This is a genomic window from Pseudomonas sp. PDM17 (assembly GCF_014851985.1).
Taxonomy (GTDB): domain Bacteria; phylum Pseudomonadota; class Gammaproteobacteria; order Pseudomonadales; family Pseudomonadaceae; genus Pseudomonas.
Genome location: NZ_JACVAT010000003.1, coordinates 224372 through 280694 on the forward strand (window position 1 = coordinate 224372; position 56323 = coordinate 280694).

Here is a 56323-nt window from a genome sequence, read left to right on the forward strand (position 1 = left end):
TGCTCCTGGTCGCCCTGCCCGCTTCCGCCGGCCTGTTCGACAAACCCGCCGACAAGGGCGGCTTCGCCGTCGGGCAACCAGCCAAGGGCGACTTCCTGCCGGTGGCCGAGGCCTTCCGCGTCAGCGTCGAGGACAGCGACAGCCAGCAGGTGAAGCTGCGCTTCATCAACGCCGACGGCTACTACCTCTACCAGCATCGTTTCAGCTTCAAGGTCGAGCCCGCCAACAGTGGCGTGAGCGTCGGCGAAGTGAAGCTGCCGCCAGGCAAGCAGCACCACGACGACTACTTCGGCGACACGGTGGTCTACTACGCCATCACCGACATCGACGTGCCGCTGGTGAACCCGCAGCACAAGCCCTTCACCCTGGTCGTCAGCTACCAGGGCTGCGCCGACAAGGGCCTGTGCTATGCGCCGGAAACCACCCGCCTGCAGATCGCCGACGGCCAGGCCGCCAGCGTGGTGACCGGCCCCGCACCTTCCGCCGCTGCCAAATCCTCCGCCACTTCGGCCAACCCGCTGGCCAGCCTGCTGGGCGACCACGAGCCGGGCAAGATCAAGAAACTCGGCCGCGCGCTGGCGATCTTCTTCCTGCTGGGCCTGGCGCTGACCTTCACCCCCTGCGTACTGCCGATGCTGCCGATCCTCTCCGGCGTCGTGTTGCGCGGTCGTCCGGGCGGCATGCGCGGCCTGGCGCTGTCGCTCGCCTACGTGCTGCCGATGGCCGCCTGCTATGCGGTGCTCGGCACCCTGATGGGCCTGTTTGGCGCCAAGCTCAACCTGCAGGCGATGCTGCAGTCGCCCTGGGTGCTGATCCCCTTCGCGGCGTTCTTCGTGGTCTTCGCCATCGCCATGTTCGGTGCCTTCGAGCTGCGCCTGCCGGGCTTCGTGCGCGAGCGTCTGGACAAGATGGCCAACAACACCCGCGGCGGCTCCATCGCCGGCGCGGCGACCCTGGGCGTGCTCTCCAGCCTGCTGGTATCGCCCTGCGTCACCGCCCCGCTGGCCGGCCTGCTGCTGTACATCAGCAGCACCGGCGATGCGGTGGGCGGCGGCCTGCTGCTGTTCTCCCTGGGCCTGGGCATGGGCACGCCGCTGGTGATCTTCGCCGTCGGCGGCGGCGCGTTGCTGCCCAAGAGCGGCGCCTGGATGAACGGCGTGCGCAACGTCTTCGGCGTGATGCTGCTGGCCGTGGCCATCTGGATGCTCGACCGCATCGTCTCTGGCCCGGTCTCGCTAACGCTCTGGGGCACCCTGGCCGGCGGCATCGCCCTGGCCATCGGCACCCTCGAACTGGGGCCGAAGAAGCCGCTGCAGCGCCTCGGCCAGTTGTTCGGCCTGATGCTGCTGGTCTACGCCGTGGCCGCCTGGACCGGCGCCCTGCGCGGCGAATCCGACCCGCTGCACCCGCTGGGCCGCAGCGGCGTCAGCGTCCACGCCGGCCCGCCCAGCTCCACCCCCGGCGACTGGCAGAACATCACCACCCCGGCGCAGCTCAACGCCGCGCTGGCCAGCGCCCAGGCCGCCGGTCGGCCGGTGCTGCTGGACTGGTACGCCGACTGGTGCATCAGCTGCAAGATCATCGAGCGCCAGGTACTGCCGGCGCCGGAAGTGCAGTCGCAGCTGCCCGGCTTCGTCCTGTTGCGCTTCGACATGACCGCCAGCACCGAGGAGCAGCGCGCCCTGCTCGACCGCTACAACCTGTTCGGCCCGCCCGCGCTGCTGTTCTTCTCGACAAAAGGCGACGAATGGAGCGACCTGCGCATCATCGGCGAGACCGACGCCGCCACCCTCGCCGACCGTCTGAAACAGGCTGGAACGCGCTCCTGATCACAATTTGATTGCAATGGTTTTGCCGTAATCGGCTGGCAACATGCTGACATCTACGGCAAAACCCGCATGACTGGACAGTCACGCCAGCTTTCCGGCATAGTCCCGCCCTATCTTTTCCCGCCAAGAACAAGGACTACCGCATCCAGATGGCGACCTTACTGGTACTGCACGGGCCCAACCTCAATCTGCTGGGCACCCGCGAGCCCGACAAGTACGGCTCCGTCACCCTCGAGCAGATCAACCAGGACCTGGAGCGCCGCGCCCGCGAGGCCGGCCACCACCTGATGCACCTGCAGAGCAACGCCGAGTACGAACTGATCGACCGGATTCACGCCGCGCGCAACGAAGGTGTGGACTTCATCCTCATCAATCCGGCCGCTTTCACGCATACAAGTGTCGCTCTACGTGACGCATTGCTCGCAGTGAGCATCCCATTCATCGAAGTGCACCTCTCCAACGTGCACAAACGTGAACCTTTCCGGCATCACTCCTACTTCTCCGACGTGGCGGTAGGGGTGATCTGCGGTCTGGGAGCCACAGGCTACCGCCTGGCCCTGGAATCCGCCCTCGAACAACTTGAACGCCCGTGACCTCACCTGGGAGAGCGAACACTGATGGACATCCGTAAAGTCAAGAAACTGATCGAACTGCTCGAAGAATCCGGCATCGACGAACTGGAGATCAAAGAGGGCGAAGAGTCCGTACGCATCAGCCGTCACAGCAAGACCGCCGCCCAGCCGATCTACGCTGCCGCCCCGGCCTACGCTCCGGCCCCGGCCCCCGCTGCCGCTCCGGTCGCTGCCGCCGCCCCGACCGCTGAAGCCGCCCCGGCTGCCCAGAACCTCGCCGGCGCCGTGCGCTCGCCGATGGTCGGCACCTTCTACCGCGCAGCCTCGCCGACCTCCGCCAACTTCGTCGAAGTCGGTCAGAGCGTGAAGAAAGGCGACATCCTCTGCATCGTCGAAGCCATGAAGATGATGAACCACATCGAGGCCGAGACCAGCGGCGTGATCGGTCAGATCCTCGTGGAGAACGGCCAGCCGGTCGAGTTCGACCAGCCCCTGTTCACCATCGTTTAAACCGCGGGGAACCTGCGATGTTGGAAAAAGTACTGATCGCCAACCGCGGCGAAATCGCGCTGCGCATCCTGCGCGCGTGCAAGGAGCTGGGCATCAAGACGGTGGCCGTGCACTCGACCGCCGACCGCGAGCTGATGCACCTGTCGCTGGCCGACGAAGCGGTCTGCATCGGTCCGGCCCCGGCCGCGCAGTCCTACCTGCACATACCGGCGATCATCGCCGCGGCCGAGGTTACCGGCGCCGTGGGTATCCACCCCGGCTACGGCTTCCTCGCCGAGAACGCCGACTTTGCCGAGCAGGTCGAGCGCTCGGGCTTCACCTTCATCGGCCCCAGCGCCGACGTCATCCGCCTGATGGGTGACAAGGTGTCCGCCAAGGACGCCATGAAGAAAGCCGGCGTGCCGACCGTACCGGGCTCCGACGGCCCGCTGCCCGAGGACGAAGAAACCGCGCTGGCCATCGCCCGCGAGGTTGGCTACCCGGTGATCATCAAGGCCGCCGGTGGCGGTGGTGGTCGCGGCATGCGCGTCGTGCACAAGGAAGAAGACCTGATCAAGTCCGCCAAGCTGACCCGCACCGAAGCGGGCGCGGCCTTCGGCAACTCGATGGTCTACCTGGAGAAGTTCCTGACCAACCCGCGTCACGTGGAAGTCCAGGTCCTCTCCGACGGCCAGGGCAACGCCATCCACCTGGGCGACCGCGACTGCTCCCTGCAGCGTCGTCACCAGAAGGTGCTGGAAGAAGCCCCAGCCCCGGGCATCGACGAGAAGGCCCGCGCCGAAGTGCTGGCCCGCTGCGTCCAGGCCTGCGTGGAAATCGGCTACCGTGGCGCCGGCACCTTCGAGTTCCTCTACGAGAACGGCCGCTTCTACTTCATCGAGATGAACACCCGCGTGCAGGTGGAGCATCCGGTGTCGGAGATGGTCACCGGTATCGACATCGTCAAGGAAATGCTCAGCATCGCCTCGGGCAACAAGCTGTCGATCAAGCAGGAAGACGTGGTCATCCGTGGCCATGCGCTGGAATGCCGGATCAACGCCGAAGACCCGAAGACCTTCATGCCCAGCCCCGGCAAGGTGAAGCACTTCCACGCACCGGGCGGCAACGGCGTGCGCGTGGACTCGCACCTGTACAGCGGCTACGCCGTACCGCCGAACTACGACTCGCTGGTGGGCAAGATCATCACCTACGGCAAGGACCGCGATGAAGCCATGGCGCGCATGCGTAATGCGCTGGACGAGCTGATCGTCGATGGCATCAAGACCAACACCGAGCTGCACAAGGAGCTGGTCCGCGACAAGGAGTTCTGCAAGGGTGGCGTGAACATCCACTACCTGGAGAAGAAGCTGGGCATGGACAAGCACTAAGCCTGCCCTGCTCCGCCTCGCTCCACCACAAGGGCTGCCTCCGGGCGGCCCTTGTGCTTTGCGGCCCCTGCACGCTGGCATGGCAGGGTGCCGTGCAGTAAGCTTGCCGCCTTTATCTGCGGGCCGCCGAGGCGGTCCGTTGTCTTTTCCAGCTCCATCCCGGCACGATCGAGGTACCGCCCCATGCCCTGGCTTCAAGTCCGACTCGCCATCACCCCGGATCAGGCGGAAACCTATGAAGATGCGCTGCTGGAAGTCGGCGCCGTCTCCGTGACCTTCATGGACGCCGAAGACCAGCCGATCTTCGAGCCGGACCTGGGCACCACCCCGCTGTGGAGCCACACCCACCTGCTCGCACTGTTCGAGGCCGACACCGACGAAACTTCGCTGATCGCCCACCTGACCCTGCTCACCGGCGGCGAACTGCCAGAGCACCAGATCGAGCGCATCGAGGACCAGGACTGGGAACGCAGCTGGATGGACAACTTCAAGCCGATGCGCTTCGGCCGCCGCCTGTGGATAGTCCCCAGCTGGCACGAGGCTCCGGAGCCGGAAGCGGTGAATCTGCTGCTCGACCCGGGCCTGGCCTTCGGCACCGGCACTCACCCGACCACCGCGCTGTGCCTGGAATGGCTCGACGGCCAGGAGCTGGCCGGCCAGCAGGTGCTGGATTTCGGCTGTGGCTCGGGCATCCTCGCCATCGCCGCGCTGCTGCTGGGCGCCGAGCAGGCGGTCGGCACCGACATCGACCCGCAGGCGCTGGAAGCCTCCCGCGACAACGCCTCGCGCAACGGCATCGACCCGGCGAAATTCCCCGTCTACCTGCCCGCTGATCTGCCCAAGGCGCAGGCGGACGTGCTGGTGGCGAACATTCTGGCCGGTCCGCTGGTCACATTGGCAGAGCAGCTCACCGGGCTGGTGAAATCCGGTGGCCTGCTGGCCCTTTCGGGCATCCTCGCCGAGCAGGCCGAGGAAGTACGCGCTGCCTACGCCGACGCCTTCGACCTCGACCCGACCGCCGAGCGCGATGGCTGGATCCGCATCAGCGGCCGCCGCCGCTGAGTGCCCGCCGTATGGGGCTTGAGTTAGACTAACCGCCAGATTTTTCCGCCGGACCGCCGCATGAGCGAAAGCTTCATCACACAGTGCCCCCATTGCCAGACCCGTTTCCGCGTCAACTCGGCGCAACTGGGCGCGGCCAGCGGTGCTGTGCGCTGCGGAACCTGCCTGAAAGTCTTCAGTGCGCCGCAGAACATGGTCGGCGAGCCGACCCAGGTTCCGGCGCCGGCAGTTGCGGCGATACCGACCGCCGCAGCCCCGAAAGCTGCCCCGGCACCGGAGCCGGCCGCGCCGCCTGCGCCACCGAAAGCCCCGGAGCCGATCGCAGCCGCGCCCGCTCCCGCGCCGGCCTTCGACACCTTCACTCCCGAAAAGCCGGCCGCACCGAGCGCTCCTGGCACCGCCACCCTCGGCTGGCCGCTGGCACCCCACGCCGCGCGGCACTCCAGCGATGTGGCGGAAAAGCCCGCCGTCGCCGAGCCGAAGGTAGAAGCAAAACCGGCACCGGTTGCCGAACCTGCCCCGGCCGTCGCCGCGACCATGGTGATCGCCCCGGCAGCGACCGTGACCAGCGAGCCACCCAAGCTTGCTCCTGCACCGGCAGCCGGAAAAAAAGACGAGACGCTGTGGATTCACGACGATCTCGACCTGGACAGCCTCAACCTCGACGAGGAACTGGCCAAGCTCGACGAGTTCGAGCTGTCCCAGGAATTCCTCAGCATCGACCGCGCACCGCGCCCCAGCGAAGCCCTGCAGACCCGCCAGGAAGAGAAGCGCGACCCGCACGACGAGCGCTGGGCCGAAGCCCTGATCGAAGAGGAACAGAACGGCACAAGTCGCACTTCCCGTCAGGAGCCCAGCTTCGGCCGGCTGCCCGTCGAGGAACCAGAGGAGCCGCCCGCCAAGGCGCGCCTGGTGGCCGACAAGGAATCCGAGCCGGAGGAGCCCGAGGAAGAGCCGGAGCACGAACCGCGCATCGACCCGCCACCCCTTCGCGCTGAGAGCGACGACGAGAAACTTCCAGCCTTCAGCGCCCGCCGTGATGACGATGAGCCTGACGATGAAGACGAGGAGCCGCCGCTGGCCGACCAGCGCGGCGACAGCCGGCGCGCCGATCCAGGCCTTGGCAATGGTGGCCTGAACGACCTCAGCGATGAACCCCTGCAACTCGACTGGCAGAAACCGAAGAGCCGCTGGGGTCGCCGTCTGTTCTGGCTGCTGCTGGTATTGCTGGCCCTGGCCGGCCTCGCCGGCCAGTACATCGCCTATCACTTCGACGAATTGGCCCGCCAGGACCAGTACCGCCCCTGGTTCGCCCAGGCCTGCCCGGAGCTGGGCTGCACCCTGCCCTCCAAGGTCGACGTGGAGCAGATCCGCAGCAGCAACCTGGTGGTGCGCAGCCACCCGGACTTCAGCGGTGCGCTGGTGGTGGACGCGATCATCTACAACCGCGCCAACTTCTCCCAGCCCTTCCCGCTGCTGGAGATGCGCTTCGCCGACCTGAACGGCCAGCTAATCGCCAGCCGCCGCTTCAAGCCCAGCGAGTACCTCTCGGGCGAGCTGGCCGGGCAGAGCGAGATGCCGCCGCAGACGCCGATCCACATCTCCCTGGACATCCTCGATCCGGGTCCCAAAGCGGTGAACTACAGCCTGAGCTTCCACTCGCCGGAATAACCCGGCGAGTAGCTCAAAGCGCCTGAGAGCGCCAGTTCCGCTCGTCTTCCAACCTGGGGTACTAAGCCCGGGATTGTTCAGAATTTATCCAAAATCGCCTTTATCCGGTCATCGAGAGCGGGTATCATGCCCTCCCTTTTTTGCTAGCACCGGTGGCAGGCCCCGAAAGCACCCGCGAGTCTTGTAACGCGCGGCGCCTCGGTGTTCCCGCCCCATTGACCATGGAAAACCAGTCGGTGGTACGCATCGGCTCCTACACACTGCCCAACAGACTGATCCTGGCCCCGATGGCCGGCGTCACCGATCGTCCGTTCCGCCAGCTTTGTCGCCGCCTCGGCGCCGGCATGGTGGTTTCGGAGATGGTCACCAGCGACGTCCGCCTGTGGAACAGCCGCAAGTCGCGCCTGCGCCTGCAGCACGACCACGAGGATCAACCGCGTTCGGTGCAGATCGCCGGCGGCGACCCGCAGATGCTCGCGGAAGCCGCACGGTGCAACGTGGAGCTCGGCGCCCAGATCATCGACATCAACATGGGCTGTCCGGCGAAGAAGGTTTGCAACAAGGCCGCGGGTTCCGCGCTGATGAAAGATGAACGGCTGGTGGCCGACATCCTCGAGGCGGTGGTCGCGGCGGTAGAGGTTCCCGTCACCCTGAAGATTCGCACCGGTTGGGACCGGTCGAACAAGAACGGTGTGACGGTGGCGCGGATCGCCGAGCAGTCGGGCATCCAGGCGCTGGCGGTACACGGCAGGACCCGTGCCGACCTCTACACCGGCGAAGCGGAGTACGAAACCATCGCGGCGATCAAGCAGGCGGTTTCGATTCCGGTCTTCGCCAATGGTGATATCGATTCACCGCGCAAGGCACGGCAGGTGTTCGAGCAGACGGGCGTGGATGCCCTGCTGATCGGCCGCGCCGCCCAGGGCAATCCCTGGATCTTCCGCGAGATCGATCATTACCTGAGCACCGGCGAGCTGTTGCCGGCGCCGAGTCTGCACGAGGTACAGAGCATCCTGCTCGAGCACCTCGCTGCATTGCATGCGTTTTATGGGGAGGAAATGGGTGTGCGAATTGCCCGCAAGCATGTGGGCTGGTACCTCGCAACCCTACCGGGAGCGGCGGAGTTCCGTTCCCAGTTCAATCGTTTGCAGGACACGGATGCACAGAGCGCCAGCGTCAGGCAGTTCTTCGCCGAGCGCCACAATAACGGAGAAGGGGTGGCCGCATGACAACGATGACCGAGACATTAGTGAGTGGAATGACACCCGTGAGCGACAACGCCAACCTTAAACAGCACCTGACCACTCCGACGCAGGAGGGCCAGACCCTCCGCGACAGCGTGGAAAAGGCACTGCACAACTATTTCGCCCATCTCGAAGGGCAGCCGGTCACGGACGTATACAACATGGTGCTTTGCGAAGTCGAAGCGCCGCTGCTGGAAACCGTCATGAACCACGTGAAGGGTAACCAGACCAAAGCCTCCGAACTGCTGGGGCTGAACCGCGGGACCCTGCGCAAGAAACTCAAGCAGTACGATCTTCTCTGACAGGTGGCAGGCGCGGGCCCGCGACCTCGAGGTCAGCCGGGCCGACGCCTGACACGCGAAAAGCCCGAAGCCTTTGTGGAAGCCGTTATGACCGACCAAACCACCCGCCTGCCCGTCCGCCGTGCGCTGATCAGCGTTTCCGACAAGACCGGCATCGTCGATTTCGCCCGTGAGCTGGTAGCCCTTGGCGTGGAGATTCTTTCCACCGGCGGCACCTACAAGCTGCTCAAGGACAACGCCATCGCCGCCGTGGAAGTGGCCGACTACACCGGCTTCCCGGAGATGATGGATGGCCGCGTGAAGACCCTGCATCCGAAGATCCACGGTGGCATCCTCGGACGTCGTGACCTCGACGGCGCAGTGATGGAAGAGCACGGCATCAAGCCGATCGACCTGGTGGCGGTCAACCTGTACCCGTTCGAAGCGACCGTGGCCAAGGCCGACTGCGACCTGCCGACCGCCATCGAGAACATCGACATCGGCGGCCCGACCATGGTCCGCAGCGCGGCGAAGAACCACAAGGACGTTGCCATCGTGGTCAACGCCGGTGACTACGCCAGCATCGTCGGTGCCCTGAAAGCCGGTGGCCTGACCTACGCCCAGCGCTTCGACCTGGCCCTGAAGGCCTTCGAGCACACTTCGGCCTACGACGGCATGATCGCCAACTACCTGGGCACCATCGACCAGGCGCGCGACACCCTGTCCACCGAAGACCGCGGCGCCTTCCCGCGCACCTTCAACAGCCAGTTCATCAAGGCGCAGGAAATGCGCTACGGCGAGAACCCGCACCAGAGCGCGGCCTTCTACGTCGAAGCGAAGAAGGGCGAGGCCAGCGTCTCCACCGCCATCCAGCTGCAGGGCAAGGAACTGTCGTTCAACAACGTGGCCGACACCGACGCCGCGCTGGAGTGCGTGAAGAGCTTCGTCAAGCCGGCCTGCGTCATCGTCAAGCACGCCAACCCGTGCGGCGTGGCCGTGGTACCGGAAAACGAAGGCGGCATCCGCAAGGCCTACGACCTGGCCTACGCCACCGACACCGAGTCGGCCTTCGGCGGCATCATCGCCTTCAACCGCGAGCTGGACGGCGAGACCGCCCAGGCCATCGTCGAGCGCCAGTTCGTCGAAGTCATCATCGCCCCGAAAATCTCCGAAGCCGCCCGTGCCGTGGTCGCTGCCAAGGCCAACGTGCGCCTGCTGGAGTGCGGCGAGTGGCCGGCCGAGCGTGCGCCGGGCTGGGACTTCAAGCGCGTCAACGGCGGCCTGCTGGTGCAGAGCCGCGACATCGGCATGATCACCGCCGATGACCTGAAGATCGTCACCCAGCGCGCCCCGAGCGAGCAGGAAATCCACGACCTGATCTTCGCCTGGAAAGTCGCCAAGTTCGTGAAATCCAACGCCATCGTCTACGCCAAGGCGCGCCAGACCGTCGGCGTCGGCGCCGGCCAGATGAGCCGCGTGAACTCCGCCCGCATCGCCGCCATCAAGGCCGAGCATGCCGGCCTGGAAGTGAAGGGGGCGGTCATGGCTTCCGACGCCTTCTTCCCGTTCCGCGACGGCATCGACAACGCTGCCAAGGCCGGTATCACCGCGGTGATCCAGCCGGGCGGCTCGATGCGCGACAATGAAGTGATCGCCGCCGCTGACGAAGCCGGCATTGCAATGGTCTTCACCGGCATGCGCCACTTTAGGCATTAACCGGGACGGCCGCACTGTAGCGGCCGTCTGCTGCGTTGCGGACGACTTCGCCAATGCTCATTGCCAATAGGCAACTCCGCTTGTCGAAGCCGTCCGCGCCTTGCATCCAGCCACTCCATTGCGCCCTCGCACAGGCTGGAAAAAAGCACTCGTAGGTTGGGCGGCGCTCCGCGAGCGAAGTGATACCCAACAATCCGGCAAAGCCGGAACTGTTCAGGAGAACTCCAATGAACGTACTCATCATCGGCAGCGGCGGTCGCGAGCACGCGCTGGCCTGGAAGGTCGCGCAGGATTCGCGCGTGCAGAAGGTCTTCGTCGCGCCGGGCAACGCCGGCACCGCCACCGAAGCCAAGTGCGAGAACGTCGCCATCGACGTGCTGGCCCTGGAAGAACTGGCCGATTTCGCCGCGAAGAACGTGCAGCTGACCATCGTCGGCCCCGAGGCTCCGCTGGTCAAAGGCGTAGTGGACCTGTTCCGCTCGCGCGGCCTGGACATCTTCGGCCCCACCGCCGGCGCCGCCCAGCTGGAAGGCTCCAAGGCCTTCACCAAGGACTTCCTCGCACGCCACCAGATCCCCACTGCCGACTACCAGAACTTCACCGAAGTCGAGCCGGCGCTGGCCTATCTGAAAGAGAAAGGCGCGCCCATCGTGATCAAGGCTGACGGCCTGGCCGCGGGCAAGGGCGTGATCGTCGCCATGACCCTGGCCGAAGCCGAGGAAGCCGTGCGTGACATGCTCGCCGGCAACGCCTTCGGTGACGCCGGATCGCGCGTGGTGATCGAAGAGTTCCTCGACGGCGAGGAAGCCAGCTTCATCGTCATGGTCGACGGCCAGAACGTGCTGCCCATGGCCACCAGCCAGGACCACAAGCGCGTCGGCGACGGCGACACCGGCCCGAACACCGGCGGCATGGGTGCCTACTCCCCCGCTCCGGTGGTAACTGCCGACGTGCATAAGCGCGTGATGGACGAAGTGATCTACCCGACCGTGCGCGGCATGGCCGAGGAAGGCAACGTCTATACCGGCTTCCTCTACGCCGGCCTGATGATCGACAAGAGCGGCAAGCCCAAGGTCATCGAGTTCAACTGCCGCTTCGGCGACCCGGAAACCCAGCCGATCATGGTCCGCCTGGAATCGTCCCTGGTCCTGCTGGTCGAGGCCGCCCTGGCCAAGGCGCTGGACAAGGTCGAAGCCACCTGGGACCCGCGTCCCACCGTAGGCGTGGTGATCGCCGCCGGCGGCTACCCGGGCGACTACGCCAAGGGTGACGCTATCTTCGGCCTGGACGATGCCGCCCAGCTCGACGGCAAGGTCTTCCACGCCGGCACCGCGCTCAAGGACGGCCAGATCGTCACCGCCGGCGGCCGCGTACTGTGCGCCACCGCCATCGGCCCGACCGTCTCCTCGGCCCAGGAACAGGCTTACCGTCTGGCCGAGAAGGTCCGCTGGAACGGCAGCTTCTACCGCAAGGACATCGGTTATCGCGCCATCGCCCGCGAGCGCGGCGAGGGCTGATCCGACAGGTGGAGGCGTCCCCCGTCGGACGCCTCCTCCACACCGGTCCCGGCGTGCACGGGTGGATTACGGCCTTCAGCACACTTGGCTATAATCCGCCCACTCACTACCGAAGGGACTTCGCCGTGCGTCGGCTCTGGACTGCCACAGGACTCCTCGTCAGCTTGCTGCTGGCCGCTCTGGTCTGTCTTCCGACCTATGCGGCAAGCCAGGATCCCGGCTGGTCCCAGCTCCACGACAGTGACGCCCGCCTGCAGCTGCAGGACGTGATCTCCCCGCGCTACCGCACCCTCTTCAGCCCCCTCGACATCAGCGACTTGCACGCCCCCGCCGGCCCCGGCGCGACCTGGCTGCACTTCCGCCTGCCCGCCAACGACGAGCCCCAGCAACTGCGCCTGTTCGCGCCGAGCCTGGACAGCTTCGAGATGTTCATCCTCGATGGGCAGAAAGTCCTCGAACAGAAGAGCGCCGGCAACCTTTCCCCGGTGCAACGCCCCCTGCTCAACAGTGATCTGGTGATCCCCCTGCGCACCGCCGCCGAGCCGCTGGATCTCTACCTGCGCCTCGCCTCGACCCTGCCGCTGCGCCCGAACATCAGCATCGAGGCCGCCGGCCAGCCGAGCAACGACCAGCGCCCGCTGCACTTCGGCGTGCTGATCGGCTGCCTGGCCATGCTGCTGCTCTACAACCTCGTGCGCTTTGCCTACACCCGCGTCGCCAGCGGCCTGTGGCTGGCCGGCGTGCATGCGAGCCTGCTGCTGGCCTGCCTCAACCTGTTCGGCCTGCTCAGCCCCTGGTACGGCAACAACCAGTCGTTACAACCGATTATTGCGCTGGGCTGCCTGGTGGTGACGCTGATCTGCGGTCTTGGCTATACCGCCAGCTTCTTCCGTGACCTCACCCCGCGCCTGCCGCTCAAGCGCCTGCTGCTGGGTGGCACCGCCGGGCTGGTGGTGCTGTGCGTGGCGCTCAACCTGCTACTCGACCTGTCCATCAGCAGCCTGGTCTACGGGCTGATCACCCTGGTGACCCTGAGCATTCTCGGCGTGGCGGTCTACTACTGGATTCACGCTTACCGCCCGGCGCGCCTTTTCGCCATCGGCATGGGCCTCTTCGTGGTGGTCTGGTGCCTGAGCCTGCCATCGCTGCTTGGCTACGTGGCGACCCGGGCGGAATGGCTCGGCAGTGGCCTGCTCGGCCTCTCGGCAGTGGTCGGTTTCCTGCTCAGCCTGGCGCTCGCCGAGCGCCAGCGGAAAATCCAGAACGACCAGTTCGCCGCCAGCCGCCAGCGCGCCGCCAACGTCGCCGAGCTTAAGGCCAAGGGCGACTTCCTGGCCAAGATCAGCCACGAGATCCGCACCCCCATGAACGGCGTGCTGGGCATGACCGAACTCCTGCTCGGCACACCGCTCTCGGCCAAGCAGCGCGACTATGTGCAGACCATCCACAGCGCGGGCAACGAGCTGCTTTCGCTGATCAACGAGATCCTCGACATCTCCAAGCTGGAGTCCGGGCAGATCGAGCTGGACGAGGTGCAGTTCGACCTCGGCGCGCTGATCGAGGACTGCCTGGCGATCTTCCGCGCCAAGGCCGAGCAGCAGAAGGTCGAGCTGATCAGTTTCACCCAGCCGCAGGTGCCGCGCATCGTCAGCGGCGACCCGACGCGTTTGCGTCAAGCGGTGCTGAGCCTGCTGGACAACGCCTTCAAGCAGACCGACGAGGGCGAAATCCTCCTCGTCGTCGCCCTCGACGGCCCGGCCGAACGTCCGCGCCTGCGCATCGCCGTGCAGGACAGCGGCCGCCCGCTGGACAGCGCCGACCGCCAGGCCCTGCTCACCGCCGAACTGCACAGCCGCGACTTCCTCTCTGCCACCCGCATCAGCAGCCGCCTCGGCCTGATCATTGCGCGCCAGCTGATCCGCCTGATGTCCGGGGAATTTGGAATAGAGAGCGGTGACGGCGGCGGCGATTCGGGCAACCTGCTGTGGCTCAGCCTGCCGCTCGACCCGCAGCAGATCGACCAGGCCGGCGCCGACCTCGACAGCCCGCTGCAGGGCGCGCGCCTGCTGGTGGTGGACGACAACCAGACTTGCCGCAAGGTGGTGGTGCAGCAATGCAGCGCCTGGGGCATGAACGTCAGCGCGGTGTCTTCGGGCAAGGAAGCACTGGCCCAGCTGCGCACCAAGGCACACCTGCGCGAGTACTTCGACGTGGTCCTGCTGGACCAGGACATGCCTGGCATGACCGGCATGCAGCTGGCGACCAAGATCCAGGAAGACCCGAACCTCAACCACGACATCCTGCTGATCATGCTCACCGGTATCAGCAACGCGCCGAGCAAGATCATCGCGCGCAACGCCGGGATCAAGCGCATCCTCGCCAAGCCGGTGGCCGGCTACACGCTCAAGGCGACCCTCGCCGAGGAACTCTCCCGCCGCGGCCCGAGCGGCGTGAGCAACTACCTCTCGCCGGCCAGCGAGCCGGCTTCAAACGTGCCGCCCAGCGACTTCCGCATCCTCGTCGCCGAGGACAACAGCATCTCCACCAAGGTCATCCGCGGCATGCTGAGCAAGCTCAACCTGCAGCCCGATACCGCCAGCAACGGCGAGGAAGCCCTCGCCGCGATGAAGTCCACCCAGTACGACCTGGTGCTGATGGACTGCGAAATGCCGGTGCTCGACGGTTTCTCCGCCACCGAGCGCCTGCGCGCCTGGGAGGCCAGCGAACACCGACCGCACACCCCGGTGGTGGCGCTCACCGCGCACATCCTCAGCGAACACAAGGAGCGCGCGCGGCTGGTCGGCATGGACGGCCACATGGCCAAGCCGGTGGAGCTGTCACAGCTGCGCGAACTGGTGGCCTACTGGGTCGGCGAACGCGAGCGCCGCCTGCGCCAGCAGAGCGACGCGCTGCCTTCCTGATTTTACACTTCACCCTGTAGGTGCGAGCCCATGGGGCGTTCCTACAGGAAGCGTCGGCACCCACCAGTGCAATCGGCGAGCAAGAACCAACGCGCGCCTGCCCCGCCGCAATGCCACCCGCCGCCCCAGCCGCTATGCTTTGCCCTGCCGCGCCCTCTCAATCCGGACGAGTCGTTCCCATGCAAGTGATGTTCAGCGTGTACCTGAAGATGCTGGTGCTCTATAGCCCCTTCTTCGTCCTGTCCTGCTTCATCAGCCTCAACCGCGGCTTCGCCCCGCGCGACCGCAAGCGCATGGCCTGGCGCGTGGCCCTGGCGGCACTGATCGCCAGCGTGTTGCTGTACCTGTTCGGGCGCTACATCTTCACCCTGTTCGGCATCACCGCCGACGCCTTCCGCATCGGCGCGGGCAGCGTGCTGTTCATCTCTGCGCTGGGGATGGCCCAGGGGCGCTCGGCGGTGCAGGCGGACAACGTGCAGCAGGACGTCACCATCGTCCCGCTGACCATCCCCATCACCGTCGGCCCCGGCACCATCGGTGCGCTGCTGGTGATGGGCGTGAACCAGGACTGGGAGCACAAGCTGCAGGCCCTGGCGGCGATCTTCCTCGCCTGCCTGACCGTCGGCGTCACGCTCTACCTCTCGGACAAGATCGAGAAGGTCCTCGGCGAACAGGGCCTGATGATCGTCAGCCGCCTGATGGGGCTGTTCGTCTGCGCCCTCGCCGCGCAGATCATCATGACCGGCGTGCGCGGCTACTTCCTCCCGCAATGACGCGCTCCTTTGGGGAGCGCCGCGCACCAAAGAGCGTTCGGCGCACCAAAGCTGCGCACTGAAAAACCTCACCATTACGACAGAAAATCGCGTGCAGCCCATCTGCGCCAAGGCTTTTGCCTGTTTGGCACGGATGCTGCGATGGCAGCTGCGATCCCGCGCGGGATCGCCCCATTTCCGGGGAAGCTGCCGCACCGGCAACTCCCCGCCCCTGGATAGCCAAGGAGGCTGCCGCGATGAAACGTCGTCCGCTGTTGAAAAGTACGCTGGCCATGAGCGCCCTGCTGCTCACCGGTCTGTTCCCGTTCAGCTCCCAGGCCGCCGAGACCATCAAGGTCGGCATCCTGCATTCGCTGTCCGGCACCATGGCGATCTCCGAGACCTCGCTCAAGGACATGGCGCTGATGACCATCGACGAGATCAACGCCAAGGGCGGGGTGAACGGCAAGCAGCTCGAGGCGGTGGTGGTCGACCCGGCTTCGAACTGGCCGCTGTTCGCCGAGAAGGCGCGCCAGTTGCTGACCCAGGACAAGGTCGCGGTGGTCTTCGGCTGCTGGACCAGTGTGTCGCGCAAATCCGTGCTGCCGGTGTTCGAGGAGCTCAACGGCCTGCTGTTCTACCCGGTGCAGTACGAGGGTGAGGAAATGTCGCCCAACGTCTTCTACACCGGTGCTGCGCCGAACCAGCAGGCCATCCCGGCGGTGGAATACCTGATGAGCGAGGACGGCGGCGCCGCCAAGCGCTTCTTCCTGCTGGGCACCGACTACGTCTACCCGCGCACCACCAACAAGATCCTGCGCGCCTTCCTGCACAGCAAGGGCGTGGCCGACAAGGATATCCAGGAGGTCTACACGCCGTTCGGCCACAGCGACTATCAAACCATCGTCGCCGACATCAAGAAGTTCTCCGCCGGCGGCAAGACCGCGGTGATCTCCACCGTCAACGGCGACTCCAACGTGCCGTTCTACAAGGAGCTGGCCAACCAGGGCCTGGAAGCCACCGAAGTACCCGTGGTGGCCTTCTCCGTGGGCGAGGAAGAACTGCGCGGCATCGATACCAAGCCGCTGGTGGGCAACCTTGCCGCGTGGAACTACTTCGAATCGGTGAAGAATCCGGAGAACAGCAAGTTCGTCGCTGACTGGAAGGCCTACGCCAAGGCCAAGAACCTGCCCAACTACAGCACTGCGGTGACCAACGACCCGATGGAGGCCACCTACGTCGGCATCCACATGTGGGCGCAGGCCGCGCAGAAAGCCGGCAGCACTGATGTCGACAAGGTCCGCGAGGCCATGGGCGGGCAGACCTTCAAGGCGCCGTCGGGCTTCACCCTGACCATGGACAAGACCAACCATCACCTGCACAAGCCGGTGATGATCGGCGAGATCGAGGACAACGGTCAGTTCAACGTGGTCTGGAAGACCCCCGAGCCGATCCGCGCCCAGCCGTGGAGCCCGTTCATTCCGGGCAACGACAAGAAGCCGGATTACGCGGTGCGCAGTAACTGAGTACCCGTCTGTAAAGCCCCTCTCCCCAGCCCTCTCCCTGAAGGGAGAGGGAGCCGTTCGGCGCGTAGCCGATGGCACGGCGCAATCGACCACTCCCGAGGTCGGCTGAACGTCCCCTCTCCCTTCAGGGAGAGGGGCAGGGAGAGGGCAAACCGCCCCACACGGCTGCCCAGGGAACTCCGAAGATGCCCACTGCCTTGCTCCACCTGCTCCGCCTCTGCGCCATGACGCTAGTCGCGCTGCTACCGCAGCTCGCCGTCGCCGGCCCCGCGCAGGACTTCGCCAGCGCCGACAACGACGCCCGCGCCAGACTGCTCGAACAATGGGCCGCCGCGCCCGACGCCGACCGCCTGCCGTTGCTGGAAGCTATCCAGTCCGGCCGCCTCGCCGTCGATGCGCAGGGCCGTGCCTTCCTCCTCGGTGACGCAGGGCAATACCAGCCCGCGGATGGCGGCGCCGCGCCGGTCGGCGAGCCCGACAAGCTGCGCCTGAACAACCGCCTGCGCGGCCTGGTGAACACCGCCATGGCCAGCCACCAGCTGGTCGCCGACAGCGTCGACGTGCGTCTTGAAGCCGCCCGCCAGCTGCAGAAGAGCGCCCGCCCGGCGCAACGCACGCTGCTGGAATATCGCCTCAACGAAGAATCCAACGACGGCGTAAAAGCCGCCCTGCAACTGGCCCTGGCCAACCTGCAGCTGGCCGACCCGGCTCCGGCGGTGCGCCTCTCCGCCGTGCGCCTGCTGGGCGAGTCCGGCGACCCGCAGGCACGCACTCGCCTGGAGAATCTGCTCGATCCCGCCGTCGAACCCGACGATTCGGTACGCACCGCCGCCGCCACCAGCCTCGGCCAGGTCAAGCGCCGGCTGCTGATGGGCGACCTGCTCGGCCAGGCCTTCAGCGGCCTGTCGCTGGGCTCGATCCTGCTGCTCGCCGCCCTGGGCCTGGCCATCACCTACGGCCTGCTCGGGGTGATCAACATGGCCCACGGCGAAATGCTGATGCTCGGCGCCTACTCCACCTACGTGGTGCAGTTGCTCTGCCAGCGTTATGCGCCCGGAGTACTGGAGCTTTACCCGCTGCTCGCGCTACCGGTGGCCTTCCTGGTCACCGCGTGCATCGGCATGGCGCTGGAGCGTACGGTGATCCGTCATCTCTACGGCCGCCCGCTGGAAACCCTGCTCGCTACCTGGGGCATCAGCCTGGTGCTGATCCAACTGGTGCGCGTGCTGTTCGGCGCGCAGAACGTCGAGGTGGCCAACCCGGCCTGGCTGTCCGGCGGCATCCAGGTGCTGCCCAACCTCGTGCTGCCGTGGAACCGCATCGTCATCATCGGCTTCGCGCTGTTCGTGCTGGCACTCACCTGGCTGCTGCTCAACCGTACACGGCTGGGCCTGAACGTCCGCGCCGTCACCCAGAACCGCAACATGGCCGCCTGCTGCGGCGTGCCCACCGGCCGCGTGGACATGCTCGCCTTCGGCCTCGGCTCGGGCATCGCAGGCCTCGGTGGCGTGGCGCTGTCGCAGGTCGGCAACGTCGGCCCGGACCTGGGCCAGAGCTACATCATCGACTCCTTCCTGGTGGTGGTACTCGGCGGTGTCGGCCAGCTCGCCGGCAGCGTCTTCGCCGCCTTCGGCCTGGGCGTGGCGAACAAGATCCTCGAACCGCAGATCGGCGCCGTGCTGGGCAAGATCCTGATCCTCGCGCTGATCATCCTGTTCATCCAGAAACGTCCGCAGGGGCTCTTCGCTCTGAAAGGGAGGGTCATCGATTGAACCAGCCACTCACCGTGACGGCCGCGCAGAAGGCCGGCCCGAAACTCACCGCCGGACTCGTCGGCGCCGCCCTCGTCGCGCTGCTGATCCTGCCGCTGCTGCACCTGCTGCCGGAGAGCCACGCGCTGCACCTTTCCGCCTACGGCCTGACGCTCACCGGCAAGATCCTCTGCTACGCCATCGTCGCGCTGGCACTGGACCTGGTCTGGGGCTACGCCGGCCTGCTGTCGCTGGGTCACGGGCTGTTCTTCGCCCTCGGCGGCTACGCCATGGGCATGTACCTGATGCGCGAGGCGGCCGGCGACCAGTTGCCTGCGTTCATGACCTTTCTCTCCTGGACGGAGCTGCCCTGGTACTGGGCCGGCACCCAACACTTCCTCTGGGCCCTGTGCCTGGTGGTGCTGGCGCCCGGCCTGCTGGCGCTGGTGTTCGGCTTCTTCGCCTTCCGCTCGCGGATCAAGGGCGTGTACTTCTCGATCATGACCCAGGCGCTGACCTTCGCCGGCATGCTGCTGTTCTTCCGCAACGAGACGGGCTTCGGCGGCAACAACGGCTTCACCAACTTCCGCAGCATCCTCGGCTTCTCCATCACCGCGCCGGGCACCCGCGCGGCGCTGTTCATCGCCATCGTCCTGCTGCTGGCGGCGAGCCTGGCCATTGGCTTCGCCCTGGCGCGCAGCAAGTTCGGCCGGGTGCTCACCGCCTTGCGCGATGCCGAGAACCGCCTGATGTTCTGCGGCTACGACCCGCGCGGCTACAAGCTCTTCGTCTGGACCCTGAGCGCCGTGCTCTGCGGTCTCGCCGGTGCGCTGTTCGTGCCGCTGGTCGGCATCATCAATCCCAGTGAAATGTCGCCGACCAACTCCATCGAGGCCGCCGTCTGGGTCGCCCTCGGCGGGCGCGGCACGCTGATCGGCCCGCTGCTCGGCGCAGGCGTGGTGAACGGCGCGAAGAGCTGGTTCACGGTCGCCTTCCCCGAGTACTGGCTGTTCTTCCTCGGCGCGCTGTTCATCATCGTCACCCTGTACCTGCCGCGCGGCATCCTCGGCCTGATCAAGCGGGAGAAAGAGCAATGAGAGCGGTCCCCCACCTGATGCTGGAACCGGCCTACGATCCCAACCGCGACCCGGGCGCGAGCCGCGATGCCATCGGCATCGGCTCGAGCGCCAGCGGCCAGCTGGACGTGCGCCACGGCACCATCCTCACCCTGGAAGACATCAATGTCAGCTTCGATGGCTTCCGCGCCCTGCGCGACCTCACGCTGTACATCGGCGTCGGCGAACTGCGCTGCATCATCGGCCCCAACGGCGCGGGCAAGACCACGCTGATGGACGTGATCACCGGCAAGACCCGTCCGGACAACGGCAAGGCCTACTTCGGCGAAACCCTCGACCTCACTCGCATGAGCGAGGTGGAGATCGCCCAGGCCGGCATCGGTCGCAAGTTCCAGAAGCCCACGGTATTCGAGGCGCTCTCGGTGTTCGAGAACCTGGAGCTCGCGCAGAAGACCGACAAGTCGGTGTGGGCCAGCCTGCGGGCGAAGCTCTCCGGCGAGCAGAAGGACCGCATCGAGCAAGTGCTCACCACCATCCGCCTGCGCGAGTCGCGCAACCGCCCCGCCGGGCTGCTCTCCCACGGGCAGAAGCAGTTCCTGGAGATCGGCATGCTGCTGGTGCAGGAGCCGCAACTGTTGCTGCTGGACGAGCCGGTGGCCGGCATGACCGACGCCGAGACCGAGTTCACCGCCGAGCTGTTCAAGTCCCTTGCCGGCCAGCATTCGCTGATGGTGGTGGAGCACGACATGGGCTTCGTCGGCAGCATCGCCGACCACGTCAGCGTGCTGCACCAGGGGCACGTACTGGCCGAGGGTTCGCTGGAGGACGTGCAGGCGAACGAGCAGGTTATCGAGGTTTATCTGGGGCGTTAGAACGATGGCGGATGAAGCGTTCCGCTTCATTCGCCCTACGCCAGAGCCAACCGTAGGGCGCATAACGCGCAGCGTTATCCGCCGCAGCCCGATTCCAAGGAACACGCCATGCTGCAAGTCGACAAACTGCACCAGTACTACGGCGGCAGCCACATCCTGCGTGGCCTGTCGTTCGACGCGAAGATCGGCGAGGTCACCTGCCTGCTCGGGCGCAACGGCGTGGGCAAGACCACGCTGCTGCGCTGCCTGATGGGCCTGGTGCCGGCCAAGGACGGCAAGGTCAGCTGGGAGGGCAAGCCGATCACCGGTTTCAAGCCGCACCAGCGCGTGCATGCCGGCATCGCCTACGTGCCCCAGGGGCGGGAAATCTTTCCGCGCCTGACGGTGGAGGAAAACCTGCTGATGGGCCTGTCGCGCTTCAGCGCCGGCGAAGCCAAGGCCGTGCCCGAGTTCATCTACGAGTTGTTCCCGGTGCTGCGGGAGATGAAGCAGCGTCGCGGCGGCGATCTTTCCGGCGGCCAGCAGCAACAGCTCGCCATCGGCCGCGCGCTGGCCAGCCGACCGCGCCTGCTGATCCTCGACGAGCCCACCGAAGGCATCCAGCCCTCGGTGATCAAGGAGATCGGCGCGGTGATCCGCAAGCTCGCCGAACGGGGCGACATGGCCATCCTGCTGGTGGAGCAGTTCTACGATTTCGCCGCCGAACTGGCCGATCAGTACCTGGTGATGTCCCGTGGCGAGATCGTCCAGCAGGGCCGTGGCGCAGACATGGAAAGCGACGGCGTACGCGGGCTGGTGACCATCTGAGACGACCTGTCACTGGCGGATGACGGCGGCGGGTGGCAAGCTGCCAGGCCCCGTATCCGTTTTTCCTGGAGCCTGCCATGCCGATCACCCTGCGCCCCGCCGTCAACGACGACGCCGGATTCGCCGCGGTCTGCGTGGCGGCGGCCTACGCCCAGTGGATTCCCAAGCTGGGCCGCAAGCCAGGGCCGATGCTCGACGACTACCACGCGGTGATCGCCGAGGACCGCGTGCTGATCGCCGAACAGGACGGCGCACCGGTCGGCCTGCTGGTGATGCGCGAGACCGACGAGGGCTTCCTGCTCGACAACATCGCCGTGCTGCCCGAGTGCGCAGGGCAAGGCATCGGCCGCGAACTGCTGGTGCATGCCGAAGAGGCCGCCGTGCAACTGGGCTACCAGTCGCTGTACCTCTACACCAACGAGCGCATGGTGGAGAACATCGAGCTGTACGCGAAGAACGGCTACCAGGAATACGCGCGCCGGCTGGAGAACGGCTTCCGCCGCGTGTACATGCGCAAGCAGCTGGGCTGAGCGACCCCACGACCTGGCGGTCCTGCAGGAAAACTCCGCACCAATGCGGTGCGCCTAACCCCTCAATGCACCGCAACCGCGCCCATACCTGACCGATCGGACAATCGCCTCGACCTTCGTCGAACCCGCGTCGACGCTGTCTTTCCGCACGTCTGAAGTGCGCGACGCACTATCCTGGCGCATCCCGGCACGCTGATTGCTCTGTCCTGAGCATCCCTGGTTTCGCAGCTGCCCATGAACGCACCAGCCACCCTCTTTCACCCCGCCTGGCATGCCGAGCTTGAGCTGGCCTACGCCCGCATCGGCGACGGCACGCGGCCGGTCACCCGGCGTCACCTCGGGCCGCTGCGGGTGCAGAAGCACCTGTACGCGGAAGGGCCGCAGGTCTGCCAGCACATCGTCGTGCACCCGCCCGGCGGCATCGCCGGAGGCGATACGCTGAACCTCGATATCCACGCCGGCCAGGACAGCTGGGCGCAGCTCACCAGCCCCGGCGCGGCCAAGTGGTACCGCGCCGGCTGCCCGGCGAAGCAGCAGCTGGACATCCGCGTCGCTTCCGGCGCCACGCTGGAATGGCTGCCGCAGGAAACCATCGTCTACTCCGGCGCCCAGACCGAGCTGGCCACCCGCATCGACCTCGAAGCGGACGCCCGGCTGTTCTACTGGGACGTCGTCGCTCTCGGCCGCCCCGCCAGTGGCGAACGCTTCGAAAGTGGCCATTTCACCGCAGCCCTGGATATCTGCCGCGACGGCCAGCGCCTGTGGCATGAACGCCAGCGCGTGACCGGCAACGACCGCCTGCTCGACTCGCCCATCGGTCTGGCCGGCCACCCGGTGATGGCGACGCTGATCGCCAGCGGGCAGATCGACGCCGAACTGCTCGAAGCCTGCCGCGCCATCCCCTGCCTGGGCCGCGGCAACCTCACCCAACTGCCCGGCCTGGTGGTCGCCCGCAGCCTCGCCCATGAGGCGCTGCACGCCCGCGCCTGGCTCATCGAACTCTGGCGCCGGCTGCGGCCCGCGCTGCTCGGCCGCGAGGCCGTTCCTCCCCGAATCTGGAGCACCTGACATGGACCTGACTCCCCGCGAGAAGGACAAGCTGCTGATCTTCACCGCCGGCCTGGTCGCCGAGCGCCGCCTCGCCCGTGGTGTAAAACTCAACTACCCGGAGGCCGTGGCGCTGATCTCCGCCGCGCTGCTTGAAGGCGCGCGGGATGGCCAGACGGTCGCCGACCTGATGCACTACGGCACCACGCTGCTGACCCGTGAACAGGTGATGGAAGGCGTGCCGGAAATGATCCCGGAGATCCAGGTGGAAGCCACCTTCCCGGACGGCACCAAGCTGGTCACCGTGCACCAGCCCATCGCCTGATCGCACAGCGGTGCAAAGACAATGGCAAATGAAGCGTACCGCTTCATTTGCCCGACGAACCTGAGGAACCGACATGCTCATCCGCGACGCCAGCCAAGCCGACCTCGGCAGTCTGCGCGACATCTACAACGACGCCGTGCTCAACACCACCGCCATCTGGAACGAGGTCGCCATCGACCTGGAGAACCGCCGCGCCTGGCTGGAAATGCGCGCGCAGCAAGGCTTCCCGGTACTGGTGGCCGATGACGGCGGCGAAGTGGTGGGCTACGCCAGCTACGGCCCGTGGCGCGCCTTCGACGGCTTCCGCGAGACGGTCGAACACTCGGTCTACGTGCGTGCCGACCAGCGCGGCAAGGGCCTCGGCCCGCTGCTGATGCAGGCGCTGATCGAGCGCGCCCGCGCCCAGGGCCTGCACGTGATGGTCGCGGCCATCGAGAGCGGCAACATCGCGTCGATCCGTCTGCACGAACGCCTGGGTTTCATCACCAGCGGGCAGATGCCGCAGGTGGGCCAGAAGTTCGGCCGCTGGCTCGACCTGACCTTCATGCAACTGATCCTCGACCCACGGAGCTCCCCATGATCCCTGGCGAATACGACATCCTGCCCGGCGAGATCGAACTCAACGCTGGCCGCCGCACCCTCGCCCTGACGGTGGCCAACAGCGGCGACCGGCCGGTCCAGGTCGGCTCGCACTACCACTTCTTCGAGACCAACGACGCGCTGCTGTTCGACCGCGACGCGGCGCGCGGCATGCGCCTGAACATCCCGGCGGGTACCGCCGTGCGCTTCGAGCCGGGGCAGAGCCGCGAAGTGGAGCTGGTCGAGCTGGCCGGCGAGCGCAAGGTTTACGGATTCGCCGGACGGGTGATGGGCAGCCTCTGAGCGCCCGCAGGACAACAGCCAAGGAGCGCTGGATGAAGATCAGCAGACAAGCCTACGCCGACATGTTCGGCCCCACCGTCGGCGACCGCGTGCGACTGGCCGATACCGGCCTGTGGATCGAGGTGGAGCAGGACTTCACCGTCTACGGCGAGGAAGTGAAGTTCGGCGGCGGCAAGGTCATCCGCGACGGCATGGGCCAGAGCCAGCTGTGCGCCGCACAGGTCGTCGACACGGTGATCACCAACGCGCTGATCCTCGACCACTGGGGCATCGTCAAGGCCGACGTTGGCCTCAAGCATGGGCGCATCGCCGCCATCGGCAAGGCCGGCAACCCGGACATCCAGCCCGGCGTGACCATCGCCCTGGGCGCCAGCACCGAAGTGATCGCCGGCGAAGGCATGATCCTCACCGCCGGTGGCATCGACACGCACATCCACTTCATCTGCCCGCAGCAGATCGAAGAGGCGCTGATGAGCGGAGTCACCACCATGATCGGCGGCGGCACCGGCCCGGCCACCGGCACCAACGCCACTACCTGCACCTCCGGTCCCTGGCACATGGCGCGCATGCTCCAGGCCGCGGATGCCTTCCCGATGAACATCGGCTTTACCGGCAAGGGCAACGCCAGCCTGCCGCTGCCGCTGGAGGAACAGGTGCGCGCCGGCGCCATCGGCCTGAAGCTGCACGAGGACTGGGGCACCACCCCGGCGGCCATCGACAACTGCCTGACCGTGGCCGATCGCCTCGACGTGCAGGTGGCGATCCACACCGACACCCTCAACGAATCCGGCTTCGTCGAAACCACCCTCGCCGCGTTCAAGGGCCGCACCATCCACACCTACCACACCGAAGGCGCCGGTGGCGGCCACGCGCCGGACATCATCAAGGCCTGCGGCTTCGCCAACGTGCTGCCCAGCTCGACCAACCCGACCCGGCCCTTCACCCGCAACACCATCGACGAACACCTGGACATGCTCATGGTCTGCCATCACCTGGACCCGAGCATCGCCGAGGACGTGGCCTTCGCCGAATCGCGCATCCGCCGCGAGACCATCGCTGCCGAGGACATCCTCCACGACCTTGGCGCCTTCAGCATGATCAGCTCCGACAGCCAGGCCATGGGCCGCGTCGGCGAAGTGATCACGCGCACCTGGCAGACCGCCGACAAGATGAAAAAACAGCGCGGCGCACTGGACGGCGACGGCGTGCGCAACGACAACTTCCGCGCGAAACGCTACATCGCCAAGTACACCATCAACCCGGCAATCACCCATGGCGTGGCCCATGAAGTGGGCAGCATCGAAGTGGGCAAGCTGGCTGACCTGGTGCTCTGGCGCCCGGCCTTCTTCGGCGTGAAGCCAAGTCTGATCCTCAAGGGTGGCGCCATCGCCGCGAGCCTGATGGGCGACGCCAACGCGTCGATTCCGACGCCGCAGCCGGTGCACTACCGACCGATGTTCGCGAGCTTCGGCGGCAGCCGCCACGCCACCTGCCTGACCTTTCTCAGCCAGGCCGCGTTCGACCTCGGCGTGCACCACGAACTGGGCCTGCGCAAGGCCATCGGCGTGGTGAAGGGCTGCCGCAGCGTGCAGAAGACCGACCTGATCCACAACGCCTACCTGCCGCACATCGAGGTCGATGCGCAGAACTACCAGGTGCGCGCGGACGGTCAGTTGCTGTGGTGCGAACCGGCCGACGTGCTACCGATGGCGCAGCGGTACTTCCTCTTCTGAAGAGCGCCCCTCGTGAGACGCGACGCATTGCCGGCTTCCGTTGCCGCGCGATGATGGCTACCCTGCGCTCCCCCTGGGAAAGAGTCCCGGGGGTTGTATCTCAGGAGAGTCATGTGAAGTTTTCCCGTATCGCCGCCACCCTGCTGGCCACCGCCGCCATCGCCGGCTGCACCGGCACCCCGATGAAGACCCAGAACTACAGCCCCGAGCAGTACACCGTGATCGGTCACGGTGAAGGCAAGGCCACTGGGATCATGCTGTTCGGCGTTATTCCGATCCAGCAGAACAACCGCTTCGTGCGCGCCCAGGATGCCGCCGTCAAAGCCAAGGGCGGCGACGCGCTGATCAACACCCAGGTCCAGGAAAACTGGTTCTGGGCCTGGGTCCTGAGCGGCTACACCACCACCGTTTCCGGTGACGTGGTCAAGCTGAACAAGTAAGGCCCTCTGCGCTTTTCCGGACCGGTGCGCAATGCGCGGTCCGGCTTCCACCCTTGCCATAAATCAAGCTTTTCCCCATCCCCCGCCCCGCTGGCCGCCGATTGAGATTCGTCTTATTCGGCAACCTGAACGCGCGCTGAACAATGTGCCCACTGATCCGCCAGAGCCCTTACCGGCCGCGGGTCCGGCGTGGCGCAAACACTCGCGACCGCGCCTCCCCAAAGCAACTTCCAGCGAAAGCAGGATCCCGATCCGGAACCCTCCGATCTCCCGCCAGGACAGGCTCACACAGGCGCTGGAAACCCGCCCCGCATCGCCCCACGGCGAGCGGTGCAAGGAGGTTTGCAATGCGCTTTACCAAGACCCTTCTGGCCTCGCACATCGCGTTGGCCATCGCCCTGGCGGGGCAGGCCGGCATGGCAGCTGCCGGCTGCTCAGGCAGTGGCGATACCTATACCTGCGATGTGACGCTGTATTACGGCAACCCCACGGGTTACAAGAATGTCGTGATCAACACCGGCACCACAATTGGCGCCACCGGCGGCACCGGCGGGCTGCGTGGTTTCGGCATCTACGGCAACAGCACCCGGCAAAGCATCGACACGCTATCGATCACTACCGGCGGTATCTATGCCGATGCCATCCAGGCCAACAACGGCACCAACGTCTTCAATTTCGATAGCCTGACTATCAAGACCACCGGATTCTCCGCCGACGGTATCAACGTCACCGAGAACGCCTATAACTCATCCGTGACCGTTGGCGACGACGCGGTGATCAGCACCTCCGGCATTGGCGTGCGCGCCAATACCTCGAAGAACGGTGGAACCAACAGCATCACCCTCGGTGACCGCGCACAGATCACCACCACCGGGGCCGGAGGCAACTCCTCCGACGGTAATGGCTACGCTGTGTATGCCGGCAACCGCAATACCGGTGCAGCGACCTTCACCGGGGATGCCACGGTCACCGTGGGTGATGACAGCGTGATCCGAACGTCCGGCAGCGCGGCCCATGGCGTTTTCGCCAACCGCGGCGGCGAGATAACCCTGGGCAGCACCGATATTTCCACCAGTCACTCCGCCGCGTACGGCATCTATGTGCAAACCCTGGCAGCAGCCAGCGGTGATCGAGGCGGCCAGGTTCACTTGCTCGGTGACACGAAAGTCACCGTCACCGACGGCAACCGCGCCATGGCCGCCAACGGTGCGGACTCCAGCATCGTCTCGGAGAACGCCGCGATCTACGTGCTCGACAGCAGCGCCGCAGACGACCTCGCCAACCGCAAGGGCGTTGCGCTCTATGCCGAGAACCAGGGCAGGCTCGACCTGAAGATGGCCGCCGGCTCCTACCTCAACGGAACCACCAGCACCGCCACCGACGGGGTGATCGACCTGGCCATGGACGGAGCCGCCAGCCAGTGGTTCATGACCGGCAACGCCAACCTCACCAACCTCTCGCTGACCAATGGCGCGCAGCTGATCTACGACCGCCACGACGAGCACGGCGAGTACACCTACAAGACCCTGACGGTGGATGGCGACTTCACCGGCGGCGGCCACCTGGTGATGAACACCTACCTGGGCGACGACAGCTCCGAGACCGACAAGTTGGCCGTCACCGGCAGCACCTCGGGCGAGACGCTGGTGACAGTCAACAACACCGGCGGCCCCGGCGCGCAGACCCTGGAGGGCATCCAGATGATCACCGTCGGCGGCACCTCCGCCGGCGAGTTCACCTCCAGCCGGGTAACCGAGGGCGGCTACGAGTACATGCTCCGCCGTGGCGGCAGCTTCGTCGGCTCCACCGGCGCGGACAGCGACTGGTACCTGACCTCCTACAAGCCGTCCGAACCGGAAGATCCGGACCCGATCGATCCGGGCCCCGGCCCTGGGCCCGATCCGGAGCCGGAAGATCCCGATCCTGTCGATCCCGGCCCCGAAGAGCCAGGCCCCGTCGATCCGGGTCCGGAAGATCCCGGTCCTGTCGATCCCGGCCCCGAAGAGCCAGGCCCCGTCGATCCGGGCCCGACCAACCCGGTGCCAGAACAACCCGCCCCAAGCGACAAGGACCGCGTGCGCCAGCCCGAAGGCGGCAGCTACACCGCCAACCTCGCGGCGGCCAACACGATGTTCCTGCACCGCTTGCATGACCGCACCGGCAACCTGACCTACGTCGATCCGGACACCGGCAAGCAGGTCACTTCGATGCTCTGGATGCGCAACGTCGACGGCTCCAGCCGCTGGGAAGACAGCACCGGGCAGCTGAAGACCGAGTCCAACCGCTACGTGCTGCAACTGGGCAGCGACCTGTACCGCAAGCAGACCGACAACGGCGACTGGGTCGTCGGCGTGATGGCCGGCTACGCCAACGGCAACTCCACGACCAGATCGCGAATTACCGGCTACCGCTCGCGCGGCGAGATCGACGGTTACAGCCTCGGCGTCTATGGCACCTGGTACGAGAACAAGGAGGACGAGAACGGCGCCTACGTCGACAGCTGGGTGTTGTGGAATGACTTCGATGCTGAAGTGCGCGGCGAGCAACTGGCCAAGGAGAAATACGACGCCAAGGGCATCACCGCCTCCCTCGAGGCCGGCAAGACCTTCACCGTGGCGAAGACCAAAAGCGCCAGCTACTACGTCCAGCCGCAGGCGCAGATCGTCTACATGGGCGTGAAGGCCGATACCCACCGCGAGGCCAATGGCACCAAGGTCACCGGCCAGGGCGACGGCAACATCATGACCCGCCTGGGTGCCCGCGCCGCCGTGCGCAGCAACCAGCAAGGCGGCTTCGCCAACACCTACGGTGTGGAGCCCTACGTGGAAACCAACTGGATCCACAACACCGACGACTTCGGCGCGAAGATGGGCAGCACGAAGTTCGAAATGGACGGCGCCAGCGACATCTTCGAAGTCAAACTCGGCGCCACCAGCAAGGTGAACAGCCGGGTCAACGTCTGGGGTGAAGTGGGCAAGCAGTTCGGCGACAACGGCTACCGCGACCAGGCGGTGACGCTGAGCCTGAAGGTCAACTTCTGACCGCGCCGTGAACCGGGCCGCCGCGCGCAATGCGTGGCGGCTTTTCTTCGTGCGTACGACGCCCCTGGCAGAGCCGGGAGCCTGACATTTCGATCAACTTTTCCCCTATCGCCCCGGTCGTACAACCCGAACTGCTATGCTCTGCAGCTCGAAGAAAAAGGTGGACCCGCGATGACGGCGATGACTTCGCAACCGAACGAACGCCCGGGCATCTCGCCCGCGCTGGCTGCCTTGCGCGCCGCCACCCATGAGCTGCATGCCGACCTCGACAGTCGCTCCCCTCTCACTGCCGCACTGACCCAGGCCGACTACCTCGACCACGCTGCCCGCGTGCTGGGCTGGATGCGCCCGCTGGAGCAAGCCCTCTGGCCGCTCTGGCCTGACGCAGAAGATGCGCGGCTGCGACGCGGCAAGAGCCAATGGCTGGAAGCCGATCTGCAGGCCGGCTCGCAGGCCTGCGCCGATCTGCCCGACTGCCCCGCCGCGCCGGTCGCGATCAACCTCGCCGAAGCCTTCGGCATCGCCTACGTCGCCGAGGGCGCGACCCTGGGCGGCCGGGTGCTCTACAAGCGTCTCAAGGCATCGCTGGAACCGCTGCCGCTGCACTGGCTGCAGGGCTACGGCGAACACACCGGCAAACGCTGGAGCGCCTTCCAGCGCCTGCTGGGCGAGCATGTCACCACTGCCGAGGACATCTCCCGCGCCCAGGCTGCCGCCGTGTGCGCCTTCACTTCGTTCCGCGACTGGGTGCTGGACGTCGCCCCGAACCGGGCGGTCCCGGCATGAGCGAGCAGACGGTCACCCTCGCCAACTGCGAGGACGAACCCATCCATGTGCCGGGCGCGATCCAGCCCCACGGCGCGCTGATCGCCCTCGACGAACAGGGCCGCGTGCTCGGCTTCAGCGACAACCTCGGCACCCTGCTGGGCATCGCCCCGACGCTGGGCGAGCCACTGGCCGAGGCGGACGTCGGCCCCGGCGTGCTGGCGATGCTCGCTGAAGGGCTCAATGAAGCAGGCCCCTGGGTCAACAGCGTGGAAGCGCGGATCAACCGGCGCTTCTTCGACGTGATCGGCCACAGCCATGACGGCGTGCGCTACCTGGAATTCGAGAGGCGCGCTGCCGGGACCGCGTCCTTCACCACCTTCGCCCTCAACGCCCAGCGCCTGGTCAGCCAGCTGCAGTTGCGCAACGACGTCGAGAGCCTGCTGGTCAGCGTCACCGAGGAAGTGCGGCGGATGACCGGCTACGACCGCGTGATGGCCTACCGCTTCAACGAGGACGACTCCGGCGAGGTGGTCGCCGAATCCCGCCGCGAGGACCTGGAAAGCTACCTCGGCCAACGCTACCCGGCCTCGGACATTCCCGCCCAGGCGCGGCGCCTGTACCTGCAGAACCCGGTGCGCCTGATCGGCGACGCGGCCTACCAGCCGGTGGCCGTGCGCCCCACGCTGAACCCGGGCAGCGGCAAGCCGTTCGACCTGAGTTTCAGCACCCTGCGCAGCGTCTCGCCGATCCATTGCGAGTACCTCGCCAACATGGGCGTGCGCGCGTCGATGAGCATTTCCATCGTGGTCGGCGGGCGCCTGTGGGGGCTGTTCTCCTGCCACCACATGAGCCCGAAGGTGGTGCCCTACCCGATCCGCATGTCGTTCCAGGTATTTTCCCAGGTGTGCAGCGCCATGGTCGAACGCCTGGAGCAGAGCCGCGTCAGCGAACTGCTGCGCCAGGCCTCCGAGCGCCAGCAGGCGCTGCTGCGCCGCACCCGCGACTCCGACGACCTGCTCAGCGCGCTGTCACGCCCCGGCGCCAGCATCGCCGACCTGCTGCCGTGCGACGGCGCGGTGGTGATGCTCGGCGGGCGCGCCAGCAGCATCGGCGGTGACTTCGACGACCTGGCGGTGGCCATGGTCGCCCAACTGCAGCAGGACGAAGAACTGGACCTGTTCCACAGCGACCAGCGCCTGGAACTGCCCGATGGCCCGCACGACCCGCGCTACTGCGGCGTCATGGCGATCCGTTTCCATCGCCAGGAATCGGGCTGGATCGTCTGGCTGCGCCTGGAGCAGGTACACCGCATCCGCTGGGGCGGCAAGCCGGAGAAGATCGTCAAGACCGGCCCCTCCGGCGCGCGCCTGACCCCGCGCGGCTCGTTCGAAGCCTGGGAAGAAGTCGTGCGCGGGCGCTCCATGCCCTGGACCGGCATCGACCTCTCCATCGCCGAGAAGCTGCGCACCGAACTGGTGGAGCTGTGCCTGAACCGCGCCGGCGAGATCGACCGCATGCGCCAGCGCCTGATCGCCGTGCTCGGCCACGACCTGCGCAACCCGTTGCAGTCGATCTCCATGGCGGCGGCGATGCTTTCCTCCAGCGACGTGCGCAACGCCGAACTGCGTCAGCACATCACCTACTCCAGCAGCCGCATGGAACGCCTGATCAGCCAGATCCTGGAGATGAGCCGGCTGCAGAGCGGTGCGGGGATGACCGTAAAGCCGGTGGCCGCCGACCTCTCGCGGCTGGTGCGCGATATCGTCCAGGAAACCGACGTGGCCTATCCGGGCCTGTCCATCGAGACCGCCATCGAGGAGGGCGTGCAGGCGCAAGTCGACCCGGACCGCTACCTGCAGGTGATCGCCAACCTGCTGAGCAACGCCCGTCACCATGGCCGCCCCGGCCGTCCGGTGCTGGTGGAACTGCGCCGCCAGGGCGAGTTGGCGCGGCTGAGCATCCTCAACGAAGCCGAAGCGCTGGATGAGGTGCGCATCGCCAACCTCTTCGAACCATTCAAGCAGGACGCCGGCGGCCATGCCCGCAACAAGAGCGGGCTGGGCATCGGCCTGTACATTTCCCAGGCCATCGTCAGCGCCCACGGCGGCCGCATCGAAGTGGAGCAGGCCGACGGTATCATCGCCTTCAGCGTGCTGGTGCCGCTCAAGGCCTGACCCGCGTGCCGATAGCTCCCCACGAAAAACGGCGCCCCATGGGCGCCGTTTTCCTGTCGAGCGAGAGCCTCTCAACGCAACTGGCTGTCCTTGCTGCCCCGGCGGTTGTAGCCGGCATAGGTCGCCTGCTCCTTGTCATGCTCGGCCTGGCAGTTCACGCACAGGCGCACGCCGGGGATGGCCTTGCGCCGAGCCTCGGGGATAGCCGCATCGCATTCCTCGCAATGGGTCAGGCTCTCGCCCTTGGGCATCTGGTTGCGCGCCCGTGCGATGGCATCCTCGATGGTGCTGTCGATCTGCTCCTGAACCGCTCCGTCGTTTGCCCAGCCGCTGGCCATGGCGACCTCCCGTGGAATAGTCGTGTCTTCTGAAGATATGCAGGGCGGCGGCGGTGATTGCAAGGGCGATGGCGCGGGAAGCGACGAGTGCGTCGCCGGGAAACCAGATACGTCTGATGGTCCGCACCGGCATGCCTGCCGAGAATCAGGAGACCTCTGACTATCGGAACCCCGCCATGCGCCAAGCCTGCACCCTGATCGCCAGCCTCCTGCTCGCCGGCCTGTTGCCGCGCGCTGCCAATGCCGATGCCGTGGATGCCAGCCTGCGCGACATGGAGCGCTACCTGCTGCTGTACAGCGCCACCGGCGACGAACGCTTCCTGGCGCGGCTGGAGCGCCTCGGGCCGGGTTTCGAACAACAGCTGTCGCAGCAGAAGAATGCGGCCAACCTGCAGGACCTCTGGCAGCTCTATCGGCAGACCCTGGAACAGGTGCGCGCGGCATACTCGCAGAAGGACGCGAATCTGCAGAATGCAGTGGCGCAGACGCGGGAAGTGGCCGGGCTGTTCGACACCTTCATCCTCGCGCGGGAGCCGGCATCGCAGGGGATTGAAGACGAGTTGCGCGAGCTGGCGCTGCTGGAGGCACGGCGGGCCAACGGGCGTTTGCTGGGGAAGGAAAGTGAGGGCGATGCAGCGCGCATCGGGGAACTGCAGGAGCTGATCGACGAACGTCTGGCAGCGCTACCCGCCGGTGCCAGCCGGGACTCCCTGCTCTCGCGCTGGAGCTACCTGCGCAAGGCGGAGAAACCCGAGGGCACTCTGCTTTATCCCTTCAACGCCCAGGTCGAATACCTGCTGGCGCATCTGCCGCGTCGCTGAGCGGCACAGGACAGAACAGGCGGTCCTACTCTTTGACTTCCATGTATTCGCGCGCCCAGATCTGGTACTCCTCGGGCAGCGTGTACTTCTTCGCCAGCTCCGAAGCGGTCAGGTCGGAGGCATGCACGCCGCGCTGCTCGCGCAGGCAGTCGTAGGTGGCCTTGATCGCCGCGAAGTAGGCAGCATGACCGTCGACCACGATGCGCACGCCCAGCTCGGCGAGGCGCGCGTCGTCGCGCAGCTCGGGGTTGCCGTAGGACACCAGCATCAGCGGCACGGACAGGTGGCGCGAGATGGCTTCCAGGTGGTCGAAATCGCGGATGCCGACCATGCAGATGCCGTCGGCGCCGGCAGCCTGGTAGGCCAGGGTGCGGCGGATCACGTCGTCCACTTCCAGCACTTCGGCGTTGGTGCGGGCGATGATCGCCATTTCCGAGTCGATGCGCGCTTCCAGCGCCGCGCGGATCTTGCCGACACCTTCCTCGACCGGGATCAGGTCGGTGGACTTGCGGCCGAATTGCGCGGGCAGCAGGGTGTCCTCGATGGTCAGCGCGGCCACGCCGGCGCGTTCCAGTTCGACAATGGTGCGCATGGTGTTCAGCGCGTTGCCATAGCCGTGGTCGGCGTCGGCGATCACCGGTAGGCGGGCGACACGACCGATGCGGGTGGCCTGCTCGGTGAATTCGCTCAGGGTGATCAGCGCGAAGTCAGGCGCCGCCAAAACTTGTAGTGAAGCTACAGAACCGCCCAGGATGCCCACTTCGAATCCCAGGTCGCCGGCGATACGCGCGGACATTGGGTCGAACACCGAAGCGGTGTGATAGCAGGCTGAAGAATTCAGTAAGGCGCGGAAATCCTTGCGCAATTCGTGGAAGGAGGCTCTGTGCATGGTGGGATCCAACTGCTTGTACGGGGTGGGAGAACGGAAATCAGATAGTGGAGAACTCTTGTAGGAAAACTACAGGAACACAATGTAGCAAAACTACAAGCTACTCCCCAAGCCCTCTTTGCCACCATAGTCTTCCGACGGATACCCTGAATTTCGGCGAACACTCGCGTACACTGCGCGGCCGTTTTTTCTCCGGACACCTCCGCATCATGTTCCCGACCACTGCGGCCCGCGCCCTGGGCATCGACTTCGGCACCTCCAACTCCACCGTCGGCTGGTGGCGTCCGGACAGCGAACCGCTGATCGCCCTGGAGGACGACAAGATCACCCTGCCCTCGGTGATCTTCTTCAACGTCGAGGAACGCCGTCCGGTATACGGCCGCCTGGCCCTGCACGAGTACCTGGAAGGCTACGAAGGCCGCCTGATGCGCTCGCTGAAAAGCCTGCTGGGCTCCTCGCTGCTGAAAAGCGAGACCACCGTGCTGGGCAGCGCCATGCCGTTCAAGGACCTGCTGGGGCTGTTCATCGGCGAGCTGAAGAAGCGCGCCGAGAACGTCGCCGGGCGCGAGTTCGACTCCGTGGTGCTGGGCCGTCCGGTGTTCTTCGTCGACGACGATCCCAAGGCCGACCAGGAAGCCCAGGACACCCTGGTGGCCGTGGCGCAGAAGCTCGGTTTCAAGGACGTGTCGTTCCAGTACGAACCGCTCGCCGCGGCCTTCGACTACGAGCGCAGCATCGAGCGTGAAGAACTGGTGCTGATCGTCGACATCGGCGGCGGTACTTCCGACTTCTCGCTGGTGCGCCTGTCGCCGGAGCTCCGCGAAGTGGCTGACCGTCAGAGCGATATCCTCGCCACCGGCGGCGTACACATCGGCGGTACCGACTTCGACAAGCAGCTGAGCATCCAGGGCGTGATGCCGCTGTTCGGCTACGGCAGCAAGATGAAGAGCGACGCCTTCATGCCGACCAGCTACCACCTCAACCTCGCCACCTGGCACACCATCAATGCGGTGTACGCGCAGAAGTCCCAGCTGGCGCTGCAGAACATGCGCTACGACATCGTCGACGCCACCGGCATCGACCGCCTGTTCAAGCTCATCGAGCAGCGCGCCGGCCACTGGCTGGCGATGCAGGTGGAAGCCAGCAAGATCGAACTGTCCGACACCGAGCGCCGCGACATTGACCTCGCCCGCATCGAAACCGGGCTGGTCGCAGAGCTGAGTCGCGAGCTGTTCGAGGGCGCCATCGGCCCGCTGCTGGAGCGCGTGCGGGGCAGCATCACCGACCTGCTGCATAGCGCCGACGTCGACCCGGCGCGGGTGGACACCGTGTTCTTCACCGGCGGCTCCTCCGGTGTGCCAGCCCTGCGCCAGAGCGTGGCGGCGATGCTGCCCAACGCCCGCCACATCGACGGCGACCGCTTCGGCGGCATCGGCAACGGCCTGGCCATCGAAGCGATGAAGCGCTACGGCTGAGCAGCCGCGCACTGACGCGAATGCCGCCATGCGCTAGTGTGGCGGTAATACCCCTCGCGCCCGGAGTCCGCCATGCGCCCCCTCCAACTGCCCCTTTTGCTGCTCCTGGCTGCCGCGCTCTCCGCCTGCGGCCTGGGCGAGACCGCCGCCACGGCGGCCACCACCGGCAACCTGCAGGCCCAGCAGGCGCAAGGGGCCCAGCAGCAGATGCAGCAGCTCAAGCAGCAGATCGATGCGGCCAACGTGCAGAACCAGCAGCGCCTGGACGATGCCCTGAAAGAAGCCCAGTGAGACCTGCACCTTGCAGATTTCTTGAACGCCGGATCATGGCCTAGGCTCCAAGTTGAGCGAGTGAGTTGCTCAACCAAGGAGAACACCATGTACAAGCGATCACTGCTGGCGCTGTTGGTACTGGCCTCGGTGGCGGGCTGCGCTTCCACCAAGGTGCAGAACCCGGTCAACTACATCACCTTCCGCGACCAGCCGCTGGTGCGCAATGTCGAGAAGGGGATGAGCCAGGAAGAAGTCCTGAAGATCGGCGGCACGCCGTCGGCGACCCAGAAGCGCCTGATGAAGCCGGGCAGCTGCAACAGCTACATCCTCAGCAAGGACGGGCAGCAACAGCCCTTCTACGTGAGCTTCGACGGCAGTGGCCGGGTGGACGGGTCAGGGTTCATGACCTGTTCCGAGCTGGACCGCCACGAGCGTGATTACCAGCCGTAGCCAAGGCCTGAGCGGTGAAGAAAATGCCCTCGCCCACTGGCGGGGGCTTTTTCGTCTGGCACCTTCATCGGGCAACACGTCGCGGGCTTGCGCGAGGTTGTTCCCCGCGCGCATTGACGGTCTATCATCCCCGCAGCCATCTCAGGAGCCGCCCATGAAATACCGCATCATCGAACTGCCCGCCTTCGACGTGGTGGGCATGGACTTCCGCGGCAGCGCGCCGGGCGACAGCATCGGCCAGCTGTGGCAACGCTTCCTGCCACGCGAGCAGGAAGTCTCGGCCAGCGCGACGGACAAGACCGCCTATGGCGTCTGCACTCAACTGCCGGGCGGTGAGTTCCACTACATCGCCGGCCTGCCGGTGGATGCCGGCGCGGCCGTGCCCGAGGGCATGATCAGCTTCACGGTGCCTGCGCAGAAGTACGCGGTGTTCACCCACATCGGCCCGGTCAGCGCCATCGCCGACAGCTTCCAGGCCATCTATTCCAGCCTGCTGGCGCGCCACGGGCTGGAGCCGAGGAAAGGCGTGGACCTGGAGCGCTACACCGAACGCTTCCTCGGCCCGGAAGATCCGGCGTCGGAAACCGATCTGTACGTCCCGATCTACTGATCAGCCGGTAGGGCGCATAACGCCTAAAGCGTTATCCGCCAGAATGGCGGATAACCCGTACCGGGTTATGCGCCCTGCGCACTGGCGTCACCGGCAGGAGCTCACTTGCCCTTCGTGGGCGCTTTCACCGGCTGCTTCATCTGTTCCAGCAGCGCGGTGCACTGGTTGTCGTCCTGCTTGCTCGGGGCGACGAGTGCCAGCAGCGCTGCCGCCGGGGCAACTGCCACGCCCAGGGCGACCATCCCCGCGCCGCGGGCCGCCAGCGGCAGCACATGCACACCCGCCTTGGGGTTCTTGAAGGTGCCCTGCACATAGAGCGGCGAGCGCAGAGAGAAGATGCGTACGCCCTTACTCTGCGGAGTGATATCCAGGTCCAGCTGCTCGGTGGCGAAGTTGGCCGTGCCGTCCACCGTGATGATCGCGTTCTCGGTATCGAAGGCAAACACCCGCGGCTTGGCCAGGCCATGGGTGATGCCCACGTCGGCAGCGGCGCAGTTGATCTTCACTTCGTCATCGCCGAAGAGCTTGTTCACCACGTAGTTACCCACGTTGAGCCCGGCAATCTCCATCAGGCTGCGGCTGATGCGCCCGTCGTTGATCAGTAGCTTCATCTCGCCGTTGGCACCGGCGAGGATGGTCGCCACCGAATTGCCGGTGCCGCTGATGGCCGCGTCGCCATTCAGCTCGCCGAAGCTCGACTGCATCGGCGCGAAGCTGGGGAACAGCTCCTTGAGCTTGAAGCTGCGCGCCTGCAGCTGGACCTTGCTCTGCAACGGCGTCTTGCTGCCGTCCAGGCGGATGTGCGAGTCCAGCGTGCCGCCGGCCACGCCGAAGCGCAGCGGCTCCAGGGTCAGCAGGCCGTCGTTGAGCACCAGGTGGGTGTAGAGATCGCTGATTGGCAGCTTGTCGCTGTGGACGATGCGCTTGCCGGTGAACTCCACGTCGGCGTCCATGGCGCGCCAGCGGTCGGTGCGGAACTCCTCCACCGGCAGCACCTTGTCCGCCGGCTGACGGGTGCTCTGGCCGCGCGCCTGCTTCTCCTTGTTGGAGTCGGCGCCGATCAGCGGGCCGAGGTCGGCCATGCGCAACTGGTCCGAGCGCAGCTTGCCGGAGAGCTTGGGCCGCGGCTGGCGATTGACGAACACCAGGTCGCCATGCAGATCGCTGTCGCCGACCTTGCCGTTGAAGTTCTCGTAGTGGAACTGCGCGCCGGCCGAATCGTGCAGCTCGGCTTTCAGGCGGCCGTCGGTCTCGTAGGCCGGCGTATCGGGCAGGGTCACGCCGGTGAGCGGAAAGAGATTGGCCATGCTGGTGCCGGCCAGTTTCAGGCGCAGGTCCAGCGCGCCGAGGTTCAGCGGGTCGACCAGCGTGCCGACGATGCTCGCGCGGGTGCTGCCGGCGGAGACGTCGGCCTGCACCGGGAAGGGTTTGGCCGCATCCTGCAGGGCGAGCATGCCACCGACCTTGCCCGAGCCGTTGAGCGGCAGGCCCTTGTACTGGCCCTTGAGCTTCCAGCCGAACACATAGTCCTGGGTCTCGGCCTTGTCGCCGCCGGCCAGCGCCTTGCCCGCCAGTTCGCCGAACGGCACCGGCTTGCCGAGCGGGTCCACCAGCAATTCCAGGCGAGTCTTCAGGCGCTGGTCATCGAGGGTGACGCTGCCCTTGTCGAAGCCGATCTCGCCGATATCCAGTTTCCACGACGACTGCTCGGGCGGGGCGTTGGGGTCTTCTTCCTTTTTCGGCAGCTCGAAGGTCCAGGTCGCCCGCCCATCCGCGAGCCGCAGCAGATCGGCGCTGGGGCGGGTGAGGACGATCTGCGGGATGTTCACGGTCTGCCACAGCAGCGGCAGCGGGGCGAGGCGGAACTCCACCTTCTCCAGGCTGGCAAAGTTCGTCGAACGCGTCTTGCCGGCCGCCCAGTCGGGGTTACCCAGGGTGATGTCCGCGGCGCTGAAGTGCGGCCACGGCACATAGGCACGCCAGCCGCCTTCTTCCGGCTCGGTGCGCCAGAACACCTGCAGGTCGCCGTTGATGGCGAAGGGGCGGCCCAGCTCGGCCGAGACCTTCTCGCTGATGGTCGGCTTCACCCGGTTCCAGTCGAAGGTGGCGATGAACACCACCAGCGCGGCGATCACCGCGATGAAACCCGTGAAGCTCCAGAGGCAGATTCGTTTCCCGCGCGTCATACCTGAACTCCCTGCTGGCCGCGTCGGTGGAAGCAGCGACGTCCCCACGCCGCTGCCGGTCATCATCGGCCGCCTGAGCATGCCGGGCCGGCATTCTCCCTTGGCCTGTTGTCTTGGACCAGCATAGCGAGGTGATGGCTCCCGCAATCTGCGCGGCAATTGTGCGCCACGGTGTTGCCGGGCAAAAAAACCAAACTTTCAAGGCGGCCCGCGACTCACACCCTTGAGACCCGAACCAAGCCGCGCGCCATCGCAGCGCCGGCCCGCCGTTAAGGAGATACCTGATGAACCAGGCACAACTGACCGACGTCCAGACCCTGCGCCAGAGGGCGCGCCAGAACATCGAGGACGGCGCGGTGACCGAGGGCTACCATGCCGACCGCAAGACCGTGCTGCGTCTGCTCAATGAGTCGCTGGCCACCGAACTGGTCTGTTACCTGCGCTACAAACGCCACTACTTCATGGCCACCGGGCTGAAGGCCAGCGTGGCTGCCGCCGAATTCCTCGAGCACGCCACCCAGGAGCTGCAGCACGCCGACCAGCTGGCCGAGCGCATCATGCAGCTGGGCGGCGAGCCGGACTTCAACCCCCACGGGCTGACCGAGCGCTCCCACGCCGAATACGTGGCCGGCGCCAACCTGCGCGAGATGATCACCGAGAACCTGGTCGCCGAACGCATCGCCATCGACAGCTACCGCGAGATCGTCGTCTACCTGGGCGACGACGACCCGACCACGCGCCGCCTGTTCGAGGAAATCCTCGCCCAGGAGGAAGAGCACGCCGACGACATGGCCGACCTCCTGCAGGACCTCAAGTAACCCCCTCTCCATCGCCCTCATCGATGCCCGGCTCCGGCCGGGCTTCGTGCTTGCGCGCCCTGCCATTCGGCGAAGACCCGTATCCCAGAGCCGTTGAGCCAGATCTGCCCCACAAATACATCGAATAATCAGATACTACCAATCACACCGATATTGCCCATCAAAGGCGTTGATAGAAGTCAATTTTCACAACCAAGTATCTGATTTTAAAGATACTATTCAACAATCATCGACATCGATAGCGACTATCTTTCGGCATCGTTTTCCAATCGATAATCCAGAACAGATACTGAGTCCGTGTCCAACGAACTCCCCACTCTTTCTGGAGCCGCATCATGAAACGCACCCTCGTACTTGGCTTTGCCCTCTCCGTACTTGCTGCCAATGCCGCTTTCGCCGGCTCCCAGCAGGAATCCCCTGTCATCAACGCCAGCCAGACCCAGATCCTGGTTCAGGAAGGCGCCGAACGCAGCCTGGGTCAGCAGCAGAAACAACTGGACGCGGCCAAAGCCCGTATCGCCGAAAACGGCTCCAGCCAGACCGTCGACCGCCTGCACAAGCAACTGGGCGTGGCTGAAAACGGCTCGAGCAAAACCGTCGACCGTCTGCACAGCGAGATGAGCGTTGCCGAAAACGGTTCGAGCCAGTCGGTTGACCGCCTGCACAAGGCAATGAACGTCGCCGAGAACGGCTCCAGTCAGACTGTCGACCGCCTGCACAAGCAATTGGGCGTGGCTGAAAACGGTTCGAGCAAAACCGTCGACCGTCTGCACAGCGAGATGAGCGTTGCCGAAAACGGTTCGAGCCAGTCGGTTGACCGCCTGCACCAGGCAATGAACGTCGCCGAGAACGGCTCCAGCCAGACTGTCGATCGCCTGCACAAGCAACTGGGCGTGGCTGAAAACGGCTCGAGCAAAACCATCGACCGTCTGCACAGCGAGATGAACGTGGCCGAGAACGGTTCCGAGCACACCGTCGACCAGCTGCACAGCAACATGGTCGCCGAGTCCGGTGGCGACACCGTCTTCGACGCCCACCTGAAGGCCTGACGCCCAAGGCAGTACACCGCAAGGTGAGAGAAAAGCCCGGCTCCGCCGGGCTTTCTTATCGCTGGAAATCCGCGAAACCCCGCCATCGATAACAGGCCAGCCGTGATTTGTAACGGCGTCTTGCCTGAAACCTCCTGAATAACGCCTGAAAACACCGCCCTAGAGCGGTTTTCGTCGCGACATCATTAACGGCGATAGTAGAAATTAGCCGGCTAAATAATCGACAACACTGATGCTCTGTATTACCCGGCATCGTTTTTAAATCGATTTATCCGAAGGGAAAATAACCCTGTAGCCAAAACATACCGCCCCCCTTTCGGAGCCACACAACATGAAACGCCAGATCGCCCTCAGCCTTGCACTCACTTCCCTGATGTCCGCCAGCGCCGTCTTCGCCGCCCCGGCCATCCTCAACAACGGCCCGCGCACTCTCCCGCAACACGAACACCAACTGCAGCAGAAGAGCGCTGAAGCCCGTGTTGCCGACAACGGCTCCGAACGCACCATCGACCGCCTGCACAAGCAAATGGACGACGCCCGCGTTGCCGACAATGGCTCCGAGCGCACCATCGACCGCCTGCACAAGCAGATGGATGACGCCCGTGTAGCCGAGAACGGCTCCGAGCACACCATCGACAAGCTGCACAGCAACATGGTCGCCGAGTCCGGTGGTGACACCGTGTTCGATGCCCACCTCAAGCGTGTTTCCTGATCCAGGCGAAATACGCCTGACAGGCGAAAGAAAAGCCCGGCATCTGCCGGGCTTTCTCATTTCTGCGTTAGCGCAATTCGATCAGTGCTTCGTCTCGCCAGCATCCGGCTCGCCATCGGAGCGACCAATGCTCGCCGGCGCTTCCACCACCAGTTCCTCCGGCACTTCCTCGACACGCGGGTCCAGCGCGGCCGCCATCGGGCTGACAGTGTCGGGCATGGCCACGTGGTGCAGCGGCGCCTCGTCGACGCGGTGCACACCGGTAACGCGCTTGGGCTGCACCCAGAAGATCAGGATCAGCGCATAGGCCGAGACCAGCATGTAGAACATGCCCGGCCCGAAGTGGCGCATCATCGCGCCGGCGAACAGCGGGCCGATGCAGGCGCCGACTCCATAGGTGGTCAGCAGCATGGCCGACAGCGCCACCCGGCGCGATTGCTCGACGTGGTCGTTGCCCAGCGCCACCGCCAGCGGATAGAGGGTGAACAGCAGCATGCCGGTGACGAAACCGTTCGCCAGCAGCAGCGTATAGGGCAGTTCGATCAGCCCCCACATCGGCACCGCGGCCAGGCACAGCAGCAAGGCGTTGGCGCGGATCAGCCAGCTGCGGTTGACCCGGTCCGATAACCAGCCCAGCGGCCACTGCGCGCAGAAGCCGGCGACGATGCACATGCCGACGAAGAAGCTCGACTGCGCGGTGTCCAGGCCGTTGCGCGCCGCGTACACCGGCGCCAAGCCGTAGAACGCGCCGACCATCAGGCCGGCGACGAAGATGGTGCCCAGCGATTGCGGCACGCGCTTCCAGAAGAAGCCGATCTCCAGCGGCGCCGCCACCAGCTTGGCCGGGTGGACGCGACGGGTCAGCGCCAGCGGGATCAGGCACGACGAGAAGCACATGGCGACCAGCAGCAGCGGCTTGTAATCCAGCGCCGGGCTCAGCGCCAGCAAGCCCTGGCCAACGACCAGGCCAGCGTCCACCGCGACCATGTAGCCGGCGAACACCTTGCCGCGCTGGTGCCCTTCGGCCTGCTCGTTGAGCCAGCTCTCGATCACCATGTACTGGTTCATCATCACCGCGCCCATCACGAAGCGCAGAACGATCCACACCTCCAGCTGCGAAACCAGCGCGTGGATCAGCACGATCACCGTGGCCATGCCGGCGCAGGCGACGTAGGAGCGGATGTGGCCGAAGCCGGCGATCAGCTTGTGGCCAAACTTGCCACCACAGACCAGGCCGAAGTAGTACGCCGCCATCAGGCCGCCGACCCAGAGGTCGCTGACGCCTTCCTGGGTCAGGCGCAGGCCCATATAGGTGGTGAACAGGCCGGAGCCGGCGAGCATCAGCAGCGTGGCAGTGTAGAGCGCGGGAAACGTGACGAGCGGGCTGAACATGGCGAGTCCGGCAGGCAGAGGAGGAAGGAGGGTGTTACGGCAAGGTTAGCCGTCCGCACATCGGACAGCGGTCATGCAGCAAAGATCACATGGTTTGCAGCAGGTGCGCATTATGGCCGCCGGCCAGTGCGCCGGCTATCGGACGCGCCCGCAGGCAAACCGGTGAAACCCTGCGCCCGGCGGCTACTCCAATGCAGTATGTGGCCGGAGAATCCTCATGCCGCTCCTGGACCTGAAGCCCTTCCTGCTCTACTGCACCCTGATCAACTACGTCGTCCTGCTGGTCTGGTTCGCCGCCTTCACCCTCGCCCACGACTTCGTCTACCGCCTGCATTCGCGCTGGTTCGCCCTGCCAGTCGAGCGGTTCGACGCGATTCATTACGGCGGCATGGCCGTCTACAAGATCGGCGTCCTGCTGCTCAACCTGGTGCCGCTGCTGGCGCTGTGCATGCTTTCCTGAATCGATCTGCCACCGATGCGACATCATGACCGTCGATCGGAAAGCAACTTGTTGAAATTTATTGGAAATACTCGGGTCGTAGGGTGCACGCAGTTTTCAGGAGATCACCAACGTGCACCACGCAACCCGCAGCCTGCGAAAGACTCTCGACGCCGTCGCCGCCAACAACGAGGCCACGGCCCTGGAAGTCATGCGGGCGGTCGAACAGGTCCAGGATGACCTGCTCCGACAGAAGCTGCTGAAGTCCATCCACCACCTCAACCAGGACGCCGCCGACCTGCGCGCCCTGCGTGAGGACATCGCCTCGCCGCTGACCCGCCGCGCCTGATTTGCCTCAGGCGATCGCCGGCTGTGTCGGTCGGCGATGGATCCAGATGCGCTTGAGCACCGTGGCGAACTGCGCCGACAGGCGGCCGCTGTTGTAGGTCTGGCCGTAGCGCGCGGCAATCGCCTGCACCTCCTTCGACAGCTGCGCATAGCGGCGCGCTGGCAGGTCCGGATAGAGGTGGTGCTCGATCTGGTGGCTGAGGTTGCCGGTGAGGATATGGAACAGCCGGCCGCCTTCCAGGTTGCTCGACCCGCGCAGCTGGCGCAGGTACCAGTGGCCACGCGTCTCGTCCTGCACCACCTCGGGCGGGAATACCGCTGCCTTCTCGGTGAAGTGGCCGCAGAAGATCACGGTGAAGGTCCACAGGTTGCGCATCAGATTGGCGATGACGTTGCCCAGCAGCACCGCGCCGAATGCGCCGGTGAACAGGCCGAGCAGCGGGAACACCAGGTAGTCCTTCACCCACTGGCGTCCGACCTTGGCGTTGAACTGGCGCAACAGCGGGCGCAATTCTTCCTTGCTCATCCGTCCCTTCACGTACTTGTCCAGGCGCAGGTGCTGCACCGCCACGGCGTACTGGAACAGCAACGCCTGCAGCGTCACCCAGAGCGGCTGCCAGCGGTAGAACGGCTTCCACTTCTGCTCGGGGAACAGCCGCACCACGCCGTAGCCCACATCGTCGTCCATACCCAGCACGTTGGTGTAGGTGTGATGCACATGGTTGTGCGTGTGCCGCCAGAAGTCCGCGGGGCCGACGATGTCCCACTCGTAGTTGCGCCCGGAGAATTCCGGGTCGTTCATCCAGTCGTACTGGCCATGCATGACGTTATGGCCCAGCTCCATGTTCTCCAGGATCTTGCCCAGCCCGAGCAGAAAGGTGCCCAGCAGCCAGGTCGGCGGGAACCAGCCGGCCATCAGCAGCACACGGCCGCTCCAGCAACAGAAGCGCACCGCTGCGCGGATGCGGCGGATGTAGCGGGCGTCTTTCTCGCCCAGGTCATGCAGGGTGCGCTGGCGCAGGGCGTCCAGCTCGTCACCGAAGGCCGCCAGTTCGGCGGCACTGAGGTCGCGATCTTCGCGCATGGTCATTCTCCTGAAGATCAGAGATCGACGGTCAGGTCGCCCTGGGGCGCGCTGACGCAGATACGGATGGGCTGGCCCGGTTCGCTGAACAGCTCGCCGCTGCGCAAGTCGCGCACGCAGCCGCTGACCAGCGTGCAGGTGCAACTGGTGCAGACGCCCTGGCGGCAGCCGTGCACCGGGCGCAGGCCGTGGGATTCGGCCTGCTCCAACAGGCTGCGGCGGCTATCACCAGTCACCTGCAGCGCGCTACGGGCGAAGCGCAGGCTCACGGCCTTTGCCGGCTCTTGTTCGTCCCAGGCCGGCGGGCTGAAGCTTTCCACCTGCAGGCTGCGGCTGCTCGCGCCCAGCGCCTGGCGTACCGTTTCGACGAAGCCGCCAGGGCCGCAGGCCAGCACGTGGCGGCCATCCAGGTCGGCCACGTGATTGCGCTGGAAGCGCCCGGACAACTCGCCGTCCAGCGCAGCGTCGCCACTCAGCGCCCAGCGCAGTTCGAGATTCGGGTACTGCCGCGCCAGCGCCTGAAGTCCATCGACGAAGGCCTTCTGGCCGCGCTGGCGAACGTAATGCAGCAGCGTTACCGGGCCGCCGTAGCCACGCGCCAGCGCCTCGCGCAGCAGGCCGAGCAAGGGTGTCAGGCCACTGCCCGCAGCCAGCAGCAACACGCCCCGGTCATCGGCCGGCCAGCTCAGGTCACCGTCCGGCAGGCCCAGCTCCAGCACTTCACCGACGCACAACTGCTGCAGCAGGAAGGTGGATATCCGCCCGCCCGGCTGCAGCTTCACGGCGAACTCCAGGCAGCCGTCCTCGGCGACGCGGGTCAGGCTGTAGCTGCGGCTGTGGCGCACACCGTCGCGCTCGACGAACAGTTGCAGGTGCTGGCCGGGCCGCGCGCCGCGCCAGTGCGCGTTGGGGCGCAGGCGCAGTTCGAGCATGTCGTCCGCCACCCACTGCCGCGCCTCGACCCGCGCGAACACGCGGCGCAGCGACCAGCCACGGTTGCAGGCGCGCAACGCGACATCGACATCCGACTCGCGCAGCCACTGGCCGCGCACCAGGGCGCGCAGCGGCGACAACAGCGGCGAGAGGAAACGCAGGCCGGCAAAGGGAAGCAGGGACATGGGAGAACACCGAACAGTAAACATGTGTTCACTTAAAATCTCACGAGCAGGAGTTTTCAGTCAACACTCGTTCACTATTTTCCACAGGAACTTCCCCCGCGCCGACCGGCATTTGCTAGAGTGCCTGCGCCTTTGCCCTGGATAGCACTGCCGTATGGCCACTCCCCGCGCCGAACAGAAACAACAGACCCGCCTGGCCCTGATGGATGCCGCGCGCGGCCTGATGGACAGCGGCCGCGGCTTCGGCAGCCTGAGCCTGCGGGAAGTGGCGAAGACGGCGGGCATCGTGCCGGCGGGCTTCTACCGGCACTTCACCGACATGGACCAGCTCGGCCTGGCCCTGGTCGCCGATGTCGACGAGACTTTCCGCGAGACCCTGCGCGTGGTGCGTCGCAACGAGTTCGAGCTGGGCGGCGTGATCGAGGCCTCGGTGCGCATCTTCCTCGACGCCGTCACCGCCAACCGCACCCAGTTCCTCTTCCTCGCCCGCGAGCAGTACGGCGGCTCGCACCCGATCCGCCAGGCCGTGGGTGCCCTGCGCCAGCGCATCACCGACGACCTCGCCGCCGACCTCGCGCTGCTCAACAAGCTGCCGCACCTCACCACCCAGGACATCGACGTGATCGCCGACCTCGTGGTGAAGACGGTGTTCGCCACCCTGCCCGAGCTGATCGACCCGCCGGCCGACAGCCTGCCGACTCACCTCTCGCCCCAGGCGAAGATCACCCAGCAGCTGCGCTTCATCATGATCGGCGCCAAGCACTGGACCGGGATCGGTTCGCGGCCCTGACGGGGCTTCGCAAACCGTAAGGCGGATAACCCGTTCCGGGTTATGCACCCTGCGCAGCGCCCCGCCTTGGTGCGCACCGTTTTCGTGCGCACCATCCTTGCGCGCACGCACCATTGCTGACCGTTCGGACAAGCGCTGCAGCCCGCGCCAGCGCTGACGCAGCCCCGCACTGGCAAGCCCCTTGCTGTAGCACCGCCATTGCTACTGCCGGACACTGCCATGCTGGTCATCCACCAACGCATCGAACCCCGCGAACACTGGGACGCCGAGCTGCGCCTGAATTACGAGGCGCGCAGCAAGAGCCGCCTGCGCTGCTTCACCAGCACCGGTGAAGACGTCGGCCTGTTCCTCGAGCGCGGCCAGTCGCCGCTGACCGATGGCGAGTGCCTGCTGGCCAACGATGGCCGCGTGGTGCGCGTCTGCGCCGCGCCGGAAAAACTCCTCCACGTCACCTGCACCAACGCCCGCGAGCTCAACCGCGCGGCCTATCACCTGGGTAACCGCCACGTCGCCCTGCAGGTCGGCGATGGCTGGCTGCGCCTGCTCGACGACTACGTGCTCAAGGCCATGCTCGATCAGCTCGGCGCCACGGTGGAGGCCATCGAAGCGCCCTTCCAGCCCGAACACGGCGCCTACGGCGGCGGCCACCACCACTCGCACCACGGCGAGGAAGAATTCAACTACGCACCGAAGCTGCACCAGTTCGGAGTGCGCCGGTGAGTGCCATCTGGTCGCTGTTGCGCCTGGCCAGTCCGCAGTTGCCCATCGGCGGCTACAGCTACTCCCAGGGCCTGGAAAGCGCCATCGACCAGGGCCAGGTGAGGGATGCCGACGGTGCCCGTACCTGGCTCGCCGACCAGTTGCAGCTGAACCTCGCACGCTTCGAAGGCCCGCTGCTGGCCGAACTGTTGCGTGCCGCACAAGTCGCTGACTGGGACGCCCTGCGCGACGCCGCCGAGCGTCATCGTGCCAGCCGCGAAACCCGTGAGCTGGGCCTGGAGAACCGGCAGATGGGCTTCTCCCTCGGCCAGTTGCTCGAGGCCCTGCCCGAGCTGGACGAGCCCGCCCGCCAGTGGCTTGCCGGGCAAGGCGAGCCCTCCTTCGCCGCCGCCTGGGCCCTGGCCGCCCGCGCCTGGGGGCTCTCCCCGGAGCAGGCACTCGGCGCCTGGCTGTGGAGCTGGCTGGAGAACCAACTGGCGGTGCTGATGAAGACCCTGCCACTGGGCCAGATGGCCGCGCAGAAGCTCACCTCGCAACTGCTCCCCGACCTCGACGCCGCCTGCCGGGCCGCGCTGGAAAACGATCCCCACGGCGGCGCGCCCTTCGGCCTCGCGCTGGCCTGCATGACCCACGAAACCCAATACAGCCGTCTGTTCCGCTCCTAGGAGAACTGCCATGAACTCTCAACCTCTTCGCGTCGGCATCGGCGGCCCGGTGGGCTCCGGCAAGACCGCCCTGACCCTGGCGCTGTGCCGCGCCCTGCGCCAGCGCTACAACATCGCCGTGGTCACCAACGACATCTACACCCAGGAGGACGCGCAGTTCCTGGTGCGCAACGAGGCGCTGGAGCCGGAGCGGATCATCGGCGTGGAAACCGGCGGCTGCCCGCACACGGCGATCCGCGAGGACGCCTCGATCAACCTCGAGGCCGTGGACCAGCTCAACCGCCGCTTCCCCGGCCTCGACCTGATCCTGGTGGAATCCGGCGGCGACAACCTCTCGGCCACCTTCAGCCCCGAGCTGTCGGACCTGACCCTCTACGTGATCGACGTCTCCGCTGGCGACAAGATCCCGCGCAAGGGCGGGCCGGGCATCTGCAAGTCCGACCTGCTGGTGATCAACAAGATCGACCTCGCCCCGCTGGTGGGCGCCTCGCTGGAAGTGATGGACCAGGACGCCTCGCGCATGCGCGGCGACAAGCCCTTCGTCTTCAGCAACCAGAAGACCGGCCAGGGCCTGGCCGAGATCATCACCTTCATCGAACGCCAGGGCCTGCTGAGCGCAGCCTGATGCCTTCTCCGCGGCCGCGGATGCCGGCCGTTCCATGACCAGACGCTCCATCACAAGAACCAGGGAGTTTTCCATGCAGCTGCGCAAAGCCTTCTACAGCCTGGCGCTGTTCCTCACCCCGGCCGTGGCCTTCGCTCATCCAGGCCACGGCGACCACGGCCTGATTGCCGGCATCACCCATCCCCTCACCGGCCTCGACCACCTGCTGGCAATGTTTGCCGTCGGGCTCTGGGCCGCGCAGCAGAAAGGTGCGGCGCGGCTGGCACTGCCGTGCACCTTCGTCGTAACCATGCTGATCGGCGGGCTGCTGGGCTTCGAGGGGCTGGAGATGCCGTTCATGGAGACCGGCATCGCCGCTTCCGTGCTGGCGCTGGGCCTGTGCGTTGCACTGGCGGTGCGTCCGCCGCTGTTCCTGGCGATGGGCGCGACCGCCCTGTTCGCCCTCGCCCATGGCGTGGCCCACGGGCTGGAACTGCCGGAGCTGAGCAGCCCGTGGCTGTACGCCGCCGGCTTCGTCGGCGCGACTGCGGCGCTGCATGCGGCGGGTTACGGGATCGTTCGCCTGCTGCCGCAGGCTGCCGCACCGCTGGTGCGTTTCGCCGGGCTGGCTTCGGCGGGTGCCGGTGCCTGGCTGCTCGCGGGCTGACCTGCTCGTTTCTACAAGATCAACAGCCCCTCACCCTAACCCTCTCCCGCAAGCGGGAGAGGGGATCGTTCGGCGCGAGTTGAAGCCTCGGCGTCAGCCGGTACGGACGGCTCCTCTCCCAGAGGGAGAGAAGGCAGTTTGGTGCAGGATGAAGCCTCGATGTCAGCCGGCTCGGACGGCCCCCTCTCCCTCTGGGAGAGGGCTGGGGTGAGGGAGAAGTCCCGGCACGGACACCCCGGAGTACGACGGTTAGCCGACCGCACATCACCCCTTGCGATGCACCGCAAACCCTGCCCACGCCTGGCTCACCGGCATGATTTCCAGGGTGTTGATGTTGATGTGCGGCGGCTGGTTCATGATCCAGTGGATGGTCTCGGCAATGTCCGCGGACTGGATCGGCTCGGCGCCCGCGTAGGTCTTGTCGTACTTCGCCTGGTCACCGCCGAAGCGCACCAGGGAGAACTCGCTCTCGCACATGCCCGGCTCGAGGTTGGTGACGCGCACGCCGGTGCCCTGCAGGTCGCAACGCAGGTTCAGCGAGAACTGCTCGACGAAGGCCTTGGTCGCGCCATACACGTGACCGCCCGGATAGGGCCAGTGGCCGGCCACCGAACCCAGGTTGAGGATGCTCGCGCCCGGGCCATGGGCGATCAGGCGCGGCAGCAGCAGGCGGGTGGCGTACATCAGGCCCTTGATGTTGGTGTCCACCATGGTGTCCCAGTCATCCAGCTCGCAGTTCTGCGCAGGGTCGGTACCCAGGGCGAGGCCGGCGTTGTTGATCAGGCCACGCAGCTTGGCGAACTTCTCCGGCAGGCTGTCCACGGCGGCGGTCATCGCCGCGCGGTCGCGCACGTCGAGCACCAGCGGCAGCACGTCGGTCTCGGCGGAAAGCTCCTGGGCCAGCGCATTCAGGCGCTCCTCGCGACGGCCGGTGATCACCAGCGACCAGCCGTCACGGGCGAAACGCCGCGCGCAGGCTTCGCCGAAGCCGGAAGTGGCGCCGGTAATGAACAGAGTGGGAGTAGTCATCACAGATATCCTCTTGCTGGGCACTGCCGTCGCCGATGCATGCCGGGGAATCGTACGGTGCGCGTTCTTGTCGGTCGGCCGAGCATAACAGCCCGAACCCGCCGCGTTGCGTTACAGCCGCACTGGATAAAACCCGAACAGCCGCTTGAAAGCCCCACCGCCACTGGCCTGCCGCAGGTTGCGCCCACCTTGTCCACAGGCTGTTCCACGGATTCTGTGGGCAAGCTGAACGCCGATTTCCTCCTGGACGTTTTTCAAGCGCCCCGCCGCAGGCCGCGCCACCGCTGCGCTGGAGAAGTTCTTCCCAAGGTTATCCACAAGTCTTTCAACGGCTGGCGGGGACAACTATCGGAGCTGCGGAACTTTTCCGCGAAGCCGTACCTGTCCATCCATACAGGGGTTGCGGGGTGATCGAACAGAAAACGACCGCCTCGAGCGGCGCCTGCGGCCACGGGGCCTGGCGAGGTTCTCCCAGACGTTATCCACAGGCCGGCCCACAGATTTACTGGATTAATTCACCGACAGCAGCAGGCGCGCGGCGATCAGGTCTTCCAGTGCATAACCCACGGACTTGAACAGGGTGATCTCGCTGTCGTCCTGGCGTGCGCCGCGACCGCGCAGGAGGTCGGCCAACTGGCAAAGGATCGCGCTCTCGTCGATTACGCCTTCGCTTATCGGGATCAGCAGGTCGCCCGCCTCTTCCAGCGCGCCTTCGCGGGTATCGACCACGATGCGCGCACGGCGCACGGCTTCGCTGTCGGTCTCGCGCATGGACGGCAGGAAGGCGCCGACCAGGTCGAGGTGGCAGCCCGAGCGCAGCCAGGCGCCATGGACGATGGGTTCGCGCGAGGTGGTGACACAGCTGATGCAGTCCGCCGCCGCCACGCCGCCGCGCAGATCGACGCAGGCATGGACGGGATAGCCTTCGTCCTGCAGCTGCTTCACCAGCGCATGCACCTTGTCTTCGTGTCGGCCCCAGACGGCGACGTCCTCGTATTCGCGCACCGAACAGTGGGCGCGGACCATGTGCGGCGCCAGGGTGCCGCTGCCGACCACCAGCAGCCGGCGGGCATCGCGGCGCACCAGGTAATCGGCGGCCAGCGCAGAGGTGCAGGCAGTGCGCCGGGCGGTCATTTCCGAGGCTTCGAGCATCGCCAGCGGGTGCCCCGTCTCGCCGTCGAACAGGCAGAACAGCGCGGCCACGGCTGGCAGGTTCTTCGCGCCGTTGCCGGGGAACACGGTGACCAGCTTCACGCCGATGTCCTGCCCCGGCCGCCACACCGGCATGGTCAGCAGCGAGGCGTTGCCGGGCAATTCATGGCAGCCGCGAACCGGGGCTTCGCAGGGTCCGGCGAGGCCGATGCGCAGGGCTTCGATCAACTGGGGATAACTCAGGCGTGCGGCGACGTCGGCGTTGGTGAGGAACTTAAGGTCGTGCATGGAGACCTCGTACGCAAATTGAGAGCCCCTCTCCCCCGCCCTCTCCCTGAAGGGAGAGGGAGCTATCCGTGCCGGCTGACATCACGGTTTCAGCCTGCACCGAACGGTCCCCTCTCCCTTCAGGGAGAGGGTTAGGGAGAGGGCGGAAGGCGAGCAGCGCTCCCTTGTCGATCAGGAGCGAACCCGACGCCATTCTCAGCGGCGCGTCAGTGCCCACCCAGATACGCGTTGCGAACCTCCTGGTTACCCAGCAGCTCGGCGCCGGTGCCGCTCAGGCGGATCTCGCCGTTGACCATCACGTAGCCACGGTCGGACAGCTTCAGCGCGTGGTTGGCGTTCTGCTCCACAAGGAACAGCGTCATCCCGCTCTTGGCCAGCTCGCGCAGGGTCTGGAAGATCTGCTTGACCACGATGGGCGCGAGGCCCAGCGAGGGTTCGTCGAGCAGCAGCAGCTTGGGCCGGCTCATCAGCGCGCGGGCGATGGCGAGCATCTGCTGCTCGCCGCCGGACATGGTCATGGCGCGCTGGTTGCGCCGCTCCTTCAGGCGCGGGAAGAGGTCGAACATGCGCTGCATGTCCTCCTGGGCGTGGTCCATGCCGACGGGAATGGTGCCCATCAGCAGGTTCTCCTCCACCGTCATGTCGGGGAACACCCGTCGCCCTTCCGGCGACTGCGCGATGCCGTTGGAGGCCACGTAGTGCGCGGACTTGTGGCGGATGTCCTGGCCCTTGTAGAGGATCGCGCCGCCGGCTGCGCGCGGCTGGCCGAAGATCGACATCAGCAGCGTCGACTTGCCTGCGCCGTTGGCGCCGATCAGCGCCACGGTTTCCCCTTCGTTGACGGTCAGCGAGACTTTCTTCAGCGCCTGGATCGGCCCGTAGAACACATCGACCTCACGGAATTCCAACATCGGCGCCGTCATGCCAGCTCCTCTTCGTCTGCGCCGAGATAGGCGGCGATCACTTTCTCGTTGTGGCGGATCTCGTCCGGCGCGCCACGGGCGATGACCACACCGTGGTCGAGCACGATGATGTGGTCGGAGATGTTCATCACCATGCCCATGTCGTGTTCGATCAGCAGCACGGTGATGCCGTGGTGGTCGCGCAGGTAGCGCACGATGCGCGCCAGCGCCTGGGTTTCGGCCGGGTTCAGGCCGGCGGCGGGTTCGTCGAGGCAGATCAGCTCGGGCCGGGTGCACATGGCGCGGGCGATCTCCAGGCGGCGCTGCTGCCCGTAGGACATCTCGCCGGCCAGGCGGTTAGCGCAGTCCACCAGGTCCACCACTTCCAGCCAGTAGAAGGCGTGGTCCAGCGCCTCGCTTTCCGCGCGGCGGTAGCCGGGGGTGTTGAGCACGCCGGCGATGAGGTTGCGGTTGACGAACATGTGCTGGGCCACCAGCAGGTTCTCCACCACTGACATCTCGCGGAACAGCCGGATGTTCTGGAAGGTGCGCGCCAGCCCGGCACGGTTCACCAGGTGGGTGCCGCCGAACATCTTGTAGTAAAGGCGGTTACCAAACTGCGCCGGGTTGACGAAATCGCCGCCCTGGAACGGCTGGCCGAGCACCTTGATGACGTCGGTGGTGCCGCCCTGGGTGTTGAGCAGGATGTTGCCGCCGGTGGCCTTGTAGAAGCCGGTAAGGCAGTTGAACACGGTGGTCTTGCCGGCGCCGTTGGGGCCGATCAACGCGGTGATGGAGCCGCGCTCCACGTCGAGGTTGACGTCGTTGAGCGCCTTGATGCCGCCGAAGTGCATCATCAGGTGCTCGACGCTGAGGATCTTGTCACCGCTCATGGCGCCACCCCCTTGCGGACGGCGAAGCCCGAGCGGCTGATGCGGATCAGCCCGCGCGGACGCCAGATCATCATCAGCACCATGAGGATACCGAACAGCAGCACGCGGTAATCGGCGAAGCTGCGCAGCAGTTCCGGCGCCACAGTGAGGACGAAGGCGGCGATCACCACTCCCACCGTCGAGCCCATGCCGCCCAGCACCACGATAGCGAGGATCAGCGCGGACTCGAAGAAGGTGAACGACGACGGGTTGACGAAGCCCTGGTAGCTGGCGAAGAACACCCCGGCCAGGCCTGCGGTGGAGGCGCCGAGCATGAACGCCGAGAGCTTCACCAGCACGTGGTTCAGGCCCATGGCGCGGCAGGCGATCTCGTCCTCGCGCAGCGCTTCCCAGGCGCGGCCGACCGGCATGCGGGTCAGCCGGTGCTTGATGTAGAGCACCAGCAGCACCACCAGGAAGAGCACCACGTAGATGAACAGGAACTTGAAGTTCTGGTTGTAATCGATGCCGAGGAACTCGTGGATCGGCGTGCCGCCCTCTTTCGCCCGGCGCCCGAACTCGAGGCCGAAGAAGGTCGGCGACGGCACCGGCATGCCGTTCGGGCCGCCGGTGAAGGACAGCCAGTTGTTGAGGATCAGGCGGATGATCTCGCCGAAGCCCAGGGTCACGATGGCCAGGTAGTCACCGTGCATCCGCAACACCGGGAAGCCCAGTAGCGCCCCCGCCAGCGCGGCGACGATGGCCGCCAGCGGCAGCACCGTCCAGAAGCCCAGGCCCAGGTACTGGTAGCCCAGCGCGAGGCCATAGGCGCCGATGGCGTAGAAGGCCACGTAGCCGAGGTCGAGCAGGCCGGCGAGGCCGACCACGATGTTCAGGCCCAGGCCCAGCAGCACATAGATCAGCCCGAGGATGATCACGGTGAGCAGGTACTTGCTGGCGAAGAACGGGAAGATCACCGCGGCGAGGATCACCAGCGGGACTATCCAGCGCAGGCGCGTCTTGTAGCCCGGCGGCAGGACGCTGATGCCCGAGTCGGAGCTTTCGAAGCGGTCCATGATGCGGCTGCCGGCCGGGGTCTGCAGGTACAGGCTGAGCAGCAGGCGGCCGAGCATCACCGCGCCGATCATCCAGGCGAGGCGCACCGGTTCGAGCTTGAAGCTGTAGCCGTCGAGCACGATGCCGACGATGGGGCCGAAGACGATCAGGGCAATGAGACCGGCGAGCACGGTGTCGACCAGGCTCTTCTTGATATCGATGCGCGCAGTCTTGGGCGCGGCTGAAGTCTGGGAGGCGGACATCATGCTTACACCTTCGACACCTGGGGACGACCCAGGAGCCCTTGCGGCCGGAAGATCAGGATGGTCACCAGCAGGCCGAAGGCGAACACGTCCTTGAAGTCGGTATTCACCATGCCCGAGAACTGCGCCTCGGCCACGCCCAGGATCAGCCCGCCGAGCATCGCACCGGGCAGCGAGCCGATGCCGCCGAGCACGGCGGCGGTGAACGCCTTGATGCCGATGATGAAGCCCGCGTAGAAGTCGAAGGTGCCGTAGTTCATGGTGATCAGCACGCCGGCCAGCGCGGCCATGGCGGCGCCGATGATGAACACGTAGGAGATCACCCGGTCGGTGTTGATCCCCAGGATCGAGGCCATCTTGCGGTCCTGCTGGGTGGCGCGGCACATGCGCCCGAGCTTGGTGTACTGGATCACGTAGGTCAGCACCGCCATGCCGACGAAGGCGGCGATGAGGATGAACACCTTGGTGTAGGTCAGCTGCACGAAGCCTTCGCCGATGTGGAACTTGAAGGCGCCGTCGAGCAGGGTCGGCACGCCTTGCTGGCGCGGGCCCTGGGCCAGTTGCACGTAGTTCTGCAGGATCAGCGACATGCCGATGGCGGAGATCAGCGGAGCCAGGCGCGTGGAGTTGCGCAGCGGCTTGTAGGCGATGCGCTCGATCACCCAGCCATAGACGCCGGTGACGAAGATGGTGAAGACCAGCGTGCCGAGGATCAGCAGCGGGAACGACTGCAACCCGAAGAAGGCCAGCAGTGCCAGGCCGACAGCGGAGAGGTAGGCGGAGATCATGTACACCTCGCCATGGGCGAAGTTGATCATGCCGATGATGCCGTAGACCATCGTGTAGCCGATGGCGATCAGGCCGTAGACCGACCCCAGGGTCAGCCCGTTGATCATTTG

The 56323-nt window shown here is 66.0% G+C and carries 53 protein-coding genes and 1 pseudogene (2 of these 54 cut by a window edge); 42 read left to right on the plus strand and 12 right to left on the minus strand.

Annotated elements, in window-relative coordinates; translation table 11 throughout:
• From IB256_RS11280 to IB256_RS11410, 27 genes and pseudogenes are all read left to right on the plus strand, one after another.
• On the plus strand, positions 1–1829 hold the 3' portion of the coding sequence (locus IB256_RS11280; RefSeq protein ID WP_192402591.1) for a protein-disulfide reductase DsbD. Its footprint begins 25 nt before the window's first position; the window shows 1829 of its 1854 coding nt (coding positions 26–1854); the start codon falls outside the window, past its left edge; it ends in the stop codon at positions 1827–1829.
• 149 nt (positions 1830–1978) lie between these two features.
• The gene (gene aroQ / locus IB256_RS11285; protein WP_015479055.1) at positions 1979–2422 is read left to right on the plus strand and encodes a type II 3-dehydroquinate dehydratase; all 444 of its coding nucleotides are present in this window, start codon (positions 1979–1981) and stop codon (positions 2420–2422) included.
• 24 nt (positions 2423–2446) lie between these two features.
• Entirely contained in the window at positions 2447–2911 is a 465-nt protein-coding gene (accB, locus tag IB256_RS11290; RefSeq protein ID WP_192292852.1) for an acetyl-CoA carboxylase biotin carboxyl carrier protein, read from the plus strand.
• 17 nt (positions 2912–2928) lie between these two features.
• Positions 2929–4278 carry an acetyl-CoA carboxylase biotin carboxylase subunit gene (accC, locus tag IB256_RS11295; RefSeq protein WP_045216407.1) on the plus strand — a complete coding sequence of 450 codons (1350 nt, stop codon included), beginning with the start codon at positions 2929–2931 and terminating at the stop codon, positions 4276–4278.
• Between the two features lie 183 nt (positions 4279–4461).
• Positions 4462–5340: a 50S ribosomal protein L11 methyltransferase gene (prmA, locus tag IB256_RS11300; RefSeq protein ID WP_081515608.1), complete on the plus strand. Its 879-nt coding sequence runs from the start codon at positions 4462–4464 to the stop codon at positions 5338–5340.
• 60 nt (positions 5341–5400) lie between these two features.
• Positions 5401–7011: a DUF3426 domain-containing protein gene (locus IB256_RS11305; protein ID WP_192292856.1), complete on the plus strand. Its 1611-nt coding sequence runs from the start codon at positions 5401–5403 to the stop codon at positions 7009–7011.
• A 221-nt stretch (positions 7012–7232) separates the two neighbouring features.
• Complete coding sequence (gene dusB, locus IB256_RS11310; RefSeq protein WP_081515606.1) at positions 7233–8240, plus strand: tRNA dihydrouridine synthase DusB; 1008 nt, start codon at positions 7233–7235, stop codon at positions 8238–8240.
• The gene (gene fis / locus IB256_RS11315) at positions 8237–8557 is read left to right on the plus strand and encodes a DNA-binding transcriptional regulator Fis (RefSeq protein WP_024766365.1); all 321 of its coding nucleotides are present in this window, start codon (positions 8237–8239) and stop codon (positions 8555–8557) included. The genes dusB and fis overlap by 4 nt, the downstream gene beginning before the upstream one ends.
• 87 nt (positions 8558–8644) lie before the next feature.
• Positions 8645–10252, plus strand: coding sequence for a bifunctional phosphoribosylaminoimidazolecarboxamide formyltransferase/IMP cyclohydrolase (purH, locus tag IB256_RS11320; protein WP_192402593.1), 1608 nt, complete (start codon positions 8645–8647; stop codon positions 10250–10252).
• A 227-nt stretch (positions 10253–10479) separates the two neighbouring features.
• Positions 10480–11769: a phosphoribosylamine--glycine ligase gene (purD, locus tag IB256_RS11325; RefSeq protein WP_192292860.1), complete on the plus strand. Its 1290-nt coding sequence runs from the start codon at positions 10480–10482 to the stop codon at positions 11767–11769.
• A 125-nt stretch (positions 11770–11894) separates the two neighbouring features.
• Positions 11895–14690 carry a hybrid sensor histidine kinase/response regulator gene (locus IB256_RS11330; RefSeq protein WP_192292862.1) on the plus strand — a complete coding sequence of 932 codons (2796 nt, stop codon included), beginning with the start codon at positions 11895–11897 and terminating at the stop codon, positions 14688–14690.
• 179 nt (positions 14691–14869) lie between these two features.
• Complete coding sequence (locus IB256_RS11335; protein ID WP_192292864.1) at positions 14870–15463, plus strand: MarC family protein; 594 nt, start codon at positions 14870–14872, stop codon at positions 15461–15463.
• A gap of 236 nt (positions 15464–15699) precedes the next feature.
• Positions 15700–16968, plus strand: a complete 1269-nt coding sequence (gene urtA, locus IB256_RS11340; protein ID WP_138214103.1) for an urea ABC transporter substrate-binding protein — start codon at positions 15700–15702, stop codon at positions 16966–16968.
• 185 nt (positions 16969–17153) lie between these two features.
• Positions 17154–18740, plus strand: coding sequence for an urea ABC transporter permease subunit UrtB (gene urtB / locus IB256_RS11345; RefSeq protein ID WP_192292866.1), 1587 nt, complete (start codon positions 17154–17156; stop codon positions 18738–18740).
• Positions 18737–19816, plus strand: coding sequence for an urea ABC transporter permease subunit UrtC (gene urtC, locus IB256_RS11350; RefSeq protein ID WP_192402594.1), 1080 nt, complete (start codon positions 18737–18739; stop codon positions 19814–19816). The genes urtB and urtC overlap by 4 nt, the downstream gene beginning before the upstream one ends.
• Entirely contained in the window at positions 19813–20667 is an 855-nt protein-coding gene (gene urtD, locus IB256_RS11355) for an urea ABC transporter ATP-binding protein UrtD (protein ID WP_192402596.1), read from the plus strand. Before urtC ends, urtD begins: the two co-directional genes overlap by 4 nt.
• A 108-nt stretch (positions 20668–20775) precedes the next feature.
• Positions 20776–21474, plus strand: a complete 699-nt coding sequence (urtE, locus tag IB256_RS11360; protein ID WP_138214099.1) for an urea ABC transporter ATP-binding subunit UrtE — start codon at positions 20776–20778, stop codon at positions 21472–21474.
• 77 nt (positions 21475–21551) lie between these two features.
• Complete coding sequence (locus tag IB256_RS11365; protein ID WP_138214098.1) at positions 21552–22004, plus strand: GNAT family N-acetyltransferase; 453 nt, start codon at positions 21552–21554, stop codon at positions 22002–22004.
• 234 nt (positions 22005–22238) lie between these two features.
• On the plus strand, positions 22239–23072 hold the full coding sequence (locus IB256_RS11370; protein WP_192402598.1) for an urease accessory protein UreD: 834 nt from the start codon (positions 22239–22241) through the stop codon (positions 23070–23072).
• 1 nt (position 23073) lies between these two features.
• Entirely contained in the window at positions 23074–23376 is a 303-nt protein-coding gene (locus tag IB256_RS11375; protein WP_192292874.1) for an urease subunit gamma, read from the plus strand.
• A 73-nt stretch (positions 23377–23449) separates the two neighbouring features.
• On the plus strand, positions 23450–23956 hold the full coding sequence (locus IB256_RS11380) for a GNAT family N-acetyltransferase (RefSeq protein ID WP_192292876.1): 507 nt from the start codon (positions 23450–23452) through the stop codon (positions 23954–23956).
• Positions 23953–24258 carry an urease subunit beta gene (locus IB256_RS11385; protein WP_192292878.1) on the plus strand — a complete coding sequence of 102 codons (306 nt, stop codon included), beginning with the start codon at positions 23953–23955 and terminating at the stop codon, positions 24256–24258. The genes IB256_RS11380 and IB256_RS11385 overlap by 4 nt, the downstream gene beginning before the upstream one ends.
• 32 nt (positions 24259–24290) lie before the next feature.
• A complete protein-coding gene (gene ureC / locus IB256_RS11390; protein WP_192402600.1) occupies positions 24291–25991 on the plus strand; it encodes an urease subunit alpha in 1701 nt (566 codons plus the stop codon).
• Positions 25992–26104: 113 nt separating this feature from the next.
• Entirely contained in the window at positions 26105–26431 is a 327-nt protein-coding gene (locus IB256_RS11395) for a hypothetical protein (protein WP_081515591.1), read from the plus strand.
• 1454 nt (positions 26432–27885) lie between these two features.
• A pseudogene (locus tag IB256_RS30960) lies at positions 27886–29472 on the plus strand (autotransporter outer membrane beta-barrel domain-containing protein); the annotation flags it as partial.
• Between the two features lie 180 nt (positions 29473–29652).
• Positions 29653–30258, plus strand: coding sequence for a biliverdin-producing heme oxygenase (locus IB256_RS11405; protein WP_192292884.1), 606 nt, complete (start codon positions 29653–29655; stop codon positions 30256–30258).
• Positions 30255–32414 (plus strand): GAF domain-containing protein, encoded by a 2160-nt coding sequence (locus IB256_RS11410; RefSeq protein ID WP_192402608.1) that lies wholly within the window; start codon positions 30255–30257, stop codon positions 32412–32414. The genes IB256_RS11405 and IB256_RS11410 overlap by 4 nt, the downstream gene beginning before the upstream one ends.
• A 71-nt stretch (positions 32415–32485) precedes the next feature.
• Here IB256_RS11410 and IB256_RS11415 read toward each other — a convergent pair whose 3' ends face one another.
• Complete coding sequence (locus tag IB256_RS11415; protein WP_192292887.1) at positions 32486–32752, minus strand: DksA/TraR family C4-type zinc finger protein; 267 nt, start codon at positions 32750–32752, stop codon at positions 32486–32488.
• Positions 32753–32928: 176 nt separating this feature from the next.
• Here IB256_RS11415 and IB256_RS11420 point away from each other — a divergent pair, with 176 nt between their 5' ends.
• Positions 32929–33573 (plus strand): hypothetical protein, encoded by a 645-nt coding sequence (locus tag IB256_RS11420; RefSeq protein ID WP_192292889.1) that lies wholly within the window; start codon positions 32929–32931, stop codon positions 33571–33573.
• A 25-nt stretch (positions 33574–33598) separates the two neighbouring features.
• On the opposite strand, the gene IB256_RS11425 is transcribed toward IB256_RS11420, so the two are convergent.
• Entirely contained in the window at positions 33599–34462 is an 864-nt protein-coding gene (locus IB256_RS11425; protein ID WP_017518216.1) for an isocitrate lyase/PEP mutase family protein, read from the minus strand.
• A gap of 209 nt (positions 34463–34671) precedes the next feature.
• On the opposite strand from IB256_RS11425, the gene IB256_RS11430 reads away from it, so the two are divergent.
• From IB256_RS11430 to IB256_RS11445, 4 genes are all read left to right on the plus strand, one after another.
• A complete protein-coding gene (locus IB256_RS11430) occupies positions 34672–35937 on the plus strand; it encodes an Hsp70 family protein (protein WP_192402609.1) in 1266 nt (421 codons plus the stop codon).
• Between the two features lie 72 nt (positions 35938–36009).
• The gene (locus IB256_RS11435; protein WP_192292893.1) at positions 36010–36228 is read left to right on the plus strand and encodes a hypothetical protein; all 219 of its coding nucleotides are present in this window, start codon (positions 36010–36012) and stop codon (positions 36226–36228) included.
• Between the two features lie 87 nt (positions 36229–36315).
• Complete coding sequence (osmE, locus tag IB256_RS11440; RefSeq protein WP_138214086.1) at positions 36316–36660, plus strand: osmotically-inducible lipoprotein OsmE; 345 nt, start codon at positions 36316–36318, stop codon at positions 36658–36660.
• A 154-nt stretch (positions 36661–36814) separates the two neighbouring features.
• On the plus strand, positions 36815–37270 hold the full coding sequence (locus tag IB256_RS11445) for a GyrI-like domain-containing protein (protein ID WP_192292895.1): 456 nt from the start codon (positions 36815–36817) through the stop codon (positions 37268–37270).
• 101 nt (positions 37271–37371) lie between these two features.
• Here IB256_RS11445 and IB256_RS11450 read toward each other — a convergent pair whose 3' ends face one another.
• The gene (locus tag IB256_RS11450; protein WP_192402610.1) at positions 37372–39456 is read right to left on the minus strand and encodes an AsmA family protein; all 2085 of its coding nucleotides are present in this window, start codon (positions 39454–39456) and stop codon (positions 37372–37374) included.
• Positions 39457–39740: 284 nt separating this feature from the next.
• Here IB256_RS11450 and IB256_RS11455 point away from each other — a divergent pair, with 284 nt between their 5' ends.
• From IB256_RS11455 to IB256_RS11465, 3 genes are all read left to right on the plus strand, one after another.
• Entirely contained in the window at positions 39741–40274 is a 534-nt protein-coding gene (locus tag IB256_RS11455; RefSeq protein WP_192292899.1) for a ferritin-like domain-containing protein, read from the plus strand.
• 335 nt (positions 40275–40609) lie between these two features.
• A complete protein-coding gene (locus IB256_RS11460) occupies positions 40610–41323 on the plus strand; it encodes a hypothetical protein (RefSeq protein WP_192402611.1) in 714 nt (237 codons plus the stop codon).
• A gap of 331 nt (positions 41324–41654) precedes the next feature.
• Positions 41655–42035: a phage infection protein gene (locus IB256_RS11465; RefSeq protein ID WP_192402612.1), complete on the plus strand. Its 381-nt coding sequence runs from the start codon at positions 41655–41657 to the stop codon at positions 42033–42035.
• A gap of 81 nt (positions 42036–42116) precedes the next feature.
• On the opposite strand, the gene IB256_RS11470 is transcribed toward IB256_RS11465, so the two are convergent.
• Entirely contained in the window at positions 42117–43427 is a 1311-nt protein-coding gene (locus tag IB256_RS11470) for an MFS transporter (RefSeq protein WP_045216334.1), read from the minus strand.
• A gap of 217 nt (positions 43428–43644) precedes the next feature.
• Between IB256_RS11470 and IB256_RS11475 the strand changes: the two genes are divergently transcribed.
• Both IB256_RS11475 and IB256_RS11480 read left to right on the plus strand, forming a co-directional pair.
• Positions 43645–43887: a DUF6868 family protein gene (locus IB256_RS11475; protein ID WP_192402614.1), complete on the plus strand. Its 243-nt coding sequence runs from the start codon at positions 43645–43647 to the stop codon at positions 43885–43887.
• A gap of 112 nt (positions 43888–43999) precedes the next feature.
• Positions 44000–44215 carry a hypothetical protein gene (locus IB256_RS11480; protein WP_192225251.1) on the plus strand — a complete coding sequence of 72 codons (216 nt, stop codon included), beginning with the start codon at positions 44000–44002 and terminating at the stop codon, positions 44213–44215.
• A 6-nt stretch (positions 44216–44221) separates the two neighbouring features.
• On the opposite strand, the gene IB256_RS11485 is transcribed toward IB256_RS11480, so the two are convergent.
• Both IB256_RS11485 and IB256_RS11490 read right to left on the minus strand, forming a co-directional pair.
• A complete protein-coding gene (locus tag IB256_RS11485) occupies positions 44222–45298 on the minus strand; it encodes a fatty acid desaturase family protein (protein ID WP_192292907.1) in 1077 nt (358 codons plus the stop codon).
• Between the two features lie 17 nt (positions 45299–45315).
• On the minus strand, positions 45316–46416 hold the full coding sequence (locus IB256_RS11490) for a flavin reductase family protein (RefSeq protein ID WP_192292909.1): 1101 nt from the start codon (positions 46414–46416) through the stop codon (positions 45316–45318).
• A 154-nt stretch (positions 46417–46570) separates the two neighbouring features.
• Here IB256_RS11490 and IB256_RS11495 point away from each other — a divergent pair, with 154 nt between their 5' ends.
• From IB256_RS11495 to IB256_RS11515, 5 genes are all read left to right on the plus strand, one after another.
• Complete coding sequence (locus IB256_RS11495) at positions 46571–47206, plus strand: TetR family transcriptional regulator (protein ID WP_081515573.1); 636 nt, start codon at positions 46571–46573, stop codon at positions 47204–47206.
• A 219-nt stretch (positions 47207–47425) separates the two neighbouring features.
• Positions 47426–47926 carry an urease accessory protein UreE gene (gene ureE, locus IB256_RS11500; RefSeq protein WP_192292911.1) on the plus strand — a complete coding sequence of 167 codons (501 nt, stop codon included), beginning with the start codon at positions 47426–47428 and terminating at the stop codon, positions 47924–47926.
• A complete protein-coding gene (locus IB256_RS11505) occupies positions 47923–48591 on the plus strand; it encodes an urease accessory protein UreF (protein ID WP_192402616.1) in 669 nt (222 codons plus the stop codon). The genes ureE and IB256_RS11505 overlap by 4 nt, the downstream gene beginning before the upstream one ends.
• Before the next feature lie 10 nt (positions 48592–48601).
• Positions 48602–49216 carry an urease accessory protein UreG gene (gene ureG, locus IB256_RS11510; protein ID WP_045216312.1) on the plus strand — a complete coding sequence of 205 codons (615 nt, stop codon included), beginning with the start codon at positions 48602–48604 and terminating at the stop codon, positions 49214–49216.
• 73 nt (positions 49217–49289) lie between these two features.
• Entirely contained in the window at positions 49290–49862 is a 573-nt protein-coding gene (locus IB256_RS11515; RefSeq protein WP_192292914.1) for a HupE/UreJ family protein, read from the plus strand.
• Between the two features lie 264 nt (positions 49863–50126).
• Here the strand turns inward: IB256_RS11515 and IB256_RS11520 are convergent, their stop codons facing one another.
• The 6 genes from IB256_RS11520 to IB256_RS11545 all read right to left on the minus strand — a co-directional run.
• A complete protein-coding gene (locus IB256_RS11520) occupies positions 50127–50891 on the minus strand; it encodes an SDR family oxidoreductase (RefSeq protein WP_045216306.1) in 765 nt (254 codons plus the stop codon).
• Positions 50892–51401: 510 nt separating this feature from the next.
• Positions 51402–52331, minus strand: a complete 930-nt coding sequence (locus IB256_RS11525) for an ornithine cyclodeaminase family protein (protein WP_192292916.1) — start codon at positions 52329–52331, stop codon at positions 51402–51404.
• Between the two features lie 206 nt (positions 52332–52537).
• Complete coding sequence (locus tag IB256_RS11530) at positions 52538–53254, minus strand: ABC transporter ATP-binding protein (protein ID WP_192225246.1); 717 nt, start codon at positions 53252–53254, stop codon at positions 52538–52540.
• Complete coding sequence (locus IB256_RS11535; protein ID WP_138524199.1) at positions 53251–54126, minus strand: ABC transporter ATP-binding protein; 876 nt, start codon at positions 54124–54126, stop codon at positions 53251–53253. Before IB256_RS11535 ends, IB256_RS11530 begins: the two co-directional genes overlap by 4 nt.
• Positions 54123–55427 (minus strand): high-affinity branched-chain amino acid ABC transporter permease LivM, encoded by a 1305-nt coding sequence (gene livM / locus IB256_RS11540; protein WP_405307243.1) that lies wholly within the window; start codon positions 55425–55427, stop codon positions 54123–54125. The genes IB256_RS11535 and livM overlap by 4 nt, the downstream gene beginning before the upstream one ends.
• Before the next feature lie 2 nt (positions 55428–55429).
• Positions 55430–56323, minus strand: the 3' portion of a protein-coding gene (locus IB256_RS11545) for an ABC transporter permease subunit (protein WP_081515564.1). 21 nt of this gene lie beyond the right edge of the window; only the last 894 of its 915 coding nucleotides appear in the window; its start codon lies beyond the right edge, outside the window — the gene reads right to left on this strand; the stop codon is at positions 55430–55432.

What these genes read in the sequence shown, in the direction of transcription:
- aroQ (WP_015479055.1), top strand. Translation starts at nt 1,979, where the DNA reads ATGGCGACCTTACTGGTACTGCACGGGCCCAACCTCAATCTGCTGGGC.
- accB (WP_192292852.1), top strand. Translation starts at nt 2,447, where the DNA reads ATGGACATCCGTAAAGTCAAGAAACTGATCGAACTGCTCGAAGAATCC.
- accC (WP_045216407.1), top strand. Translation starts at nt 2,929, where the DNA reads ATGTTGGAAAAAGTACTGATCGCCAACCGCGGCGAAATCGCGCTGCGC.
- prmA (WP_081515608.1), top strand. Translation starts at nt 4,462, where the DNA reads ATGCCCTGGCTTCAAGTCCGACTCGCCATCACCCCGGATCAGGCGGAA.
- IB256_RS11305 (WP_192292856.1), top strand. Translation starts at nt 5,401, where the DNA reads ATGAGCGAAAGCTTCATCACACAGTGCCCCCATTGCCAGACCCGTTTC.
- dusB (WP_081515606.1), top strand. Translation starts at nt 7,233, where the DNA reads ATGGAAAACCAGTCGGTGGTACGCATCGGCTCCTACACACTGCCCAAC.
- fis (WP_024766365.1), top strand. Translation starts at nt 8,237, where the DNA reads ATGACAACGATGACCGAGACATTAGTGAGTGGAATGACACCCGTGAGC.
- purH (WP_192402593.1), top strand. Translation starts at nt 8,645, where the DNA reads ATGACCGACCAAACCACCCGCCTGCCCGTCCGCCGTGCGCTGATCAGC.
- purD (WP_192292860.1), top strand. Translation starts at nt 10,480, where the DNA reads ATGAACGTACTCATCATCGGCAGCGGCGGTCGCGAGCACGCGCTGGCC.
- IB256_RS11335 (WP_192292864.1), top strand. Translation starts at nt 14,870, where the DNA reads ATGCAAGTGATGTTCAGCGTGTACCTGAAGATGCTGGTGCTCTATAGC.
- urtA (WP_138214103.1), top strand. Translation starts at nt 15,700, where the DNA reads ATGAAACGTCGTCCGCTGTTGAAAAGTACGCTGGCCATGAGCGCCCTG.
- urtB (WP_192292866.1), top strand. Translation starts at nt 17,154, where the DNA reads ATGCCCACTGCCTTGCTCCACCTGCTCCGCCTCTGCGCCATGACGCTA.
- urtD (WP_192402596.1), top strand. Translation starts at nt 19,813, where the DNA reads ATGAGAGCGGTCCCCCACCTGATGCTGGAACCGGCCTACGATCCCAAC.
- urtE (WP_138214099.1), top strand. Translation starts at nt 20,776, where the DNA reads ATGCTGCAAGTCGACAAACTGCACCAGTACTACGGCGGCAGCCACATC.
- IB256_RS11365 (WP_138214098.1), top strand. Translation starts at nt 21,552, where the DNA reads ATGCCGATCACCCTGCGCCCCGCCGTCAACGACGACGCCGGATTCGCC.
- IB256_RS11370 (WP_192402598.1), top strand. Translation starts at nt 22,239, where the DNA reads ATGAACGCACCAGCCACCCTCTTTCACCCCGCCTGGCATGCCGAGCTT.
- IB256_RS11375 (WP_192292874.1), top strand. Translation starts at nt 23,074, where the DNA reads ATGGACCTGACTCCCCGCGAGAAGGACAAGCTGCTGATCTTCACCGCC.
- IB256_RS11380 (WP_192292876.1), top strand. Translation starts at nt 23,450, where the DNA reads ATGCTCATCCGCGACGCCAGCCAAGCCGACCTCGGCAGTCTGCGCGAC.
- IB256_RS11385 (WP_192292878.1), top strand. Translation starts at nt 23,953, where the DNA reads ATGATCCCTGGCGAATACGACATCCTGCCCGGCGAGATCGAACTCAAC.
- ureC (WP_192402600.1), top strand. Translation starts at nt 24,291, where the DNA reads ATGAAGATCAGCAGACAAGCCTACGCCGACATGTTCGGCCCCACCGTC.
- IB256_RS11405 (WP_192292884.1), top strand. Translation starts at nt 29,653, where the DNA reads ATGACTTCGCAACCGAACGAACGCCCGGGCATCTCGCCCGCGCTGGCT.
- IB256_RS11410 (WP_192402608.1), top strand. Translation starts at nt 30,255, where the DNA reads ATGAGCGAGCAGACGGTCACCCTCGCCAACTGCGAGGACGAACCCATC.
- IB256_RS11415 (WP_192292887.1), bottom strand. Translation starts at nt 32,752, where the DNA reads ATGGCCAGCGGCTGGGCAAACGACGGAGCGGTTCAGGAGCAGATCGAC.
- IB256_RS11420 (WP_192292889.1), top strand. Translation starts at nt 32,929, where the DNA reads ATGCGCCAAGCCTGCACCCTGATCGCCAGCCTCCTGCTCGCCGGCCTG.
- IB256_RS11425 (WP_017518216.1), bottom strand. Translation starts at nt 34,462, where the DNA reads ATGCACAGAGCCTCCTTCCACGAATTGCGCAAGGATTTCCGCGCCTTA.
- IB256_RS11430 (WP_192402609.1), top strand. Translation starts at nt 34,672, where the DNA reads ATGTTCCCGACCACTGCGGCCCGCGCCCTGGGCATCGACTTCGGCACC.
- IB256_RS11435 (WP_192292893.1), top strand. Translation starts at nt 36,010, where the DNA reads ATGCGCCCCCTCCAACTGCCCCTTTTGCTGCTCCTGGCTGCCGCGCTC.
- osmE (WP_138214086.1), top strand. Translation starts at nt 36,316, where the DNA reads ATGTACAAGCGATCACTGCTGGCGCTGTTGGTACTGGCCTCGGTGGCG.
- IB256_RS11445 (WP_192292895.1), top strand. Translation starts at nt 36,815, where the DNA reads ATGAAATACCGCATCATCGAACTGCCCGCCTTCGACGTGGTGGGCATG.
- IB256_RS11450 (WP_192402610.1), bottom strand. Translation starts at nt 39,456, where the DNA reads ATGACGCGCGGGAAACGAATCTGCCTCTGGAGCTTCACGGGTTTCATC.
- IB256_RS11455 (WP_192292899.1), top strand. Translation starts at nt 39,741, where the DNA reads ATGAACCAGGCACAACTGACCGACGTCCAGACCCTGCGCCAGAGGGCG.
- IB256_RS11460 (WP_192402611.1), top strand. Translation starts at nt 40,610, where the DNA reads ATGAAACGCACCCTCGTACTTGGCTTTGCCCTCTCCGTACTTGCTGCC.
- IB256_RS11465 (WP_192402612.1), top strand. Translation starts at nt 41,655, where the DNA reads ATGAAACGCCAGATCGCCCTCAGCCTTGCACTCACTTCCCTGATGTCC.
- IB256_RS11470 (WP_045216334.1), bottom strand. Translation starts at nt 43,427, where the DNA reads ATGTTCAGCCCGCTCGTCACGTTTCCCGCGCTCTACACTGCCACGCTG.
- IB256_RS11475 (WP_192402614.1), top strand. Translation starts at nt 43,645, where the DNA reads ATGCCGCTCCTGGACCTGAAGCCCTTCCTGCTCTACTGCACCCTGATC.
- IB256_RS11485 (WP_192292907.1), bottom strand. Translation starts at nt 45,298, where the DNA reads ATGCGCGAAGATCGCGACCTCAGTGCCGCCGAACTGGCGGCCTTCGGT.
- IB256_RS11490 (WP_192292909.1), bottom strand. Translation starts at nt 46,416, where the DNA reads ATGTCCCTGCTTCCCTTTGCCGGCCTGCGTTTCCTCTCGCCGCTGTTG.
- IB256_RS11495 (WP_081515573.1), top strand. Translation starts at nt 46,571, where the DNA reads ATGGCCACTCCCCGCGCCGAACAGAAACAACAGACCCGCCTGGCCCTG.
- ureE (WP_192292911.1), top strand. Translation starts at nt 47,426, where the DNA reads ATGCTGGTCATCCACCAACGCATCGAACCCCGCGAACACTGGGACGCC.
- ureG (WP_045216312.1), top strand. Translation starts at nt 48,602, where the DNA reads ATGAACTCTCAACCTCTTCGCGTCGGCATCGGCGGCCCGGTGGGCTCC.
- IB256_RS11515 (WP_192292914.1), top strand. Translation starts at nt 49,290, where the DNA reads ATGCAGCTGCGCAAAGCCTTCTACAGCCTGGCGCTGTTCCTCACCCCG.
- IB256_RS11520 (WP_045216306.1), bottom strand. Translation starts at nt 50,891, where the DNA reads ATGACTACTCCCACTCTGTTCATTACCGGCGCCACTTCCGGCTTCGGC.
- IB256_RS11525 (WP_192292916.1), bottom strand. Translation starts at nt 52,331, where the DNA reads ATGCACGACCTTAAGTTCCTCACCAACGCCGACGTCGCCGCACGCCTG.
- IB256_RS11530 (WP_192225246.1), bottom strand. Translation starts at nt 53,254, where the DNA reads ATGACGGCGCCGATGTTGGAATTCCGTGAGGTCGATGTGTTCTACGGG.
- IB256_RS11535 (WP_138524199.1), bottom strand. Translation starts at nt 54,126, where the DNA reads ATGAGCGGTGACAAGATCCTCAGCGTCGAGCACCTGATGATGCACTTC.
- livM (WP_405307243.1), bottom strand. Translation starts at nt 55,427, where the DNA reads ATGATGTCCGCCTCCCAGACTTCAGCCGCGCCCAAGACTGCGCGCATC.